47 protein-coding genes and 8 tRNA genes (1 of these 55 only partly in view) are annotated in these 49,554 nt (G+C 56.7%); 18 read left to right on the top strand and 37 right to left on the bottom strand.

What is annotated here, in order from left to right:
* Window positions 1–21 (top strand) — tRNA-Asn (locus WEB54_RS15300); it begins 155 nt to the left of the window's first position.
* 101 nt (window positions 22–122) lie between these two features.
* On the opposite strand, the gene WEB54_RS15295 is transcribed toward WEB54_RS15300, so the two are convergent.
* The 8 genes from WEB54_RS15295 to dapA form a co-directional block, all read right to left on the bottom strand.
* Window positions 123–767 (bottom strand): FKBP-type peptidyl-prolyl cis-trans isomerase, encoded by a 645-nt coding sequence (locus WEB54_RS15295; RefSeq protein WP_368055508.1) that lies wholly within the window; start codon window positions 765–767, stop codon window positions 123–125.
* Between the two features lie 385 nt (window positions 768–1,152).
* Window positions 1,153–2,565 carry a hypothetical protein gene (locus WEB54_RS15290; protein WP_368055502.1) on the bottom strand — a complete coding sequence of 471 codons (1,413 nt, stop codon included), beginning with the start codon at window positions 2,563–2,565 and terminating at the stop codon, window positions 1,153–1,155.
* A gap of 194 nt (window positions 2,566–2,759) precedes the next feature.
* A complete protein-coding gene (locus WEB54_RS15285) occupies window positions 2,760–4,214 on the bottom strand; it encodes an NAD(P)H-hydrate dehydratase (protein ID WP_368055504.1) in 1,455 nt (484 codons plus the stop codon).
* 117 nt (window positions 4,215–4,331) lie between these two features.
* Complete coding sequence (locus WEB54_RS15280; RefSeq protein ID WP_368056582.1) at window positions 4,332–5,147, bottom strand: hypothetical protein; 816 nt, start codon at window positions 5,145–5,147, stop codon at window positions 4,332–4,334.
* 264 nt (window positions 5,148–5,411) lie between these two features.
* Window positions 5,412–6,128, bottom strand: a complete 717-nt coding sequence (gene purC, locus WEB54_RS15275) for a phosphoribosylaminoimidazolesuccinocarboxamide synthase (RefSeq protein ID WP_368056581.1) — start codon at window positions 6,126–6,128, stop codon at window positions 5,412–5,414.
* 16 nt (window positions 6,129–6,144) lie between these two features.
* Complete coding sequence (locus tag WEB54_RS15270) at window positions 6,145–6,912, bottom strand: MBL fold metallo-hydrolase (protein ID WP_368056579.1); 768 nt, start codon at window positions 6,910–6,912, stop codon at window positions 6,145–6,147.
* 5 nt (window positions 6,913–6,917) lie between these two features.
* A complete protein-coding gene (locus WEB54_RS15265; protein ID WP_368053321.1) occupies window positions 6,918–7,541 on the bottom strand; it encodes a hypothetical protein in 624 nt (207 codons plus the stop codon).
* The gene (gene dapA, locus WEB54_RS15260; RefSeq protein WP_368053323.1) at window positions 7,534–8,409 is read right to left on the bottom strand and encodes a 4-hydroxy-tetrahydrodipicolinate synthase; all 876 of its coding nucleotides are present in this window, start codon (window positions 8,407–8,409) and stop codon (window positions 7,534–7,536) included. Before dapA ends, WEB54_RS15265 begins: the two co-directional genes overlap by 8 nt.
* A gap of 302 nt (window positions 8,410–8,711) precedes the next feature.
* Here dapA and WEB54_RS15255 point away from each other — a divergent pair, with 302 nt between their 5' ends.
* Window positions 8,712–9,191: a peroxiredoxin gene (locus WEB54_RS15255; RefSeq protein ID WP_368056577.1), complete on the top strand. Its 480-nt coding sequence runs from the start codon at window positions 8,712–8,714 to the stop codon at window positions 9,189–9,191.
* A 39-nt stretch (window positions 9,192–9,230) separates the two neighbouring features.
* Here WEB54_RS15255 and WEB54_RS15250 read toward each other — a convergent pair whose 3' ends face one another.
* Both WEB54_RS15250 and WEB54_RS15245 read right to left on the bottom strand, forming a co-directional pair.
* Complete coding sequence (locus WEB54_RS15250; protein WP_368053327.1) at window positions 9,231–10,340, bottom strand: AI-2E family transporter; 1,110 nt, start codon at window positions 10,338–10,340, stop codon at window positions 9,231–9,233.
* A 1-nt stretch (window position 10,341) separates the two neighbouring features.
* Window positions 10,342–10,590, bottom strand: a complete 249-nt coding sequence (locus WEB54_RS15245; protein WP_368053329.1) for a sulfurtransferase TusA family protein — start codon at window positions 10,588–10,590, stop codon at window positions 10,342–10,344.
* A 74-nt stretch (window positions 10,591–10,664) separates the two neighbouring features.
* On the opposite strand from WEB54_RS15245, the gene WEB54_RS15240 reads away from it, so the two are divergent.
* Window positions 10,665–12,071, top strand: coding sequence for a M48 family metallopeptidase (locus tag WEB54_RS15240; protein ID WP_368053331.1), 1,407 nt, complete (start codon window positions 10,665–10,667; stop codon window positions 12,069–12,071).
* Window positions 12,072–12,089: 18 nt separating this feature from the next.
* On the opposite strand, the gene nadA is transcribed toward WEB54_RS15240, so the two are convergent.
* The 16 genes from nadA to aspS form a co-directional block, all read right to left on the bottom strand.
* Window positions 12,090–13,130, bottom strand: coding sequence for a quinolinate synthase NadA (gene nadA, locus WEB54_RS15235; RefSeq protein WP_368053333.1), 1,041 nt, complete (start codon window positions 13,128–13,130; stop codon window positions 12,090–12,092).
* A 233-nt stretch (window positions 13,131–13,363) separates the two neighbouring features.
* A tRNA-Lys gene (locus tag WEB54_RS15230) sits at window positions 13,364–13,439 on the bottom strand.
* A gap of 119 nt (window positions 13,440–13,558) precedes the next feature.
* A tRNA-Lys gene (locus tag WEB54_RS15225) sits at window positions 13,559–13,634 on the bottom strand.
* 95 nt (window positions 13,635–13,729) lie between these two features.
* The gene (gene queC / locus WEB54_RS15220; protein WP_368053983.1) at window positions 13,730–14,410 is read right to left on the bottom strand and encodes a 7-cyano-7-deazaguanine synthase QueC; all 681 of its coding nucleotides are present in this window, start codon (window positions 14,408–14,410) and stop codon (window positions 13,730–13,732) included.
* Between the two features lie 146 nt (window positions 14,411–14,556).
* Window positions 14,557–15,255, bottom strand: coding sequence for a tol-pal system protein YbgF (ybgF, locus tag WEB54_RS15215; protein ID WP_368053981.1), 699 nt, complete (start codon window positions 15,253–15,255; stop codon window positions 14,557–14,559).
* A 79-nt stretch (window positions 15,256–15,334) separates the two neighbouring features.
* Window positions 15,335–15,904, bottom strand: a complete 570-nt coding sequence (gene pal / locus WEB54_RS15210) for a peptidoglycan-associated lipoprotein Pal (RefSeq protein ID WP_368053979.1) — start codon at window positions 15,902–15,904, stop codon at window positions 15,335–15,337.
* Between the two features lie 116 nt (window positions 15,905–16,020).
* Window positions 16,021–17,331 (bottom strand): Tol-Pal system beta propeller repeat protein TolB, encoded by a 1,311-nt coding sequence (gene tolB / locus WEB54_RS15205; protein WP_368056573.1) that lies wholly within the window; start codon window positions 17,329–17,331, stop codon window positions 16,021–16,023.
* Window positions 17,328–18,206 carry a TonB C-terminal domain-containing protein gene (locus tag WEB54_RS15200; protein WP_368056571.1) on the bottom strand — a complete coding sequence of 293 codons (879 nt, stop codon included), beginning with the start codon at window positions 18,204–18,206 and terminating at the stop codon, window positions 17,328–17,330. Before WEB54_RS15200 ends, tolB begins: the two co-directional genes overlap by 4 nt.
* On the bottom strand, window positions 18,196–18,627 hold the full coding sequence (tolR, locus tag WEB54_RS15195; protein WP_368053973.1) for a protein TolR: 432 nt from the start codon (window positions 18,625–18,627) through the stop codon (window positions 18,196–18,198). Before tolR ends, WEB54_RS15200 begins: the two co-directional genes overlap by 11 nt.
* Entirely contained in the window at window positions 18,624–19,337 is a 714-nt protein-coding gene (gene tolQ / locus WEB54_RS15190) for a protein TolQ (RefSeq protein ID WP_368053971.1), read from the bottom strand. Before tolQ ends, tolR begins: the two co-directional genes overlap by 4 nt.
* Window positions 19,338–19,455: 118 nt before the next feature.
* Window positions 19,456–20,463, bottom strand: coding sequence for a Holliday junction branch migration DNA helicase RuvB (ruvB, locus tag WEB54_RS15185; protein WP_368056569.1), 1,008 nt, complete (start codon window positions 20,461–20,463; stop codon window positions 19,456–19,458).
* Window positions 20,464–20,493: 30 nt separating this feature from the next.
* Window positions 20,494–21,099 carry a Holliday junction branch migration protein RuvA gene (gene ruvA / locus WEB54_RS15180; RefSeq protein WP_368054903.1) on the bottom strand — a complete coding sequence of 202 codons (606 nt, stop codon included), beginning with the start codon at window positions 21,097–21,099 and terminating at the stop codon, window positions 20,494–20,496.
* The gene (locus tag WEB54_RS15175; protein ID WP_368054901.1) at window positions 21,096–21,740 is read right to left on the bottom strand and encodes a trimeric intracellular cation channel family protein; all 645 of its coding nucleotides are present in this window, start codon (window positions 21,738–21,740) and stop codon (window positions 21,096–21,098) included. The genes ruvA and WEB54_RS15175 overlap by 4 nt, the downstream gene beginning before the upstream one ends.
* A complete protein-coding gene (gene ruvC, locus WEB54_RS15170) occupies window positions 21,737–22,261 on the bottom strand; it encodes a crossover junction endodeoxyribonuclease RuvC (RefSeq protein WP_368054899.1) in 525 nt (174 codons plus the stop codon). Before ruvC ends, WEB54_RS15175 begins: the two co-directional genes overlap by 4 nt.
* Before the next feature lie 31 nt (window positions 22,262–22,292).
* On the bottom strand, window positions 22,293–23,024 hold the full coding sequence (locus WEB54_RS15165; protein WP_368054897.1) for a YebC/PmpR family DNA-binding transcriptional regulator: 732 nt from the start codon (window positions 23,022–23,024) through the stop codon (window positions 22,293–22,295).
* A 46-nt stretch (window positions 23,025–23,070) separates the two neighbouring features.
* Complete coding sequence (gene aspS / locus WEB54_RS15160; RefSeq protein WP_368054895.1) at window positions 23,071–24,843, bottom strand: aspartate--tRNA ligase; 1,773 nt, start codon at window positions 24,841–24,843, stop codon at window positions 23,071–23,073.
* 217 nt (window positions 24,844–25,060) lie between these two features.
* On the opposite strand from aspS, the gene WEB54_RS15155 reads away from it, so the two are divergent.
* Window positions 25,061–25,630, top strand: a complete 570-nt coding sequence (locus WEB54_RS15155; protein ID WP_368054893.1) for a lytic transglycosylase domain-containing protein — start codon at window positions 25,061–25,063, stop codon at window positions 25,628–25,630.
* A gap of 10 nt (window positions 25,631–25,640) precedes the next feature.
* On the opposite strand, the gene WEB54_RS15150 is transcribed toward WEB54_RS15155, so the two are convergent.
* Window positions 25,641–25,946, bottom strand: coding sequence for an acylphosphatase (locus WEB54_RS15150; protein WP_368054891.1), 306 nt, complete (start codon window positions 25,944–25,946; stop codon window positions 25,641–25,643).
* A 250-nt stretch (window positions 25,947–26,196) separates the two neighbouring features.
* On the opposite strand from WEB54_RS15150, the gene WEB54_RS15145 reads away from it, so the two are divergent.
* The 13 genes from WEB54_RS15145 (at window position 26,197) to ttcA (ending at window position 38,698) form a co-directional block, all read left to right on the top strand.
* Complete coding sequence (locus WEB54_RS15145) at window positions 26,197–27,660, top strand: hypothetical protein (protein WP_368054889.1); 1,464 nt, start codon at window positions 26,197–26,199, stop codon at window positions 27,658–27,660.
* 216 nt (window positions 27,661–27,876) lie between these two features.
* Window positions 27,877–29,316: a cytochrome-c oxidase, cbb3-type subunit I gene (ccoN, locus tag WEB54_RS15140; protein ID WP_368054887.1), complete on the top strand. Its 1,440-nt coding sequence runs from the start codon at window positions 27,877–27,879 to the stop codon at window positions 29,314–29,316.
* 17 nt (window positions 29,317–29,333) lie between these two features.
* Window positions 29,334–29,939: a cytochrome-c oxidase, cbb3-type subunit II gene (gene ccoO, locus WEB54_RS15135; protein WP_368054885.1), complete on the top strand. Its 606-nt coding sequence runs from the start codon at window positions 29,334–29,336 to the stop codon at window positions 29,937–29,939.
* Between the two features lie 3 nt (window positions 29,940–29,942).
* Window positions 29,943–30,125, top strand: a complete 183-nt coding sequence (locus WEB54_RS15130; protein WP_368054883.1) for a cbb3-type cytochrome oxidase subunit 3 — start codon at window positions 29,943–29,945, stop codon at window positions 30,123–30,125.
* Complete coding sequence (gene ccoP, locus WEB54_RS15125; RefSeq protein ID WP_368054881.1) at window positions 30,122–31,021, top strand: cytochrome-c oxidase, cbb3-type subunit III; 900 nt, start codon at window positions 30,122–30,124, stop codon at window positions 31,019–31,021. Before WEB54_RS15130 ends, ccoP begins: the two co-directional genes overlap by 4 nt.
* Before the next feature lie 92 nt (window positions 31,022–31,113).
* Complete coding sequence (gene ccoG, locus WEB54_RS15120; protein WP_368054879.1) at window positions 31,114–32,523, top strand: cytochrome c oxidase accessory protein CcoG; 1,410 nt, start codon at window positions 31,114–31,116, stop codon at window positions 32,521–32,523.
* A gap of 57 nt (window positions 32,524–32,580) precedes the next feature.
* The gene (locus WEB54_RS15115) at window positions 32,581–33,087 is read left to right on the top strand and encodes a FixH family protein (RefSeq protein ID WP_368054877.1); all 507 of its coding nucleotides are present in this window, start codon (window positions 32,581–32,583) and stop codon (window positions 33,085–33,087) included.
* Window positions 33,084–35,495, top strand: a complete 2,412-nt coding sequence (locus WEB54_RS15110; protein ID WP_368054875.1) for a heavy metal translocating P-type ATPase — start codon at window positions 33,084–33,086, stop codon at window positions 35,493–35,495. Before WEB54_RS15115 ends, WEB54_RS15110 begins: the two co-directional genes overlap by 4 nt.
* A gap of 35 nt (window positions 35,496–35,530) precedes the next feature.
* Complete coding sequence (gene ccoS, locus WEB54_RS15105) at window positions 35,531–35,773, top strand: cbb3-type cytochrome oxidase assembly protein CcoS (protein ID WP_368054873.1); 243 nt, start codon at window positions 35,531–35,533, stop codon at window positions 35,771–35,773.
* On the top strand, window positions 35,770–36,414 hold the full coding sequence (locus WEB54_RS15100) for a sulfite exporter TauE/SafE family protein (RefSeq protein WP_368054871.1): 645 nt from the start codon (window positions 35,770–35,772) through the stop codon (window positions 36,412–36,414). The genes ccoS and WEB54_RS15100 overlap by 4 nt, the downstream gene beginning before the upstream one ends.
* Before the next feature lie 22 nt (window positions 36,415–36,436).
* Complete coding sequence (locus WEB54_RS15095; protein WP_368056564.1) at window positions 36,437–37,027, top strand: gamma-glutamylcyclotransferase family protein; 591 nt, start codon at window positions 36,437–36,439, stop codon at window positions 37,025–37,027.
* Between the two features lie 58 nt (window positions 37,028–37,085).
* Window positions 37,086–37,628 (top strand): adenine phosphoribosyltransferase, encoded by a 543-nt coding sequence (locus WEB54_RS15090; RefSeq protein WP_368056562.1) that lies wholly within the window; start codon window positions 37,086–37,088, stop codon window positions 37,626–37,628.
* A 113-nt stretch (window positions 37,629–37,741) separates the two neighbouring features.
* Window positions 37,742–38,698: a tRNA 2-thiocytidine(32) synthetase TtcA gene (gene ttcA, locus WEB54_RS15085; RefSeq protein ID WP_368056560.1), complete on the top strand. Its 957-nt coding sequence runs from the start codon at window positions 37,742–37,744 to the stop codon at window positions 38,696–38,698.
* Window positions 38,699–38,836: 138 nt separating this feature from the next.
* Here the strand turns inward: ttcA and nudC are convergent, their stop codons facing one another.
* Complete coding sequence (gene nudC, locus WEB54_RS15080) at window positions 38,837–39,652, bottom strand: NAD(+) diphosphatase (protein WP_368054863.1); 816 nt, start codon at window positions 39,650–39,652, stop codon at window positions 38,837–38,839.
* 43 nt (window positions 39,653–39,695) lie between these two features.
* Window positions 39,696–42,353, bottom strand: coding sequence for a GNAT family N-acetyltransferase (locus WEB54_RS15075; protein ID WP_368056558.1), 2,658 nt, complete (start codon window positions 42,351–42,353; stop codon window positions 39,696–39,698).
* 95 nt (window positions 42,354–42,448) lie between these two features.
* On the opposite strand from WEB54_RS15075, the gene WEB54_RS15070 reads away from it, so the two are divergent.
* Window positions 42,449–43,387 carry a histone deacetylase family protein gene (locus WEB54_RS15070; RefSeq protein WP_368054859.1) on the top strand — a complete coding sequence of 313 codons (939 nt, stop codon included), beginning with the start codon at window positions 42,449–42,451 and terminating at the stop codon, window positions 43,385–43,387.
* Window positions 43,388–43,664: 277 nt separating this feature from the next.
* On the opposite strand, the gene ylqF is transcribed toward WEB54_RS15070, so the two are convergent.
* From ylqF to WEB54_RS15030, 8 genes are all read right to left on the bottom strand, one after another.
* Window positions 43,665–44,537, bottom strand: a complete 873-nt coding sequence (ylqF, locus tag WEB54_RS15065) for a ribosome biogenesis GTPase YlqF (RefSeq protein WP_368054495.1) — start codon at window positions 44,535–44,537, stop codon at window positions 43,665–43,667.
* Window positions 44,538–44,752: 215 nt separating this feature from the next.
* The gene (locus WEB54_RS15060) at window positions 44,753–46,171 is read right to left on the bottom strand and encodes a hypothetical protein (protein WP_368054497.1); all 1,419 of its coding nucleotides are present in this window, start codon (window positions 46,169–46,171) and stop codon (window positions 44,753–44,755) included.
* Between the two features lie 350 nt (window positions 46,172–46,521).
* Window positions 46,522–48,540 (bottom strand): FAD-dependent oxidoreductase, encoded by a 2,019-nt coding sequence (locus WEB54_RS15055; RefSeq protein WP_368054499.1) that lies wholly within the window; start codon window positions 48,538–48,540, stop codon window positions 46,522–46,524.
* A gap of 291 nt (window positions 48,541–48,831) precedes the next feature.
* Window positions 48,832–48,908 (bottom strand) — tRNA-Asp (locus WEB54_RS15050).
* Between the two features lie 7 nt (window positions 48,909–48,915).
* Window positions 48,916–48,991: transfer RNA gene (locus WEB54_RS15045), tRNA-Val, on the bottom strand.
* Window positions 48,992–49,152: 161 nt separating this feature from the next.
* A tRNA-Asp gene (locus WEB54_RS15040) sits at window positions 49,153–49,229 on the bottom strand.
* 7 nt (window positions 49,230–49,236) lie between these two features.
* Window positions 49,237–49,312: transfer RNA gene (locus WEB54_RS15035), tRNA-Val, on the bottom strand.
* 163 nt (window positions 49,313–49,475) lie between these two features.
* A tRNA-Asp gene (locus WEB54_RS15030) sits at window positions 49,476–49,552 on the bottom strand.
* Window positions 49,553–49,554: the final 2 nt, after the last annotated feature.

Genomic DNA, 49,554 nt, shown 5'->3' with positions numbered 1-49,554 from the left:
CGAGTCCTGCTCGAGGAGCCACACAACAAAAAAGGCGTACCCAAGGGTACGCCTTTTTTTGTGCCTTAAACCCTCACCTGCGAGACTCTCGCAGACAGGGGTTTCGGAGTACCTTCAAAATACTACAGTACTTCCAGCAACTCGACTTCGAACATCAGCACAGAGCCAGCCGGGATGGTCGGGCTTGGGCTGGCGTCGCCATAAGCCAGTTCAGCTGGAATGTAAAACTTGTACTTGTCGCCTTCAGTCATCAGCTGCACACCTTCGGTCCAGCCTGCGATCACACCGCTAAGCGGAAATTCGATAGGTTCGCCACGGTCAACCGAGCTGTCGAAAACCGTACCGTCGATCAGCGTGCCATGATAGTGGACACGGACAGTGTCTTCAGCAGTTGGTGATGCTCCATCGTCAGTTGAGGACATCACTTCATACTGCAGCCCAGAATCGGTCACGGCTACACCGTCGCGCTCAGCGTTCTCTGCCAGAAAAGCGATACCGGCCGCTTTGCTTTCCGCGACCTGACCTTGCTGTTGCTCCTGGAGCTCAGCCATAGCGGCCTGCTGCTTTTCTTGCAACGCCTGAATAGCGGCGTTGATTTCAGCCTGATCCAGTGCTGTCTCAGAACCGCCCATGGCGGCTTCGATACCCGCAATCAGTGCTTCAGTATCAAGCTCCAGACCCTGAGTTTGCTGCATCAGGTTTGATGCAAAGCCAAAACCGATGCCATAAGAGGCTTTCTGCTCATCGGTGTTCAACTCTTCTGCCATAACGGATCCTACAAAACCCAGCGCAATCGCACCGGCCAACAAACTTTTTTTCAAATGCATTTATATGCCTGCCTTTATGTCTTGAGCATCGGGTTCAACCCAGCTCACTATGTATTGCCAGGGCGGGACCTGCCCTTCCCGTGATTTCTTTCGGCGTCTGTCCGATATCAACGTTTGGGTTTGCTAATCGAATATCTACTACCCGGATAGCGCAACGTTGATCATCACCGGCTCGGGACGCACCCGAAACCTTCTCACGGACACCATCGAAAGACTGATTCAAGTCTAACCGGCCACTGTATCAGACACCACAGCGTTTACCGGTAATTGACCGGAGCGTCAGGCCAGCCGACGCAAAATATTGTGCCGGGCCAGCCTACCATGACTACACCGGCCGGTGCATCTCAGCTGCAGTATCTAGCTGTTCCGTCGGTTTTTCAGCCCGAGGTTTAACGCGCAATGCAACCCACAGTGGCAGACTAATGAAGACGTCGTATACCGCCTGCAAAGCTCGGTTTACATACCACAACCAACCCGATGCCAAGCGGAGCACCCAGGCCAAAAACCGCAACGCAAAACCGATAACCACTACCAGGGATATGCGAAGACTGTGCAACAAGCGCTCAAAGGGAACCGCAAAAAAAATAAGGATAAGGGGCAGTACGAAAGCGAGCACCATACGGGCACCCAATACCAGCCCCTGATCCAACAGCGGTGCTTCATACACAATCACCGGGTATTGTATCAGCCGCTCAAGCTCGGTCGTCGGCAACCCCGCCCGCTGATGCAAATACACCAGACCGGCCTGAGCCAGCGCCGACAAAACCAACAGGCCAACCAGAACCCAGACCAGGCGGCGCCTGACCGGGGCATCAAGACCATAAAGTCCGTCGAACACACGGGTAATACGCAGCAATTCCATCAGAACCCAACCCATGGCTATGCTCACCCCGAGCAGCATCAAACCAGCCCAGTCGGCCATAGCCATACCAGCAAGTGGCTCACCCGGTGCCATCATCGTCTGCAACGGTGCACTCATCAGATTAAAGCTCAACCAGGCGACACCAAGCCACAACAGCACCAACACGGCAGAAAGAATACCTTCTACGAACAGTGACACCTGCAGTGCCCGGCGGGGCTGATCCCCACCTGTCAACAAGCCCTGGTATTGCTCCATATGGCGGTCGATGTCACGACCCATGTGCAGCAAACTGCGAATGCCCGTCCGTACCCGTTCAATCGCATGGCTGAGCTTACGCCACTGCGGCATCATGCCATGCAACAGGCGATGCCGGTGGCTCATGCTTTTGCGATAACTGTGCAGGGCCTGCTCATGCTGACGATTAAGGTCGGACTCAAGGTGCTTAAGTACATTCGAGAACGCAGGATTACCATTTTGCGATTCTTTCAGGCGCACCACAGCGGCCATCGAATCCAGCCAGTCCGGGGCTGGCGGTGGGGTCTCCGCCGTCTTGTGATAATCTTCTTCCAGTTGGCTGATGTGTTCACTGATCTGCCGTTGCCAATGGGGAAACTGCGCCAGGTCCCGATCGATCAGTTGCCACACCTGATGAAACTCCCGGTCCAGCCGACGCTCCAGGCGCTGCTGACCTATTTCCAACAACACCGCCTGGTTACGACGATCCAACTGGTCTGCGGCATCGACAAAGGCTTTGGCCTGAGCGCGCAATAGCAGTCGAACGGAGCCAGTAAGGGTGTTCAACAGGCGCACCACAGACGCACGGGCCACAGAGCCCAATATCATGGCGATAGCCACCCACACCACGGCAGACAGCATTGGTCTCTCGGGTATAATGATCCAACTCACAATGTTCTCACTGTTCAATTCGCGTGTTCGACGCTGATCACGCCTTTCGTTGCCAGCATAGACTCAACCAGCCGATGCGCAAAGTTTGCTCACAAAATGTGTCACTTCAATAATCCACGGTGAAACACTTTCAGAACGGCGCACAAGACTGCTCAACCAGTGCGTTAATGATCTGGGACAGGAGTGGTCAGCCGAGCCGCCTGAATAAGCGGTAGCAGATCAGTCGCCAACACGATGCGCTGATGCCTGGCCAGCCGGGCCGCCAGCGCCGCATGCCACCAGGTGGCTGACAGCGCTGCCTGACGTGACGAAAAGCCCTGGGCCATGAGCCCGCCAATCCAGCCCGCCAGGGTATCGCCCATGCCCGGCGTCGCCATGGCCACGGTGCCCGGGTGACTGAACCAGAGCTGCCCCTGGTCGGCGATAAGACTGCCCGCACCCTTCAATACCACCACCGCCTGATAACGCTGACTGAGCGCCAATGCGGCAGCGCAGCGGTCTGCCTGCACTGCGGCGGTAGAGATACCCAGCAAAACACCCGCTTCACCAGGATGTGGCGTCAGAACCCAGCCTGGCAGGGTTGTTGGGTTCTCGGCCAGCCAGACCAGGCCGTCGGCATCGAGAACACCCCGTGGCTGTTGTCGGGTCAGTAATTCACACCGCGCCCGCACCTCCTGCTCGCGCCCCAAGCCCGGCCCCAGTACGACAACGGCCGCTTCTGGAAGGCCAGAAACGTCGGGATTTGCTGTCATTAGCTCTGGCTGTGCCATCAGAACCGCTTGCGCATTGCCCGGTGACGTATGCCAAAACACCTTACCAGCCCCCGCTGCCAGGGCGGCCCGGGCCGCCAACAGCCCGGCCCCACCCATGCCTGGAGAGCCAGCCACAATTCGAACCTGCCCAAAGTGCCCTTTGTGGCCATTGGCGACTCGCTCCGGCCAGGCTGGCGCGGTTGCCAGATGCCAATGTACAGCCAGGTTCAGACTTTGCGCCAGAACTGCCGCCTCTACGCCCAAGGTTTCCAGTGCCAGGCGGCCCACACAACCAGGGCCGTCGCCGGTTAGCAACCCGGGTTTAAAGGCAATAAAACTCAGGGTTTCGCTGGCCTGAAAAACAGCCTCGTCCACCACTCCGGTATCGGCATTCAGGCCAGTCGGCACATCGACGGCCAGACGACTGGCGGCGAAATCGTTTACAGTGGCCACCAGGGCGGCCAGGGGCTCTTTAAGGGGCCCTCTCTGGCCCGAGCCCAGCAGCGCATCGACGACCACAGCGGGTTCACCACTGGGCAATCTCGCTTGCTCTGAACCGACCTTGAGCCACTGCCGCCGCGCACGATCAGCATCCGAGCCGGGGCGGGATGGCCCGAGTGGAGCGACCAGACACACCTCAAACCCGGCCTGCTGCAAATGCCAGGCGGCAACGTAGCCGTCGCCCCCGTTATTGCCTTTGCCCGCCAACACCCAGATAGCGCCACGGGGTTTCAGAGCCATTACTCGCTGTGCTACCGCCTCACCTGCCGCCGCCATCAGAGGCCAAGTGCCATCGTCACCGGACTGCTGCGCAACCCAGGCCTGTTCAACTTTGGCTACATCGGCTGCAGCCAGCACGGGTTTCATAAAGGTCTCACCTTTGTTTCACTGTGCTTTACATCCTAGCGCCACAAAGCAAAAAAGCCTCCCAAAGGAGGCTTTTTACGATCTAACACCCTTTACACAGGTGCTGGCAACACGCGATCAGAAGCTCATCGCCGCACCGGCGAAGAAGCCGGAGTAGTTCACTTCTGATGCATATTCAGATGTGTCTGCGCCCAGAGTCGAGTCACCAATGGTCAGGCCATAGTTGCGGTAACCTGCTTCAATACCGAGTTTAACAAGCACGTTGGTTGGTAGTGGCGCAAACCAGGTGCCTTTTACTTCCAGGTCGGTGATGTTGGTGTCGCCGATAGGCAGGGTTTTTAGTTCCCCCCCCAGACGAACATCGGCCACGGGAATGTCAAAGTGACCGCCCAGATACAACATTGGCACGATGATTGGGGTACCATTGACCTCAAAAGCCGTGTCAAGAGACTGGCCTGAAGTTTGTCCTTCAGCACTGAAACCGCCAATCAACGACCGGAAGTTAAGACCAAAATCAACAGAGGCTAACGGTAGTGGAATACCATAGGTCAACGACAAGTCGAAATAGCTCAAGTCAAATTCGGAATTAACTTCTTCCGTATAGGTTTGGCTCTCACCACCATAGGTAACCTCATCAGTAATGAAGTTAGTACCTTCACTATAGAGGTTTTGATATTTCAGGCCCACATCCGGAAAAATAGGAACAGAGATTTTGGTCCAGGCATAGAGACCGTTTTCGGCATCCTGATTCAAACCAATTGGATCTGAACTCTGGTCACCCTTCAGGTCAATTTCGTCATTCGCCAAGGACCCTTCATTCAACGAGTTAAAGCTATACCCCAACCCACCATCAATATCGATAAGTACCTTGGCAGACGCCAGGGGCGCAAACAAAACAGTAGCCGCAGCGGCAGTGGCCATCCAAATTTTCATAGTGATTCCTCATGTGAACGTTTCACAGACAGAGTCTGCACCAACAACTGATTACTCTTAAATTGTCAAATCTGACGTTTGCAACTGACAAAGTGCCAGGTGCCGGGTGTGCCTATCCGGGGGAGTCCGCAACATGGATGTTGCGGTCTAGGCCCCATGGACGGGTTCACGCCGACCCCGGATAGGTACACCCGGCGCCTGGCATGGACTCCAGACAACGCAGATAACCCAGACTCCGAAACTTAAACTTAAAAACAGCCTAGCTCAAGACTGAAATTCAATGCCAATACGGCGCCCGACCTCTTCATAGCTTTCGATAACATTACCCAGGTTCTGCCGGAACCGGTCTTTATCCATTTTTTCGCCGGTGCGGGCATCCCACAAGCGGCAACCATCCGGTGAGAACTCGTCGCCCAGTACAATGTCGCCCTGAAAGCGGCCAAATTCAAGTTTGTAGTCGATCAAAACCAGTCCGCCATCGGCAAACAGTTTGGTTAACACCTTGTTGACCTGCAGGGTTAGCGCCTTCATGGCCGCCACTTCCTGTTCACTCGCCCAACCAAAGGTGGCGATGTGCGACTCGTTGATCATTGGGTCGTGCAGGGCATCGTTCTTCAGAAAGAACTCAAACACCGCCGGGGTTAGCTCCTGACCTTCGGTCACACCCAGTCGACGCACCAGACTGCCCGCCGCACGATTACGCACCACACACTCTACCGGAATCATGTCGAGGTTGCGTACCAGGCTTTCATTGATTGAGAGCTGGTCGACAAAATGGGTGGCAATACCCGCCGATTGCAGTGCTTTCATGATGAACGCATTGAACTGGTTGTTAACCTGGCCCTTGCGCTCCAGTTGCTCCATTTTTTCACCGTCGAACGCCGAGGTGTCGTTGCGAAATTCCAGCACCAACAGGGTGGGATCGTCGGTGGTATAAACGGTTTTTGCCTTGCCGGCGTAGAGCTCACCCGTTTTTTTCATTGCTTGGCCTCGTCAGTTAGGCGGGTTGTAGGGGAATCCAGGGACACCCTTCATCCTGAGTCAGGGTATGGACTTGCAGTGCCGCATTGTTTTGCAGCACAGGCGCCAATGCTGCCATGGCCAGATCAGGGTGATTGTTGTGTTCACTGATGTGCGAAATCATCAGATGCTGCAAGCCGTTTAATTCAATACTGGACAGCAACTGAGCGGCCTGCTGATTGCTCAGATGCCCCCAGTCACCCCCGACCCGCCGTTTCAAACTGGCCGGGTAAGGCCCATTTGCCAACATATCGGGGTCGTGATTGCATTCTAGCAGCAAAGCCTGGCAACGTTGATAGCTGCGCGTGACCAGCGGCGTAATACTGCCAAGATCGGTCAGCACACCCATGCAGAATTGTTGATAGTTAAAAACAAACTGCACCGGCTCGCGCGCATCGTGTGGCACCGTCACCGGTTCAATTTCGATATCGCCAATGCAAAACCGCTGGTGAACGTTGATGGGCTTAAACAGCGGGACAGGTGTTTTGAACGAGCGGGCTGTGCCCGGCGTCGCATAGACCGGCACACCGTGTTTGCGGCTGAGCATTGGCGCACCGCGCAGGTGATCTCCGTGCTCGTGCGTCACCATGATTGCAGACAATTGCGCCGGATCGATGCCCCGGGCTTGCAAGCGGGTTTCGGCTTCCTTCAAGCCAAAGCCACAGTCGACCAGTACCGTTGTCGTGCCTGCCTGGATCACGGTGGCGTTACCTTTACTGCCACTGCCCAGGGAGGTAAAGCGCATCGCCGTTACTCCTGAACAGACGTTTGGCCACTGCTGGTTGGTGTCCGACCCTCGAGCAGGACAGCTCGCAGCTCGCCCATCAGTCGACGGTTTTCTTCGGCACTGAGCACCAGATCATCAGGGTACTCGGCGGCAATATCGGTGCCGCTGACTCTGGGAACCAGCATCAAATAGACCGTCTGCCGCTCGCCACTGAAAAAAGCGCCAATGCGTCCGAACAGATTCCGGCTGGCGACATCGGCATCTTCCAGCTCCATCCGGTACTGGCTGCGGTTACGGTCGGCCACTGGCCAGCCCAGTTGTGCTACGGCACCTTCCAGTAACTCCCAGGTCAGGCTGGCGCTACGATTCACCTGCAGCGACAGGTTGCCGAAACTGTCGGTCGTGTCCGTAATGGTCAATTCGCTGGTGGCGCTGCGTGCAAACAGGGAGTCGTCAATAGTGACCGGGGGCCGATCAACTGCCCGGTCGGCGCTGGTGACCGTTCGGGGTTGCTCAACCGGTATCGGATACCAGTCTGAGGTTGCCTCGGCTCCGGGGGTGTAGTCGACGTTAATCTCGCGCTGACCGCAAGCGGCCAGCACCAATGTAGCGCTCAGTAGAACCAGAGGAAGTCTCACGTCAGACAACACCCGATTCCATCAGTGCCTTGCGAACGATGTCGTGCATGGGCTCTGAGAGGGGTGTCAGTGGCAGGCGTATCCCGGCCGGTATCAATCCCATTAGATTCAGGGCCCACTTCACCGGAATCGGGTTGGCCTCCACAAACAGATTGGTGTGCAAAGGCATTAACAGGTCGTTCAGGCGGGTAGCCAGTTCCCGGTCACCGGCCATCGCCGCCGCACACAGGCTCGACATGGCTTTGGGAGACACATTGGCGGTCACCGAGATATCGCCATGGCCGCCCATCAGCATCAGTTCCATGGCGGTGGCGTCATCGCCGCTGTATATGGCGAAACCTTCGGGTGCGTTATCTATCAGAAACCGGGCACGCTCCAAATCACCGGTGGCTTCTTTAATGCCCACAATGTTGTGCACTTCCGCCAGGCGAAGTGTCGTCTCTGGCAACATATCGCACGCCGTTCGACCTGGGACATTGTATAGAATCTGGGGGATATCGACGTTTTCAGCAATGTAACAATAATGCTGATACAAGCCTTCCTGCGTCGGCTTGTTGTAGTAAGGCGTTACCAGCAGGGCCGCATCGGCCCCGGCGGCCTTGGCGGCACGGGTGAGATGCATGGCCTCACGCGTAGAGTTCCCGCCGGTTCCGGCGACAACCGGAATGCGACCGGCGCATTTATCCACGGTAAACCGAATCACTTCCTCGTGCTCTTTCATATCGAGCGTAGAAGCTTCACCCGTTGTGCCGACGGCACCAATGGCAGCGGTGCCATTGTCAATGTGGAATTCGATGAGCTGCTCAAGGCTGGTCCAATCGACGGCACCGTCTGGGTGCATCGGTGTAACCATGGCGACAATACTGCCTGTGATCATGAAACTAACGTCTCCGGCTGTGCTCTTGATTCGATCGCCTCGGCTGACACGAGTCATTCCGGACGCTGGACTGGGTCTACTACCGTCTAAATCGGCAATGGTACTGGCGCACTAGCACCGACACAAGCCCGGCCCGATCCCTTTTCCACCACCTGACCTAATGGTCAACTGGTATTGTTCACATTTTGAGCCATACTTGGTAAAGCTGTGCCTCGGCTGCGAGGCCTGACAGCCAGGCTGTGAACCCATGCGGTATTCGAAGGCCCGCTTTCGCATGAGCATCCACAATAAGGAGTAACACCATGACCATCGAAATTGGTCGGCCAGTCCCCGATTTTGTGGTGCCGGCGACCAGCCACAAAAACGTTCATCTGCGCGCGTTGCGGGGATACAGAATCCTGCTGTATTTCTATCCCAAAAACCACACTCCAGCCTGTACCATTGAAACCCAGGATTTTGGTGCAAATTACCACCGCTTTCGTCAGCAAAACATCATTTTGTTTGGTGTTAGCCGGGACACCCTGGACAGCCATGAATCCTTCAAGCGCGCACAAAGTCTGCCTTTCGAACTGATTTCCGACAGCGACGAAGCGCTGTGCAACCTGTTCGGCGTGTTGCGGGAAAAAGAGCTGCTCGGCCGAAAAATCAAAGGCCTGGTGCGCAGTACCTTTTTAATCGATGAACAGGGCACCCTTTCGCGCACCTGGATCGATGTAGATGCCCGCAATCACGTCCACCGGGTTCTGGATGACCTCGGTGCCCGACCCCGCCGGACTGGCTGATACCCGGCAGGTGCCGCTCAGCATTACTTCACGGGCGCTTCATTGTGTTTCTTCAGCCGCCTCTTTCGCTGCCCTGGCTTCCTGATGCTTCGGCCAGGCATTAAAAATAGCCTTGACCAGCGTTGCCAGCGGAATGGCAAAAAAGACGCCCCAGAAGCCCCAGATCCCTCCGAACAGCAACACGGCCACGATGATCGAAACCGGGTTCAGGTTTACCGCTTCTGAGAACAGCAACGGCACCAGAACGTTGCCATCGAGTATCTGAATGATCAGATAGGCAATCATGACGTAGTACAGTTCATTGGTGAACCCGAACTGAAAAGCGCCAATAGCAAACACCGGAATGGTCACGATGGTCGCCCCGATATAGGGAATCAGCACTGAAACGCCGACCAACACCGCGAGCAAGGCTGAATAGTTAAGACCAAACATCTCAAAGGTAACAAACGAAATGCTGCCGATGATCAGAATTTCGATCACCTTGCCGCGTATGTAATTGGCGATCTGCTGGTTCATTTCCAGAGCGATCTGGTTCATCAGGCTGCGCCGGGCTGGTAAAGTGGCTTTGAAGCGGTCCCACAGCACGACCCGATCCTTCAACATGAAAAACACCATCAGCGGCACAACAATCAGGTAGATCAGGACGCCCACCGCACTGGGAAGCGTGTTCAGGGAAAAAGTGAGTACCCTCGGCAGAAAACCAGTCAGTTGCTGACTGATGCCGCGCAAATCGATACCCAGTAGCCACTGTTGTGCCAGCTCATTGGATATAAGTTCCGGGTAGCGCTCCGGTAACGCCTGAATCTGCTCCTGCATCAGGCGAATCATGACCGGCATTTCACTGACCAGGCTGGTGATCTGCCGCAGCAGCGCCGGCACGATGATCAGCATGGCGACTACCAACAACCCGAAAAAAGCAAGACAGACAGCGGTCACAGACAAGAGATGGGGAATTTTAAGATTATTCAGCCGGTCGACAAAGGGCGACAGCAAATACGCCAGAATAACGGCGGTAAATACCGGTGCCAGTACCCGACCCAGGCTATAGACCAGCAAGATCGACAGCATCAGCAAGATAAAGAAAATAACCGCTTCTTCATCTGAAAAATATCGTGAAAAGAACCCCTGTACGACGCGATACAGTTTCAAATCAATTTTCTCCTCGCTGAATCAGGAACCGAAACTGGCCTGTTTCGGTATCGTCCTGCTCCAGTAGCTGGTGGGGTGCACGGCTCAGGTAGGCGGGAATATCCCGCCATGAGCCAGCATCAGTGGCCAAAACTTCCAGAATATCACCCGGCTCCATACCCGCCAGGGCCTGCTTGGTGCGTAGCAGCGGCAATGGGCATCGCAAACCGCGGGCATCCAATTGCCGTGTCGGGCTACTTTTACAAGTCAATTACAACGCCTCGCTGTCGGGACTCCAAAGAGCTCGTATTATAGGGCAACACATCTTCGTTGTATGGAACTCACGTGTATTCCAGGCAAGACCAGAACCGTTGTTACCCAACCTTTTCAGAGCAGCGTCTACCGCTTCACAGGCTCCCTCGGTTCAGGCAGTACATTGCCTGGCTTTGCCTCTGTCTCATTCTCGGGTCAGCAATACCCGTACACGCAGAGTTCGGCGACTCCTCACTGGGCTGGACACTGGAACAGGAACGAGCCGTCGCGGGCTATCTGCAGCGCAGATTACAGCGACAAGGCAATGTCATCAATGATGTTTGGCTCGAATACTGGCTGGCCGAACGCGCCGAGCGACTGCGGCAAACCTCAACATCGACCCTGGGGCCGCTCAGCGTGGTATTGCTGCGGCAAAAAGCCTTCAACGCCTTCGCCTTACCGGGCAACGTTATGGGTTTCAACCTGGGCCTTTGGGAAAATGCCCGAACCGAGGATGAATTCACCTCAGTGGTCGCTCACGAAATTGCTCACTTGAGTTTGCGCCACTTCAATCGGCTGTCCGACAGCAACCGTCAACAGGCCTGGCTGGCCATCAGCGGTGCTCTGCTCGGTATCGCTTTGGCCAGCGTAAATTCGGAGATTGGCGGCGCCACCCTGATAGGCTCACAAATGGGTGCTGCGCAGCAGAGCCTCGCCTTCAGCCGGTCGATGGAAAGTGAAGCCGATCGCTACGCCACCGATATGCTGCGCGAAGCGGGCTACAACCCCAATGCGGGCGCCGCCGTGTTCGCCCGGCTACAACAATCGCTGGGCGGGCGCTCCGGGTCTGATTACTGGCAAACCCACCCCCGTGCGATCACCCGATCTGCCCAGCTGGAAGCCCAGCAAGGCAGCGCGAGCGGTGTCACCGGCCATACCGACAACCAGTACGAGACCCTGCGCTGGTACATCAACGAGCATTATGCCGCCGACGATGACTTCGCGCCCGACCCGACCTGGCAAAGCCTGGCACAGACGCCCGAACAACTGTTGCCCCAGCCGCTGATGGACGATCCGGATCCGAATACCCTGTTCGGCTGGATCCGGTTCCAGGCGGAACCGGATGACCCGCGCACCCTTGAGCGCCTGGCACTGTTGCTGACGCTGTTCCCCGACTTCGACCCCGCCTGGCATTTACGCGCCGAGCTTACGGCCCGGTCAGACACAGCAAATGCCTGCCGGGAGGCATTGAGCTTGCTCGATCAGATAAAAGGACAGTATCTCGAGGTAGTGGAGTTGCGGCACCGCCTCAGTGGAGACTGCCTGCAAAACCGGGAAGCCGAGGCGACTGCAGCCTGGTACTGGCACCGCGGAGAGGAGACCCGTGCACTGACCTTGCTCAGGCGGGCACTGGAACTACCCGACAATGCGAGCCAACTGGCTCGGTTACGGGAGAAATTATCCGAATACGAACGGCAACTGGCCCTGTTGCCTGGTTAAATTACCAGCCCTGATCGGTCAGCCCTGTTTAAAGGCCAGCATACGATCCAACGGAATGCGGGCCTGACGGATCAGCTCCGCAGACACATGAATCTCTTCGCCTCCCTGCCCCAGCACCTGCCGCAGTCGCTGTAAATCGTTCATCGCCATCCACGGGCAATGCGCACAACTGCGGCAACTGGCGCCCTGACCGGCCGTTGGCGCTTCAATAAAGGTCTTTCCCGGAGAGCGCTGCTGCATTTTGTAAAAAATGCCGCGATCAGTCGCCACAATAAACTGCTGGTTCGGTAATCGCTCGGAAGCTGCGATCAATTGAGTGGTTGACCCCACCACATCGGCCAGCGCCACAACCGATTCAGGTGATTCAGGATGCACCAGTACCGCCGCGTCGGGGTACATGGCTTTCATGTCCTGAAGCCCCTTGGCCCTGAATTCCTCGTGCACAATGCAGGAGCCGTTCCAGAGCAGCATATCGGCACCGGTTTCGCGCTGGATGTAACGCCCCAGATGCTGATCCGGCGCCCACAGAATTTTTTCACCGGCACGATCCAGATGATCGATCACATCCAGTGCGATGCTGGAGGTTACCACCCAGTCCGCCCGGGCCTTTACGGCCGCCGAGGTGTTGGCGTAGACAACAACGGTCCGGTCTGGATGCTGGTCGCAAAACGCAGCGAACTCATCCGCCGGACAACCCAGATCGAGCGAACAGGTTGCCTCCAGTGTCGGCATCAGTACACGTTTGTCCGGGCTCAGAATTTTCGCCGTTTCGCCCATAAAACGAACACCAGCGACCACCACCGTTTCGGCATCGACATCGCGTCCGTATCGCGCCATCTCTAGCGAATCGCCAATAAATCCGCCAGATGACTCGGCCAGCGACTGAATCAGCGGATCGGTGTAATAATGCGCAACCAATACCGCATTCTGCTCGCGAAGCAGTGTTTCGATCTCGGAACTCAGCGCTTTCACCTGATCCGGCGTCAGGCTATTGGCCTGCTCGGTCACAGGAATCTCGAAATTGATTGTCAATTCTGACAATTCAACAGCATCAGTCATGGCTACCCAGTCACTCGGTCATAGGGGATACAGTGTAACGACAAACAACGCTGTTGCGAAAGACGCAGCGTGCCTGTCTGAGCAATGTGGGGGTGGGATACGCAAACAACAATGCCCACTGCTCCTGCAAGAGTCCACACCGCGCTACCCGCAGAGAGCATCAGCCCCGGGGAACGGTCAGTCGTTAAAACAGGTTAAAAAAAAAGGAGAGCCTGGGCTCTCCTTTCGGTATCTGGTGGGTCGTGCAGGATTCGAACCTGCGACCAATTGGTTAAAAGCCAACTGCTCTACCAACTGAGCTAACGACCCTCAACTGGTTGGACTATTTTACCCATGACTGACAAAAAAACAAATTAAAACAAGCACTTAGCTCTAATCTGAAACTTTGCCTGCCTTACTACCCCGAACATACTGGTCCAATGAGGAAGTGGTGGGTCGTGCAGGATTCGAACCTGCGACCAATTGGTTAAAAGCCAACTGCTCTACCAACTGAGCTAACGACCCTAAGGAGGCGCATATAATATGTATTTTTCGGTGCGGCGCAACCCCGTTCGCCGACTTTTTTTTCTCCAAGCCTTTGATCTACAAAGACTTTGAACTCACTCGACGGCCGCGTAACGGGTCGGATCGGCAACCCCAGCCTGCTCAAAACCGATTTTACGCAAGCGGCAACTGTCACAGAGCCCGCAGGCTTCACCGGCTACATTTGCCTGATAACAACTGACGGTCATGCTGTAATCAACGCCCAAAGACAAGCCCAGACTAACCGTCGCCGCCTTGGTCAGGTTCAGCAAAGGTGCCTGAACAGTCAGCACCTTACCTTCAACTCCCATACGGGTTGCCAGGTTTGCCAGACGTTCAAAAGCGGAAATAAACTCGGGCCGACAATCCGGGTAGCCGGAATAATCTACCGCGCTAACACCGATAAACAATGTCTGAGCTTCCAGCACTTCTGCCCATCCCAGTGCGATCGACAGAAAAACGGTATTTCTGGCGGGCACATAAGTGGCGGGAATGCCTTCGCTCTCAGTGGTCGGAACGTCAATACTGTCGTCTGTAAGGGCCGAGCCACCCAGTGACCGTAAATCTATCGGGATTACCTTGTGCTCTCTCACACCCATCGACTGCGCAATTCGCCGTGCCGCTTCCAGCTCCACGTCATGACGCTGCCCGTAATCAAAACTCAGGGCATGGACGTCATAGCCGTCGGCAATCGCCTTGGCAAGAACGGTAGTAGAGTCAAGCCCACCTGACAGCAATACAACGGCTTTTTTGTTCAATGTTCATTCGTCCTGTTCGTTGTCGTCCTGACTAGGGCATCCTGGACTGAGCCAACTAAGGGCCAACAATCGTCGACCCGTATGGTTATGCCGATTAGCTTGATTAGCAGCAAGCCTCGCAGGGCCTGTTAGAAAGGGACATCCACTTAGTTACTGTCAAGTCGAGCCTGCGCCAGCTTGGCGCTCTGACTACCCGGGTATTCGCTGATCACCCGGTTAAACAACTGGGTTGCCTGTGACCCCCGCTCTTGCTGCTGTGCAATAACACCCAGCTTGTATAGAGAATCCGGGACTTTGGCGTGGTCTTCGTAGTCGTCTACAACGGCTTCAAAAGCCGCCTGAGCCTGTGAGACCTGCCGACTGACCAGGTGCACTTCACCCAGCCAATACCAGGCATTGGGCGTTAGCTCATGATTCGGGTGAGACTGCGCGAACTCGGATAAAGCAGTGATAGCCCCCGGGAAATCCCGGTTGCGAATGAGCTCCCTAGCGGCGTTGTATTCAGCCAGCACTTCCTCATCGCTGACAGCGCCCTCGCTGAGAGAGGATGACACTTCACGCTCAGCAGGGGCCACGGCTTGGATGTCCAACTGCTGCTGCATGTTCAGAAGGCGCTGATCCAGGTCTACATAGCGCTCTTTCTGTTCTTGCTGAAGTATCTGAATCTGGTAGTTCAATTCTTCAACCAAACCACGTTGCTCGGCTACTTGCTGCTCAAGATCACGCACCTGCAACATCAAATTTTCAACAAAAGCAGGGTCGGGAGCAGGCGTCGAGGAGGAACCTCGCGAGGACGGGCTGGAAACATGATCGGCCTGAGACTGAATAACAACAGGTTCAGCCATAGCCGGTATAACAAACGCAAAAGTGCTGCCGATAACGGCAGCACTTGTTATTACCATTTTTTTAAACATGGTGTCTCGATTATGGATATACGATCTCTACACGACGGTTTTCTGCGTAGTCACTTTCTGTGCTACCCAGTGCCAGCGGCATTTCTTCGCCGTAGCTGACAGAGTCGATCTGGCTAGCTGCCACACCGCGCAGCATCAGGTAATCAGCGACTGATTTTGCGCGACGCTCACCCAGTGCCAGGTTGTATTCGCGGGTACCGCGCTCATCAGCATGGCCTTCCAGCACAACGCTCATGTTCGGGTTGGCCGCCAGGTTCATCGCATGGGCGTTCAGCACAGTGCGGAATTCTGAACGGATTGCAGACTCGTCAAAATCGAAGTAGATCAAAGTCTGGTCCAGCAGATCCATGAATTCGCTGGTCACTGCATCTGCCATTTCGTCATCGGCAGAGGTGTCCATTTCAACCGGATCTTGCTGTTCAACTTCGAGGGTCAGGTCGCCCAGACCTTCGTCTTCCATTTCTGTTCCGGTATCAGTCGTTTCAGCACCACTGGTTTCTGCTACGTCGTTGGACGCACAGCCCGCCAGGAACACCGCGAACGTGATAGCAGCAACTTGAATCAGTTTGGTTTTAGCCATTTTCCTTTTCCCATCAGTTGTCGATCATTATTATCAGGTGCTCAGCTAAGCACGAGGCCTTATTGGCATCTTGCCTTGCTTGCTCACCCAGTTCAAGTACACCGTTAAAAGTGTCACTAGTTCAGGTATGGAGACCATGACGGTTCTATCACGTCTCCGTGAATTGAAGGCATTTCACTGGTGACTTGGCCATCCAGCGACACCCATGCCAACACGCCCTGCCCCCTAGACTTAGTAGCATAGACCAGCATCGTGCCATTGGGAGCAATGCTGGGCGATTCATCCAGATTGGTCTCCGTCAGCACTCGGATCTCACGGCTTGCCAGGTCCATCGCAGCAACATGAAAACGCCCGTTAATCTGGTGCACAAACACCAGATAGTCGCCATCACTGCTGTAATGAGCCTTTAGATTCTGGCTTCCTTCAAAGGTTAAGCGCTGCGCACGCTTACTGGCAAGGTCCATTTGATAAATTTGTGGACTCCCGCCCCTTTCTGAAGTGTAGACCAGCGATTTTGAGTCCGGAGAGAAGCTCGGCTCGGTATCAATGTAGTTATTTTGTGTCAGTCGTGTGCTATCACCGCTGGAGAAATCATAGAGATAGAGTTCCGGATTCCCCGCTGTACTGGACACGTAAGCCAGATAGCGGCCATCGGGCGAGAACGATGGTGCCGAGGTGTAGCCGCGCGGGCCGTTGATCGAATTTGACTTGCCAGTCGACAGTTCCTGCACAAAAACCTTCCAGCGATCGCCTACTTTGTTGGCAAACGCCACCCGGCGGCCACTGTGAGACCAGGTGGGCGAGATGATCGGCTCATTGGAGCGATACACGGTACGGGCTCGCTGCCCGTCAGCGTCCGCAATCTGTAGGCGGTATTCAAAGTTATTGTCGGTCGTCGGCCGGCGCGTAACAAAGGCGATTTTGGTCGAGAAGATACCCTTGACGCCAGTGATGCGCTCATGAATCAGGTCAGATATCGAGTGCGCCAGATCCCTGAGTTGAAAAACCCCCACCGTTTGGTTAGCGGCTACAACTCGCCTACCTTCCACAACGTCGTACAGCGCGAAATTGACCTTGACGCGGTCGTCACCCGCGGGCTCGATAGACCCGATAATCAGGTATTCCTGGTTCAGCAACCGCCAGTCGCGATAAAAGACAGCATCTTCAGACGTCGGCTGCGTGAGCATGTTGCGCGGTGGTAACGCTTCAAAACGTCCGGTACGGGTGAGGTTCTGATCGATAATACTGTGCACTTCCTCCGGCAGGGTTGCACTGCCTTCCCAGTAGAAAGGCACGATGGCGATCCTGGTTTTGGTGTCGTAGCCCCGGGTAACAACGATATCGAGGTCTTCGGCCTGCACCAGGCCTGAGCAGACGATGGACACTAGGGTAATCAGGCTGACAACAACTGAATCTTTTATTCTCACTGCATCAGATCCTCAGGTTTGAACGTAATGGTAAAACTGCGAAAATTCTGGTTAAACGCCTGGATGTCTTCAGGCACCTCAAAACGGCGTATGCGTTGCAGGGCTCTCAGGGCCGACTGATCCAGACTCGCGATGCCACTGCCGGACACGATAACAGGTTCACCCTGCATTTCACCGGTCGGCAACAGATTAATACGCACCACTGTCTCGCGGTCGCGCAAATCCATTACTCTGAGCTCCATGGGCCGCGACCAGGCTCGCTGAACCTGCTGGCCGATGCGGCCTTTATAATCGTCAGTCACCGTGGCGATTCGCTGCTGCGCCTCCCGACGTTGTTCGGCCTGCTCCTGCTGCTGCTCGATAGCTGCGTCTTCTTCATCAAGCCCGGCCAGTAAGTCACTGAACGAATTCTCAGTGGGGACCGGGTTAGGCCGAGGCTCGGGTTCTGGTCTTGGCGCCGGCTCGGGTTCTGGCTGTGGCTCTGGAACTGGAACTGGTGCCGGTTCGGGCTCAGGCTCAGGAGCCGGTTCCGGCTCAGGCTGTGGCGTCGGTTCGGGTGCCGGCTCCGGCTGTGGCGTCGGTTCGGGTGCCGGCTCCGGCTGTGGCGTCGGTTCGGGTTCTGGTTTGGGCTCAGGAGTTGGCTCCGGCTGCGGTTCCGGCCTCGGCGCAGGCTGTGGCTCGGGTTGCGCAGCCACCTTCGGCTGGGGCTCTATACGCAAACTGGCTTGCATGGCCGGTGGCAATTCAAAACTGTCTGGTGTTGGCGTGGTGAAACTGAACCCCACCAGCAGTACAAAGCCGATAACGGCATGTAATACTACGGCTGAGCTCACGGGCCCTGCCAGGTTACGCCACTGATCGAGCTCAGCTTTCATTCGGTGCCTCGGTGATCAACCCGACCGAGCTGATGCCTGCCTGTTGCAAGGCTGCCATTACCTGCATCACCGTGCCATAGGGCACACGATTATCACCCCGGATGTACACTTCAAGGCTCGGTTGCTGCTGCAATACCCGCAAAGCATACTCGCCCACTGCACCGACCTGCACCGTCTCGGGCTCTTCATCGCCGCGTTCGATAAAGATCTGCCCCTGCTCATCGACCGCAACGATCAGGTATTCCTGTTCATCGTCCCGCTCCAGTGGCCCGGACACCACTTGCGGCACCTCAACCTCAACCCCTTGCATCATCATCGGTGCAGTCACCATAAAGATGATCAGCAGCACCAACATGACATCAATATACGGCACGACGTTGATGTCTGACATCGGCTTGCGGCCACGGCGCACCGTAATCATGCTGGCACTTCTTTCTGCCGCGCCGGCTGGCTGCCCAGCAAATGCGCCTGACGGTGCAGTATCGCCGAGAATTCTTCGGCAAAGGTTTCGTAGTTACCGACCAGCTTGTCGGCCTGAGCCGAGAAACGGTTGTAGGCGATAACGGCCGGAATAGCTGCAAACAACCCCATGGCCGTTGCGATCAGGGCTTCTGAGATACCGGGCGCTACGGTCGCCAGCGTTACCTGAGGTACGGACGCCAGACCGCGAAAAGAATTCATGATGCCCCACACCGTGCCAAAGAGGCCGATGTAGGGGCTGGTAGAACCGACTGTAGCCAGAAACGGCAGATGATGATCCAGCTTTTCCATTTCCTTGCTGCACGCCACGCGCATGGCGCGCTGGCAACCGGCCATGATGGCGTCGGCATCGGTCATGTTTTGCTGGCGCAGCCGGTTAAACTCTTTGAAACCGACGCGAAAGATGTGTTCACCCCCGTTCTGCGGATCCGGATTGGCATTCACCTGACGATAAAGTTGCGCCAGATCCATACCGGACCAGAACCGTTCTTCAAAACCGGCAAAGCGACGATAAGCGGCGCGCAGCACTTTGCGCCGCTCGAAAATAAAGATCCAGGTCGCGACGGATGCTGCCAGCAATGTCAACATGACCAACTGCACTAACAGCGAGGCTTCGCTGACCAATTCCCAGATTGACAATTGACTGCCCACACCCAATTCCTCTTGTTGACGATGGGCGCTAGGCTAAAGAGTTTTCAGATCAAATACTAGCAGTGTCCGAAACCGCCCCGGAGCTTTTCGAACCCTTTTCACAGCCCCGCGACCGGGCTTAACTGGAGCGCTGCAGGTCAAAATGCAGGTAGGCGAGGTCGGTTACCATCCGCCCCCGGGGGGAGCGGATCAGATACCCTTGCTGGATCAGATAGGGCTCCACAACATCTTCAATGGTATCGCGCTCTTCGCTGAGGGCGGCGGCGAGACTTTCCACACCGACCGGTCCACCGGCGAATTTCTCGATCAACATTAATAACAGCCTGCGGTCCAGGTGATCAAACCCGGCTTTATCGACATTCAGCATATCGAGCGCCAGGTCAGCGATCTCTTGATCAACCGATCCACTGTGCTTTACTTCGGCGTAATCGCGCACCCGACGCAACAATCGGTTGGCGATGCGGGGAGTGCCCCGTGACCGGCCAGCAATCTCGGTGGCGCCTTCATGGCTGATCGTGACGCCGAGTTTGCCCGCCGAACGTTCGATAATCTGGGTTAATTCCGAAACACTGTAGAATTCCAGCCGTTCAACAATGCCAAAGCGGTCACGCAATGGCGACGTCAGCAACCCTGCACGGGTGGTCGCGCCAACCAGGGTAAAGGGCGGCAGATCCAGTTTGATGCTGCGCGCCGCAGGTCCTTCACCGATCATGATATCCAGCTGGTAATCTTCCATCGCCGGATACAGCACCTCTTCTATGTGGGGTGCCAGCCGGTGAATTTCATCAATAAACAGAATATCACCAGACTCCAGATTAGTGAGCATGGCAGCCAGGTCACCGGCTTTTTCCAACACCGGCCCCGAGGTTGTTTTGATACTGACACCCATTTCATAGGCGATGATATTCGCCAGTGTGGTCTTGCCCAGCCCAGGCGGGCCAAACACCAGGGTGTGATCGAGCGGCTCCTTGCGCATGCGCGCCGCGCTGATGAAGATGTCCATCTTCTCGCGCACCACCGCCTGGCCTATGTATTCAGCCAGGCTGGTCGGGCGAATGGCGCGATCATACTGTTCCTCACGCGGACTCTGGGGTTCTGGCGCGATAAAACGATCTGTTTCAATCATGGTCGGCTGTCCGGTTTGGGGTGGAGCCCGTTACATCATGTGTTTCAGGGCGGCGCGAATCAGGCTTTGCGAGTCCATTCCGGGCTCGGTCACCCGGGCAATCGCTTTCGCCGCCTGCACTGGTTTGTAGCCCAGGGCAACCAACGCGCTTTCGGCATCTTCTTCGGGTCGCGGCTCGTCTGATACCGCCTGGCCTACGGCGGGCATGGCTAGCAAGCGCTCGGCACCGCCAAGGTCGTTAATGCGATCCCGCATTTCGATAATCAGCCGTTCAGCGGTTTTTTTGCCGACCCCTGGAATTTTCACCAGGGTACTTGGATCTTCATCGTGAATGCACTGTATAAAGCGGTCTGGTTCCATGCCGCTGAGGATGGCAAGCGCCAGCTTGGGGCCTACACCACTGGTTTTAATCAGCGCGCGAAACAGGCTGCGTTCCTGCTGGCTGCCAAACCCAAACAACAGATGGGCGTCTTCACGCACCGCTAGGTGCGTATGCACCACCACCGTTTGACCCACCGGCGGCAACTTGAACGCCGTCGACAGCGGAGCCTGAACGTCATAACCAACGCCGTTCACATCGATCAGCAAGTCCGGCGCGCGGTTTTCAAGCAAAATGCCTTGCAGTCGCCCTATCATAAATCCCTCGGGTGGTTGTCTTTTCGATAGGCTACGGTACTGAGAAAGCCCGGTAACGACAATCGCCAGTGAATGGCGGCGGCCCGCACCGCAAGCACCAACGCAAAGCCTGCCACCCAGATCCAGGGCGAGCCGGGCCATATCTGGTGACCCAGCCAGACCAGAACGGCGCCACAGAAACTAGCGGTGGCGTAGATATCGCGCCGGAAAATCAATGGAACTTCGTTGGCCATTATGTCCCGCAGAATGCCACCGAAGATGCCGGAAGCCATGCCCATCATCACCACGATCAGTCCCGGCAACTCCAGTGCCAGAGCCGCCTGAGTACCGGACACGGTAAACGCCGCCAGTCCGATGGCATCCGCATAGAGCAACACTTTGAACGGTACTGCGAAATAACGGGCCAGAAAAAACATCAGCAGGCCGCCGCCAAAGGCGGTATAGGCCAGGGTAATGTCACCGATCCAGGCTAACGGCGACACATTCAGCAGTAAATCGCGCAAAGTGCCTCCGCCCAGGGCCGACACGAACGCAAGCACCAGAACCCCGAACAGGTCGAGCCGGTTGCGCGCCGCTTCCAGGGCTCCGGCCATGGCGAAGACCGCAACTCCAAAGAGTTCAATGGCGTATAGCACCGTCATTCCAGCCAGCGCCCCCGTCGCGAATGGCGACTGCCAGCTACACGGATCAAGCCAGCCTGAGTGTTGGCGTGACACAGTGCCACCGCCAGAGCATCGGCGGCATCTTCCTGGGGAAGCCCCGGTAATTTGAGCAGAAACTGAACCATATGCTGAACCTGCACTTTGTCTGCGCCACCTTTGCCGACAACCGCCTGTTTAATCTTGCGCGCTGCATACTCACTGACCGGCAACTTTGACTGTGTCGCTGCCAGCATGGCAACGCCCCGGGCCTGCCCCAGTTTCAGCGCGGAATCGGCGCTGCGCCCCATAAACACCTGCTCAATGGCCGCTTCCTGTGGCACCCATTGCCCGATCACTTCCATCAGGCAGGTATAGAGGTTATCCAGCCGCTCGGGAAAGGTGGGGAAGGACTCCAGGCGAATCACGCCCGAGGTTACATACTCCTGCCGGGACCCGACTTGACTGATAATGCCAAAACCGGTTTTGCGCGAACCCGGATCAATGCCGATGATCAGACTCATCGCCTGGCACCCGGATCAAACCGCCACAGGTTCAAGCTTCCGCTTCTTCCGGGAATACCGCGTTGGAATAGACGGCCTGAACGTCATCCAGATCTTCCAGCATGTCGATCAGGCGCTGCACTTTCTCGGCGGTGTCCGGGTCCAGTTCGGTCTCGGTGCCGGGGATCATGGTGACCTCCCCTTCCACCTCATAACCGGCTTCGATCAGGGCTTCTTTAACAGTCAAAAACGCTTCGGCCGCAGTACGCACTTCAAAACTGCCATCGTCGTGGCTGATGACATCTTCGGCGCCCGCTTCCAACGCGGCTTCGAGCACAGCCTCTTCGCTGCCCTGCTCGATAAACAACTGACCGGCAGTGCTGAACAGATAAGCCACGGAGCCATCTGTACCGAGGTTGCCTGCGCACTTGGTAAAGGCGTGGCGGACTTCAGAGACGGTACGGTTGCGGTTATCGGACAGGCATTTGACGTAAATCGCCACGCCACCGGCGCCATACCCTTCATAAGTCATGGCTTCGTAGTCATCGCCTTCACCGGCACCGACACCACGTGCAATGGCCTTGTCTATGGTGTCGCGCTTCATGTTGGCGGTCAGCGCTTTGTCCATCACGCTGCGCAGCGCCGGGTTGTCTTCCGGAGCCGCGCCGCCGTTACGGGCCGCAACGACGAGCTCACGAATCAGTTTGGTGAAAATTTTGCCACGCTTGGCATCCTGGGCCGCTTTGCGGTGCTTAATGTTGGCCCACTTGCTATGACCTGCCATAAGTTACCTCATTGTTTCGGCTTTCAGCCGCATCAGTGCCGGTCCCTCAGGACTCGGCGACCGGCTTGCGCACACGAATGTTCAGCTCTTTAAGCTGTTCATTGCTGACTTCACCCGGTGCCCGGGTCAGCAAGCACGCGGCTGTCTGGGTTTTCGGGAAAGCGATGACTTCGCGTATGGACTCGGCACCGGTCATCAGCATCACCAGGCGATCCAGCCCGAACGCCAGGCCGCCGTGCGGCGGTGCACCGAAGCGCAAGGCTGACAGCAAAAAGCCGAATTTCTCTTCCTGCTCTTCCGGGCTGATGCCAAGCACATCGAACACCACATGCTGCATGGCTTCGTCGTGGATACGAATCGACCCGCCGCCGAGTTCGGTGCCATTGAGCACCATGTCATAGGCACGGGACAAGGCATCTGCCGGGTTGGCTTTCAGCTCTTCAGCCGAGCAGGAAGGCGACGTGAACGGGTGGTGCAGGGCCGCCAAACGGCCTTCCCCGGTCACTTCGAACATCGGGAAGTCAACGACCCACAACGGCGCCCAGTCGGTGGTGAACAGGTTCAGGTCCGCGCCCAGCTTGCAACGCAAAGCGCCCAGTGCATCATTTACCACACCGGCCTTGTCGGCGCCGAAGAAAATAATGTCGCCGTTTTTCGCGTCGAGGCGCGTCATCAGCTCTTTCAAGATCGGCTCGGGAATGAACTTGACGATGGGCGACTGCAAACCGTCTGGCAGTTGGGTTACATCGTTAACCTTGATCCAGGCCAAGCCACGAGCGCCGTATATGCTGACGAACTTGGTGTAATCGTCGATTTGCTTGCGCGTCAGCTCAGCTCCGCCGGTGACTTTCAACGCGGCTACGCGACCTTTGGGGTCGTTGGCCGGGCCGGAAAACACCTTGAAATCAACCTCGCTCATCAGATCACTAACGGTCACCAGCTCCAGCGGGATACGCAGATCGGGCTTGTCGCTACCGTACCGCTCCATCGCTTCAGCGTAGGGCATACGCGGGAAATCACCGAGATCGACGCTCAGTACATCGTTGAACAAGCCACGAATCATACCCTCGGTGATCGCCATGATGGTCTGCTCGTCGGCGAAGGCCAGCTCCATATCGATCTGGGTGAATTCGGGCTGACGGTCGGCCCGCAGGTCTTCGTCCCGGAAACATTTGGCGATCTGGTAATAGCGGTCAAAGCCGGAAATCATCAGCAACTGTTTGAACAACTGCGGCGACTGTGGCAATGCAAAAAACTCACCCGGGTGAGTCCGGCTGGGCACCAGATAGTCGCGCGCACCTTCAGGGGTGGCCCGAGTCAGGATCGGGGTTTCAATGTCGAGAAACCCCCGGTCTTCCAGATGTCGGCGAATGCTGGAAGTGATTTTACTGCGCAAAATCAGCTTCTGCTGCATCTCTGGACGGCGCAAATCCATAAAACGGTAGCGCAGGCGAACGTCTTCACCAACGTCCGAATATTCGTCGAGCGGGAACGGTGGCGTCTTGGCGACGTTCAAGACAGTGATCTCACGGCCCAGCAATTCAATCTCGCCGGTGGCCATGCTCTTGTTGATGGTACCCTCGGGACGCGCCCGAACCAGACCGGTCACTTCGATGACGTATTCGCTGCGCACGCGGTCTGCGGTGTTGAAACTGGCTTCGAGGTCAGGATCGAATACAACCTGCAGGATGCCCGCGCGATCACGCACATCCAGAAAAATCACGCCGCCGTGATCACGACGACGGTGCACCCAGCCGCTGATGGTAACGGTTTTGTCGATTGAGGCGCTGTCCAGCTCCCCACAATATTGGCTTCGCATAAGATTTCCTGATCTGGCGGTTCAAATTCGAAAAGGGCGGCATTATACCGATTGAACAGGAGATAGACTACCACGGCCACACTCTGAATTGAGCGCAGTACAGGCCCGGGCGAATAACCTGCCGGTATTCGCGCACGTTAACGCTCCTGACTTGGCAAATCAGCCGGGTTTTCGGCTAAACTCCCCTATTCGATCCAACCCCGAGTCAGGATTTACTGTGATACGACCGATGCTGTTCATCGTTGTGGGCCTGATGTTGCTGGCACCGGCGCATGCAGAAGACGCTCCCGACCCGCAATTGCTGGCCTCCCTTGAAACCGCCCTGGCGCAGGATGGTTCCTTTGAAGACCGCTATGTGGGCCAGGTCTGGCTGGCAAGCATGTCCACCCCGCTGGGTCGCTGGGTCAAACCGGCGGATGAGCGTATTGACCTGCTTAGCCGCATCCACCGTGAAGCGACGGCAGCCGGGCTGGACCCAGGGCTGGTGCTGGCACTGATTCAGGTCGAAAGCAATTTTGATCAATACGCCATTTCTTCGGCGGGAGCCCGTGGCATGATGCAGATCATGCCATTCTGGACCCGGGAAATTGGTCGTGAAGACGATAACCTCTTTGATCTTGATACCAACCTTCGCTACGGCTGTACCATTCTGGCACATTACCTTGAAATCGAGGACGGCAGCCTGATTCGTGCTCTGGCACGCTACAACGGCAGCCGGGGCCAGACATGGTACCCGGAGCGAGTCTTGCGCTACTGGCACCAGCGCTGGCGGTTCAACGCCAGCTAGCAACCACTCGCTAACCCATCACAAACCCTTCCGGAGGCGGAACGCCCGGGTCTACGCGCTCTACATCGACGCCCAATACCTGGGAAAACCGGGGACCTTCATGCAGCGCATCAAGCATGGCAGCCAGTTGCGGTTCAGTGCCTACCATCATGACCTCCACCCGACCATCCTCAAGATTAATGGCATAGCCCCGGATCCCCAGATCACGCGCTTGGCGCCGACAAAACATCCGGTAGCCGACGCCCTGAACCTTGCCATATACCCAGGCTTTCATACACAACATGCGGCTGCGCCCTGCTATTATCAAAGAATTCATTTTTCGACTCGGAGTTTATCGGGGATATCGGTTGTCTGTCTTTACTTTATTGGCGGTTTGATCTCATACCTAGCCAACGACGATGGTGTCATCTAAAATGATCCAACATCAGTCTGGTTGTGATCTGCATCACATAGCCAGCAGAATATTGAGAGCCGATCCGATTTGGAACATCGGTTGTTCACAACTCCGCCTATGTTCACTGTGGGAGATCGAGCCCAATAAGACCACCCTTTTGGGAGACAGATCCATGAGCTTTGTCGCTTTGCACCTTACCCTGCCAAATCAGGCACTGCACCTGAGCCAGGAGACGCTGGCGCTGTATCGTGACGTCCTGGTTAACCAGGTCATGGATGCTGAGCACATTGGAGCGCGACTGGAAAAAATCGCATCCTACCTACACAACCTGAATCGCGTCCCCCTGCAAGGTGAAATGCGTCAGGAACTGACCGAAAATCTGATTCAACATTACCTCATTTATATGCAGCAGGCGCCAATGATGGCCGATCGCGGGCTGTCTACAACCCTGCTTGGGGAGTGTAACCGGGAACTGTCTTACGCCACCAAGCTCCTGCTGCGCGATTGCACGTCCCGCTCCAAGGAAGAATGGGCTCGCTTTTTATATTGGGCCATGTCGGCGCTGTCGATTCACCTGAACGATTTTTCTTCGCAATACCGCAGCCAACCTGGCGCTCTATGGGGTGAAATGCACCGTCTGTTTCAGTTTGCCAATCAACGCCGTCTGACGGATTTTCAGGCACTGGCACCAGACCGCGGTGACATAGAGGCCCGCTACAAGCATGCCCTTCTGCTATCGGCCAGTCAGACCGAACACCTCAGTCACACCGAGCGTCTGATTCTGGATGCCTACCTCGGCCACTGGGCGTTTCGGGCCCGACTCAGTCATCAGGAACGGCGTGACTTCAATAACCGCTACTTTTACATCGATGCCGAGGCCAACCGCGGCATTCAGACAGCCCGGGAAATACACGGCGCAGGTAATGACGAATCCATTCTGGCACTGAACCCGCTACCGGTGATTGAACAGGCCCGCCAGCACATGAAAAACCTGCGCCAGGGCCTGTCTCCGGAAAAACTCGGGCTGCCGGCTGAAATCGATAGCATCGATTTGTTCATGACGCTGAAAAAAGCCATATCCGCCTGGAAGCAGGTAGGCTCTCGCCGGTTCGAGCGGGATGCACTCGAGCAACAGACTCTGGCCGCCATTGGCTTGCACTCGGTACATCAGTATTTGCGGATCAACGGTGCCCGGGAAGAGCAACTGGCCAGCATTACCACCTTGAATAGCAGCAAACAGGGGGCCTGCATCCGGCTGCGGGATGATACGGTGTCACTGAATGTCGGCGATGTGCTAATGCACCGGGATCAGGACGACGGCCAAGACAGCCAAGATCGGCTCGGCATCATTCGCTGGATACACCGTAACAACCGGGAGCGGATCTGCGGTTTTGAATACCTGACGGGAAACCTGCAACCGGTGGCGGTGCGCATTAAGGACCGGTTGTCCGAGGCGTTGCTGATCAGCACCCAGAGCAACGACTCCCTGATTACCCATAAAGGATACTGCACCAGCAACAGTTCAATCCGCCTGAAAAACTTTCGACACGGCCTGTCGCTCGAAGCACGAGCCCAGTCTCTGTTACAACGGGGGGAAACTACCGACCAGATCAAGCTTAAGCGCAGCGCGGTCTGATCAGACAAAACGGCTCTGGTACCGCCATCCTGTACAAGATTCATGCAGGGCTGAGCCGCTGTTCTACACTCCCCCGGAAATAATCGTAATAAATCGACAAAACAATAACTTATAGCGATGTTATTGATCTGCGTCATTTGCAAATGGCATATCGACTCAGCATACTTTCGCCGCCTACTTCTTTGAACCCTTACACACCCTATCGGAAGCTGATCCATGAGCAACTCTACTACCGTGCCTGAGGAGCAGACGACGTACAACTATACGGTTGTGCGTCAATTCTCCATCATGACTGTTGTCTGGGGGATTGTCGGCATGCTGGTTGGCGTTATCATCGCCGCCCAGATGGCATTCCCGGAACTGAACCTCGGCCCCTATTTCCATTTCGGCCGCTTGCGTCCCCTGCACACCAACGCCGTCATTTTCGCTTTTGGCGGTTCTGCGTTGTTCGCCACTTCCTATTATGTGGTACAACGCACCACCCAGGCCCGGTTGGCTTTTGAAGGATTGGTCAAATTTACCTTCTGGGGTTGGCAGGCGGTGATCGTTGCTGCTGTAGTGACACTGCCGCTGGGCCTGACATCTACCAAGGAATACGCCGAACTGGAATGGCCTATCGACATTCTGATCGCCCTGGTCTGGCTGTCCTACCTGGCCGTCTTCGTCGGCACCATCAGCCGCCGTAAGATGCCGCACATTTACGTCGGCAACTGGTTTTATCTGGCCTTTATCATCACCGTGGCGGTGTTGCACGTTGTTAACAGCGCGGCCATTCCGGTGTCGATGTTTAAATCATATTCAGCCTATGCGGGCACCATGGATGCCATGGTTCAGTGGTGGTACGGCCACAATGCGGTGGGCTTCTTTTTGACCGCCGGGTTCCTGGGCATGATGTACTATTATGTGCCCAAGCAGGCTGAACGCCCGATTTACTCCTACCGCCTGTCCATCGTTCACTTCTGGGCACTGATCTCGGTTTACATGTGGGCGGGTGGCCACCACCTGCACTACTCGTCCCTGCCGGACTGGGCCCAAAACCTCGGCATGGTCATGTCACTGATTTTGCTGGCGCCAAGCTGGGGCGGCATGATTAACGGCATGATGACCATGAGCGGCGCCTGGCACAAACTGCGTACCGACCCGATTCTGCGTTTCCTGGTAGTTTCGCTGTCGTTTTACGGCATGGCCACCTTTGAAGGCCCAATGATGGCCATCAAGACGGTAAACGCCTTGTCCCACAATACCGACTGGACCATTGGCCACGTTCACTCCGGCGCGCTTGGCTGGGTTGCGATGATCTCCATTGGCGCCCTGTATCACACCATTCCACGCCTCTATGGCCAGACGCAGATGTACAGCATAGCGCTGATTAACGCCCACTTCTGGCTGGCGACCATCGGTACCGTTCTGTACATCGCCGCCATGTGGGTTAACGGCATTGCCCAGGGCCTGATGTGGCGCGCGGTCAATACCGACGGCACCCTGATGTACAGCTTTGTTCAAGGCGTTGAGGTCAGCTGGCCGGGCTACGTGGTGCGCATGATCGGCGGCATGGTGTTTCTGTCCGGCATGTTACTGATGGCCTACAACGTCTGGATGACCATCCGGAGCGAAAGCAAAACCATCGCGGCAAACACCGCCGCTCAGCCCGCTTAACGGTTAGGACGGATACGATGCAACACGAAACGGTTGAAAAAAACGTCGGCCTGATGGTCGTGCTGGTGCTGATTGCCATCAGCTTCGGCGGCCTGGTCGAAATTGTGCCGCTGTTCTCACAGGATGAAGTCACCGAGCCTATCGAAGGCCTGGAACCCTACAGCGCTCTGGAACTGGAAGGCCGTGACATCTACATTCGTGAAGGCTGCCACGTGTGCCACACCCAGATGGTGCGGCCATTGCGCGCCGAAGTGGAACGCTACGGCCCCTACTCCCAGGCTGGCGAAGACGTCTATGAACACCCCTTCCTGTGGGGTTCAAAACGCACCGGACCGGACCTGGCCCGTGTCGGTCAACGTTACAGTGACGAATGGCAGAAAGCGCACCTCTATGACCCGCGTTCGGTCGTACCAGAGTCCAACATGCCAGCGTTTCCCTGGTTGTTTGAATGGACGGTTGATGGCTCCAAGACCGGCGCCAAGATGACGGCTCTGCGCCGGGTCGGTGTGCCTTACACGGACGAGCAAATTGCCAACGCCGCAAGCGAAGTCGATGGTGTTGCTGAAATCGATGCGCTGGTTGCCTATCTGCAGCAGCTCGGCACTCTAGTGACAGGCCGGTAACCGATGGATATCAACGATTTCAGAGGTCTGGCCACAATTTTCACCATGGTAGCGTTCTTTGGCATTGTGATTTGGGCTTACAGCGGCAAGCGCAAGAAGAAATTTGACGAAGCGGCCAACCTGCCGTTCGAGGACGAAGCGCTGCACAAGAAGACTCAAGCCCGGACAGGAGACGACAAACAATGAGCAGCTTTTGGAATGCATACATCTTTCTACTGACGGGTATCTCCATCGGCGGGCTGGTTATTCTGATTACCCTGACCCGGCGCATGAAAGATCCCGGCGGCGAAGGGGCATCCACCACCGGCCACAGCTTCGATGGCATTGAGGAGTTCAACAACCCCTTGCCCAAGTGGTGGCTGAACCTGTTCTGGATCACCATCGTCTTCGCGGTGCTCTACCTGATCGCCTACCCGGTAGGCAACTGGGACGGCGTACTGAACTGGACTTCGCAGAAAGAACTGACCGACAGCCAGATTGCCCACGACCGCCGCTACGGTGAAATCTATGAGCGCCTGGCCAATATGCCGGTCGAAGATCTGCCCGACAACGCTCAAGCCATGCGCATTGGCCAGCGCTTGTTCGAAGATAACTGCTCTTTGTGCCATGGCCAGGCGGGCCAGGGCAGCTATGGATTCCCGAACCTGACCGATAACGATTGGTTGTACGGTGGCAGTGGCGAAACCATCAAGGCCACCCTGATCAACGGTCGGCGCGGACAAATGCCAGCCTGGGGCGACGCACTCGGTGCACAGGGTGTTCGGGCCGTTACCGAGTACGTGATGCAGTTGTCCGATCAGGGCAATGTCAACGCGTCCCTCGCTCGTCAGGGTGAAGCGCTGTATAACGCCTCCTGTGTCGCCTGCCACGCCGAAGACGGCACCGGTAACCAGGCACTGGGCGCGCCCAATCTGACGGATAACATCTGGTTGTACCGGATTCCCGGTGAAACGGTGCGGGATTCCGTACAATACACCCTGAACAATGGCCGGGCCGGTAACATGCCCGCCTGGAAAAACATTCTGGGTGAAGAACGGGTACACATTCTGTCAGGGTACGTTTATGACCTGAGCAACAATTAATCCGTCTTCCAGGGGAGCAGGCTACTGCTCCCCTTATAATGGGTTTCGGAAACATTGCCGCTGTTCCCCAAGCCTTTTAGTAAGTTCGGACCATGACCCAAAAAATTGAAGTCAAAGACGTCACGGACAACACCGTCAAAACGGTCGATCTCTACCAGGAACGTGAGAAAATCTATGTGCGACGCATCAAGGGGTTTTACCGCTCCCTGCGCGTCTATGGCGGTGCGTTGTTGTTCGCCGCCTACTTCGGCACCCTCTGGCTACACTGGAACGGTCGCCAGGCCGTCTGGTTTGACCTGCCCAGCCGTCAGTTTCACGTCTTCGGCATCACTTTCTGGCCACAGGATTTTATGCTGCTGTCCTGGGCGCTGATTATCTGCGCCTTTGCGCTGTTCTTTATTACGGTATTTGCTGGCCGCGTCTGGTGTGGTTACACCTGCCCGCAGAGTGTCTGGACCTGGATCTTCATGTTCATCGAGGAGAAAACCGAGGGTAAGCGCAACGCCCGCATCAAACTCGATGAACAGCCCATGACGCTGCTCAAGTTCAGTCGCAAATTTGCCAAGCACCTGCTCTGGGTGCTCGTTGCATTGGCGACGGCCATTACCTTTGTCGGCTATTTCACGCCGATCCGGCAGCTGATTCCCGATTTATTCACCTTTAGCACCAGCGCCTGGGCTGTCTTCTGGATTGCCTTTTTTACTCTGGCGACCTACGGCAACGCAGGTTGGCTGCGCGAGCAGGTCTGCATCTACATGTGCCCCTACGCTCGCTTCCAGGCGGTGATGTTCGACCAGGACACCCTGACTGTCAGCTACGACGAGAAACGCGGCGAACCCAGGGGATCCCGCCGCCGGGGTATTGACCCGCGGGAACTGAATCTGGGCGACTGCATTGACTGTGATTTGTGCGTCCAGGTGTGCCCAACCGGCATCGATATTCGCGATGGCCTGCAGTATGAATGCATTGGCTGCGCCGCCTGCATCGATGCCTGCGACAGCGTTATGGACAAGATGGGCTATGCACCCGGCCTAATTCGATACACCACCGAGCATGCCCTGGAAGGCAAACCCTCGCGGATTCTGCGGCCCCGGCTCATCGGTTACGCCGTTGCTCTGACCATCATGGTGGTGTTGTTTGCCTGGGTGATCGCAACACGGGTACCGCTGGAAATGTCAATCGAACGCGGGCGCGGCGCCCTGCACCGAATAACACCCCAGGGTCTGGTTGAAAACAGCTACAACATTCAACTGATGAACATGTCTCAGGTTGATCGCAGCTATACCCTGAGCGTTGCGGGTTTAAACGGCGTTGAATTAATCACTCCAGAGCAAATCGAGGTTATTGCAGGTGGCGAAGTGGCGTTTACCGTGCGCCTGGTACTGCCCCCGGCAGACCTGACTGTGCCCAACAACGACGTGTTCTTTACCGCCACGGCCGTGGATGACGCCCAGGTCAGCACCGAAACCGAAAGCCGCTTCTTTGGCCCGGCGAATTTCTGACCCCGATTTCAAGCCTTGCAGCGGCGTACCAACGCCGCCTATTTTTGGAGAACATGTGTGAACCAAACCACGATAACCCCCTGGTACCGGCAATTCTGGCCCTGGCTGGTGTTCAGCCCGATGCTGTTCGTCGTGCCCGCCGGCATCTGGATGATTTACATCTCGGTGGTAACCAGCGACGGGTCAGTGACCGACAATGTGTATAAAGACGGTCGCAGCTATGTGGTCAGTACTGAAGCGGACGATCTGGCCATGGAACTGCAGCTGGAGGCCCAGATGCAGATGATCGGCGACCGCGTTAGCCTGCGCCTGAATGGCAACCTCGAGTCTGCCCCGCAGGCGCTGTCATTGCTATTTGTCTTCGATGCCCACGCGCAACGCGATGTAGAAGTCGAACTGAGCCGGACACCGGATGGACGCTTCACCGGTCAATTGCCCGAGGCCATCGAAGGCGAGCGCTCACTGTTATTGCAGCCTTTGGACAGTGAACCCAACTGGCGGCTGCATGGCGGCATCACGCTACCCGATAGCACCATCCAGACCTTGCAACCCAGGGTGCGATGAACCCCGATTGCTTCCACTGTGGTTTGCCGGTGCACGATGACCGCTACTGCCTACCCGTCGCCGGCCAGTCACAACATTTTTGTTGTGTGGGGTGCCTGGCCGCCGCCCAGACCATTATCGACAACGGCCTGGAAGCCTATTACCGCTTTCACGATCCGAATCAGACCCCGGCCGCACCACCGGTCTCGGATACCGAACGCGAGAGGCTTCTGCTGTACGACCGGCCGGATGTCCAGGGGGATTTTGTCAGCCGACCGGACGATGGCCAGCTTACCGCGACCCTGATGATCGAAGGCGTCAGCTGTTCAGCCTGCAGTTGGTTGATCGAAAAGCACCTGGCGCAGCTTCCTGGTGTGTCCCAGGCTCGCTTTAACCAGACCAATCATCGCTGTCAGGTAACCTGGGATCCCGCACGACAACCGCTGAGTGGTATCTTCCTGGCCTTATTTGGGCTGGGTTATCGCGCCCACCCCTACCGCCCGGATCAGGAAGAGCGCCTGCGTCAGAAATCCCAGCGCCAGTATGTCTTGCGCCTGGGCATTGCCGGCATTGGCATGATGCAGGCGATGATGAACGCCGTAGCCATTTACAGCGGCAGTATGACCGGGAACACAGAACTGCTGGTCCGCTGGGCCAGTTTGGTGCTGACCATTCCTGTGGTGGTTATTGCGGCTGGCCCGTTTTTTACATCAGCCTGGCGCAGTCTAAAGGCGCGGCATCTGTCGATGGACGTGTCGGTGGCCCTGGCCATCGGTTCGGCGTTCATCGCCAGCCTGTGGGCCACCCTGAGCGGCGGTGGTGAGGTATATTTTGAATCGGTCAATATGTTTACGTTCTTCCTGGTGCTGGGTCGTTTTCTGGAATTTCGCGCTCGCACCTCGGTTTACGCCAGCGGCAATGCGTTGGCCAGCCACCTGCCTGCCACCTGCCAGGTTTGGCGAGACGGGCAATGGCAGCGTCTGGCGTTGCGCGACATTCAGGCCGGAGAACGCATCCTGATTCAGGCTGGTGAGTTGTGCCCGGTCGACGGCACCGTCCTGACCGGTCGCAGTGAATTTGACGAATCCCGGCTGACCGGTGAGTTTGCGCCTCGCGCCAAAGCGCCGGGAAATGCCGTTCTTGCTGGCACCCTGAATCAAAGCCAGGCGGTCGAAATCGAGGTTGAACGCACCGGCCAGGACAGCTCAGCGTCGAGCCTGATGCAATTACTGGAAAGGGCTGCCAGTGAAAAACCCCGCCTGGCTGAACTGGCTGACCGGGGAGCCCACCATTTTGCTGGCTCCACCTTGCTGATTACCGTCATCATCGGTCTGGTCTGGCTCTGGGTTGAGCCGGACCGGGCGTTCTGGGTGGTCATCAGCGTCCTGGTCGTGACCTGCCCCTGTGCACTGAGCCTTGCCACGCCGACGGTCTTGGCGCAGGCGACCAACAGCCTGCGCCAACGCGGGCTGATCATCACCCGCGGTCACACCCTGGACCGGTTGGGCTCGGTAACCGATCTGGCGTTTGATAAAACCGGTACCCTGACCGAAGGCCGGTTTATGTTGACCGGCGTCCACCTGGAGGCAGAAGCCGAACGTCTTGGGTTCGCCGAAGCCGACCTGATCGCCGTTGCAGTTGAACTCGAACGCACCAGTGAGCACCCCATTGCCCGGGCTTTCAGGCAGGCCCGGCAGCCCGGCACCCCGGCGCATGAACTGCACGATCACCAGCGTCACCCTGCGGAAGGCCTGTCTGGGCATGATGAGTCTGGCCTGTGGCGTCTTGGCCATTGGGCCTTCGCCTGCGAATCACCCTCAGCGCCCCCGGTCAAGCAGCCCGGTGACGTCTGGCTTAGCTTGAACGGCGTGCCTCTGGCCGCTTTTTCCCTCAACGACGATCTGCGCAGCAGCGCCCTACCCGCATTACACGCCCTTGAAACGCTCGGCGTCCGCTGCCATATCCTGACCGGTGACCCCAACGGCGCGCTGGACCCCAGACTCCAGTACCTGAGCCAACAAGGCCGATTTCACTATGGACTCAGCGCGGCGCAAAAACTGGCATGGGTTAACCAGCAAACCAGCCAGGGGGCCCGGGTGGCGGTAATTGGCGACGGCATTAACGATGCTCCGGTACTGGCGGGTGCGCCGGTGTCGGTCGCCATGGCCTCCGGGACCGATCTTGCCAAACAGGCCGCCGACGCTCTGCTGCTGAACGAAAACCTGTCGACCCTGGCCCTCGCCATTCAAGCGGCCCGTAAAACCCGAAGGGTCATCTGGCAGAACCTGATCTGGGCCTTGCTGTACAATGGCCTTGCCTTGCCGCTGGCCGCCCTGGGTTGGGTGGCACCCTGGCAAGCGGCCATTGGCATGTCGCTGAGTTCATTGCTGGTTGTGGGCAATGCCCTGCGCCTGCGTCGGCTGTCCTGAACGGACCGGTAAACCCCCTCTAACGGAGCACAATCATGGATATTCTATTGCTGTTGATTCCGGTGAGCCTGCTGCTACTGCTGGTGGGTGGTGGCCTGTTTTGGTGGACGGTCAACAGCGGTCAATATGACGACCTGGACAGCCCGGCACGCCGCATTTTGTTTGATGATGACAGCGACATGGTGCCTGACAAGGCTCGTCGTTCCGACGTGAACAAAGAGAAAGCCATGGCTAGCAAAGCAAGCACCACCAACCACCAGGAATTTTCCGATACATGATGGTCGATGCTCTGTCCGCTCTGTTAATCGGTATTATCTCAGCGGGCCACTGCCTGGGCATGTGCGGTGGTCTGACCGTGGCATTCGGGGTCAACAGCAAAGGCACCGCGGTACTGGCAGCCTACAACCTGGGTCGCGTTACCACCTACACCGGTCTTGGATTTGTGATCGGGGCAGGCCTGTCCTGGCTGCCGGTCAGTTCCGTTCCGGTATTGCGGTTAATTGCCGCCGCGCTGCTGGTGCTGATAGCGCTTTACTACCTGAACATAGCGGCCTGGATTACCCGCGTGGAACAGCTGGCGCTGCCATTGTGGCGACGCCTGCAACCCCTGGCCCGGCGCTGGTTACCGGTCACCCGGGTTCGCCAGGCCTATCCGCTGGGACTGGTCTGGGGGTTTCTGCCCTGCGGGTTGGTCTATTCGGCACTGGGCTTTGCGGCGACGGCAGCTAACCCCTGGGTCAGCGCCGGGCTGATGCTTTGCTTTGGACTCGGCACCCTGCCTGCCATGATGCTGACGGGTGCTGCGGCTAGACCGTTTCAACGCGGCCTGAATAAGCCCTGGGTACGTCGGCTGCTCGGCGGCAGCCTGCTGGCCTTTGCCGCCTGGCTTGCATTTCAGGCCATCTCTATGAGCCACTAACTGAGCTACTGGGAGGACCACCATGCAGTACATCTTTGGCTACGGCAGTCTAATCTGTGCCGACAACCGCAGCCGGACCGGCGTCAGTAGCCAGGCCTATGCCGTCGACGTCAGCGGTATTGCACGACGCTGGTCGGTTCCGGTGCCTGATTACGGCGCCACCGCACTGGGCGCACACCAGGATGACCAGGCCCGTTGCAATGGGGTCGTTTTTGCCGTTGATGACGACAACCTGGTTCGTTTTGATCAGCGTGAACGGGGCTACGACCGTATTCGCATCGATTGGAGCCAGGTCGAGAATCTTGGCGATACCCCCCTGCCGGCACATCGGCCATTGTGGGCCTATGTAGGCACCCAGGCGGATGATCCGATACCCGAGCGCCCCATCCTGCAAACTTATCTCGATGTCATTCTGAACGGATGTCTGGCGATCAGCCCGGACTTTGCAGAACGGTTCATTGCCTCCACAACACCCTGGCAACATCTGCGCGACGATCGCCAGGCACCAGGCTATCCGCGCGCCCTGTCAGACCACAGCCGACACCCGGACATTGATGCCTTGCTGCATCGCACCTTGCCAGAGCTGGTCAGGGCCCGGCGCGGAGTCTGCTAAACTCATTGTTGACGAGTTGCCAGACGGCCTGTTTGCAAACCGACCCGGAGAATCGACGATGCGTTTTGACCAGATTACCCTGAAAAACCGAATCAAGAGCTACCCGGACTGGCCCGAAGCCGGTATCACCTTTCGCGACCTGACCCCACTGTTCAATGACAACCGTGCGCTGCATCTGTGCGCCCACGCCTTTGTCGAGCGGTACCTTGAGGCAGGCATCACCCACGTCGCCGCACTGGAAGCCCGGGGGTTTATCCTCGGCAGCATCATAGCCTACCAGCTGAACCTGCCCATTATTCTGATTCGCAAGGGCGGTAAACTGCCTGGGCCAGTGGCCCGGGAGTACTTTTCCCTGCCTCACGGTGAACGTAGCCTGGAAATGCAAAAAAGCAGCTGTGGTGATGGTGACCGGGTGCTGATTTTTGACGACCTGATTGCAACCGGCGGTTCGGTACTCGCCGCCTCAACGCTGATTCAGAGCCAGGGCGCCGGCGTGGTCGAAGCGGCCGCCGTGGTAGACCTGCCCGATATGGGCGGTATCGAGGTGTTGGGTGAAGCTGGTATTCCCACCTTTACGCTACTGGCCTACGAGGGCAAATGATCACAGTGGCTGTTTTTTGATCCTTTTTCACCGCAAAGCTTGTTCCAGGCAGGCGTAGGTGGTAGAACACGCGCCCACATTGTCGCCACAGCTACACAGGTATGGATTCAGGCATGACCCTCACGTCTACACACTCGACATCAGCCGCCGACATCGACACGGATCAGGCTCCGGACTCACCGGCCGTGACCGCCGAGAAGAAGGCCAAAACTGAGTTCAACAAGGTGCAGAAACGGCTGCGCCGGGAAACCGGCCGCGCCATCGCCGACTTCAATATGATTGAAGAAGGTGACAAGGTCATGGTGTGCCTCTCGGGCGGAAAAGACTCCTACACCATGCTTGAGATCCTGATCAGCCTGCAGCGCAGCGCTCCAGTACATTTCGAGCTGGTCGCGGTCAACCTGGACCAGAAGCAACCGGGCTTCCCCGAGGACATTCTGCCCAACTACCTGAAACAGCAGGGCGTACCGTTCCACATTCTAGAGCGCGATACCTACAGCATCGTGCAGGAGATGGTACCCGAAGGTAAGACAACCTGCGGTATCTGCTCGCGTCTGCGTCGCGGCACCATCTACGCCTTTGCCGACCAGATCGGGGCCACCAAGGTCGCCATGGGCCACCACCGTGACGACATCATGGAAACCCTGTTTCTGAACATGTTCCACGGCGGCAAACTTAAAGCGATGCCACCCAAATTGCTAAGCGACAGTGCCACCAACGTGCTGATTCGTCCGCTGGCGTATTGCCGGGAGTCGGATATCGAACGCTATGCGGCGTTCAAGCATTTCCCAATCATCCCCTGCAATCTTTGCGGTTCCCAGGAGAATCTGCAGCGCCAGGCCATCAAGGCGATGCTGCGGGGCTGGGAGAAGCAGTTTCCGGGGCGCGTGGAGAATATATTTCGGGCCATTCAGAACGTGGCACCTTCGCAATTGGCCGACCGTTCGCTGCACGATTTTGTCTCACTCCAGGCGACCGGCATCCCACTGGCACCGGTCAGTGACAGCGGCGAGTTCAGCCCAATGGCACAAACCTCCGTTAATACCTGGGTTCCCGACGTCGAACGCTGAAACCAGCGCCCGGGCGCCCGGTGCAAAAAGGTGACTTTCTGTTTCATCAGGGTGATGCCTTTCACTCCATCTTTGCGGTGCGAACCGGCGCCATCAAAACCTAGTGCACTAGGACTACGCCCAACCTCAGTCGCAGGGCTACACCGTACCGGCCTGCCTGGCCTGGCGGTAGCGATTAATCAGCCACCCGGCGATTGAAAAACCGGGGGGTACTGTTGGCAATGCCTCCAGTGAAAACCAGCCAGCATCGGCAATTTCATTTTCCTGGAGCCGAATGTCACCACCGGCGTAATCCGCCCAGTAACCCAACATCAACTGATGCGGAAATGGCCAGGTCTGGCTACCCTGATAGCGCAGATTGGTCACCTCAACACCGACCTCTTCCCGTACCTCGCGGTGCACCGCCTGTTCAGCCGACTCTCCGGTTTCTATGAAGCCAGCCAGTGTGCTGTACCAGCCACGAGATCGATTACGCACGCCCTGTGCCAGCAAGACGTCTGACCCCCGGGTAATCAGCACAATGATGCAGGGGCTCACCCGCGGGTAAAATCTCAATCGACAGGGCTCACACACCATGGCTGGCTCTCCGGCCAATGCCTGAGTGGGCTGGCCACATTGACCACAAAACCGGTGCTGGCGTCGCCAGTCGAGCAGCCCCCGGGCACGGGCGGCCAGCATAAAGGCGGTTTCACTGACGGTCGCCACGTCACGCAGTGCTTGTGTACTCACACGGCTGTGTGACCGTAATCGGGCTGTGTAGTAGCCGTGACCGTCAAGCAGGCCAACAAACTCTTCCTGATGCCAGTCGAGCTGACATTCCCGACGCTGATGAATATGGCTGTCGCCGTTCAACACCAGTTCATCACCCAGCCACAGCATCAGGCGATCGGTAGGCGCCGGAGCCGGCGCTATGCCGGGCAGTTCTATGCTGTGCTGACCCAGTTCGTATAGCACTTATTTGCCTCTGTTGTTACGTTAACCCGAACAGCTCAAAGCATCAGCTCTGAGCAACAGGTGTATTCAAAGTTAATATCAACCGGACCGTACCGTCCTGCTCATGGTGAGCCTTAAAGCCGAACCGGCGCCCGAGCATCAACATGGGGGTATTCTCGGGCAGAACATCCGCAACGACCCTGGCCACCTTCTGTACGGCGGCATAATCCAGCGTTTTTTGCATTAGCCGACTCCCCAGGCCTGTTCCCTGAAACGCAGACTCGACCATGATGGCAAACTCCATTTCATTGGTGTTTACGTCGGTCCACAACCGCATTTCACCCACTATGGTTCGCTTCGATAACGCCACAAACACCATCTCACGCCGGTAATCGATCTGGCACAGCGTTGCCAGTTCACGATGCTCAAAGTGCAAACGGCTGCCAAAAAAACGCAAGCGCAGCGATTCGGCATCAAAGCGGCCATAAAAGGTTTTTAATTGGGGCTCATCCTCACCGCGAATAGGTCTCAGAGTAACAGACTGATCGTTGCCCAGGGTAACGGTCTCAATCAGCTCACTCGGGTAGGGATTCAACGCGGGGCGCTGTGGCTCGCCGATGCACGCGGCAACGCCAATAACCAGCAGACCCTCACCGGGTTGCAACAGAACATTGGCTTCCAGCCCGGCCAGTTGCGGCCAGTCGATGACCATCTGCGACATCGCTTTGAGGGCCCGCACTAACTGGGTCACATCCTGTTCCAGGTCTTCACTGCGTTCGGCCAGTACCTGATAGCCGTGTGAGCGCATAATCATCTGCCGGGCCAGCGAACTGTTCAGTGGGGGTAAGGCCACCTGCCGGTCGGCCAGCATATCGGCCCGGGAACCGCCCTCACCGAATACGATCAGCGGGCCGTAATCATCATCGCGGGTCATGCCCAGGCTGAATTGAAGATGATCTATTTTGCGCCGCATCGGCTGTACACCCCAACCCAGAGTGCGGCTGTTCGGAAACTGCTCGGCTTTCTCGGCAGCCAGCAACTGCCTCGCTTCACGTAACGCCGCCTCATCGGCCAATTCAATACGTACACCGCGCCAGCGTTCGGCAGGCGCTTCGTTATAGGCGAAGGGGTAGCAATAAGCTTCGTGCACCAAACGCAGCGAGGCTGGAAAGTAGCGTGGTGTCAGGCGTTGCACCACCTGGTCGAAGTCGACACCAAAGGTGCTGTCCACCAGAGTAAAACCGTAGAGCCGCATCAGCGCCCGCGCTTCAGCCCAGGTAAAGTAGCGCCGGTTCTGGTCATCAATCTGCCGGAACAGATCCTGACCCTGTTGACGATCCGGGGTGAACCCCAGTGATGTAGAGCTTGGCGTTTCACGCAGTCGCTCCTGCGCCAGTTCATGACGGGCTACGGTAAAAAAGGCCTCTACTGCATCGTTCGGTGAATCAAAATTCAGCAATCCGGATTTGTCGAATTGCTTGCGCGCCTCGACGATGCTGACGCCGCCCATAAAACAGGTCAGAAACATGCGCCGACTGCGTTTGATGTAGGGCTGCAGGTGCCGGGCCACCTCCGTACTGTCCGAGCGCCGATTCGGGCTGTGAATGACCAGAATGCCGCCGATCGCCGGATCCCGCTCAAGCACTTTCAATACATCCAGATAAGCCTGCCCGGTCGCTTCCGGTGGCAGTATGGCCGGGTTATACCCGGTCTCCTCAGCATACCAAAGGGTCGGTAATCGGGTTTTATGGTCCTCAATGTGGGCCAATTCGCCACCCAGCGCCTGCAATTGCTGACTGGCCAGCATTGCCGTGCCCAGGCCATTACTGACAATGGCCAGGTTCGCCCGGTGCAGCGGTCGCGCCCGGGACAACACTTCCAGGCCGCTGAACAAACCATCGGCGCTATCTACCTGCAGCACACCGGCGCGGTTGAAATACTCATCATCCACCGGCCGTCGGTCTACAAGACCCGGAGGCACGCTCCGCCGGGCCTGAGTGCGGATCGCCAGTACCTTCTTGGAGCGGGCAGCGGCGCGCAGGGCAATCAACAGCCGGTTGGCATCGCGAATGTGTTCCAGATGAATCAGGATGGATCGGACCCGACGATCGGTCGACAAATGATCGACGATGTCGGAAATGCGCAGATCGGCACTCGACCCCACCGTCAAAAAATGGGAGAAGCCAATACCCCGGGCTCCGGCCCAATCTAGCAAGGCTGAGCCCAGCGACGACGAATGCCCAACATAAGCCGACTGACCCGGCAGCGCATTCAGGTGGGCAAAGCTGGCATTGAGGTGTTCATCGGGCACCAGAATGCCCAGACAATTTGGGCCCAGAATGCGAATGTTCAATTCGCGGGCCAAACTCAGAATCCGGTCGTTACGAGCCGTTCCCAGTGCCTGCCGACGAGACAAGCCACCCGTCAAAATGATAGCCGCCCGAATACCAACCCGGCCCAACTGGCGCAACACTCTCATCAGCGATTCGGGAGGCAGGCAAATAACCGCCAGATCGACCGGGTCGCGAATTTCGCGCACATAACGAAACGCCGGATAACCAAAAACGGAGGCATACCCCTTGGTATTCACCGCATACAGCGGGTGTGGGTACTGACTCTCGCGAAGATTCTGCATGACCACCGCGCCCATGCTGCCCTCCCGCTCCGAGGCCCCGATGACGGCGATGCTTTTGGGTTGAAAGAAATTGCTCAGGTCAGGCATGCTACCACCAAAGTAGAAGGGGTTTGGGCGGGGTACACGGTGGCCCCTCGCCTAATGTAGTCGTATACTGCCTTGCCTTTCAACGGTGATGCCTGATGATTCCAACAGCCTTACTCCATCACGCGGTTTACCACCTGCACGATATGGGAAACGACCACCCCGAGTCACCCCAGCGCCTGGACGCCATCCTCAATCAACTGGAAGCGAGTGGATTAAACCAACAGTTAATCCAACGGGAAGCCCCTCTGGCGAGCAAAGAGGCCGTGCTGCGGGTACATCACCCGATCTACGTCGAACAACTGGACCGGATCAGCCCGTCACACGGTCTGATTCAGGCCGACCCGGATACACTGATGGGCCCCTATACCTGGGAAGCCAGCTACCGCGCAGCCGGTGCCGGTATTCAGGCCGTCGATGACATCATGGCCGGGCGATACCAGAGAGCCTTCTGTGCCGTGCGCCCACCCGGTCACCATGCAGAACCCGCCGCCACCATGGGGTTCTGCTTTTTCAATAACATTGCTGTCGCAGCGCAACATGCGCGCCAGCACCACGGTCTGAAGCGCGTAGCCATTATCGATTTCGATGTGCATCAGTGCAACGGTACCATCGAAGCCTTTGCCGACGAACCCGATGTGCTGGTGTGCAGCAGCTTTCAACACCCCTTCTACCCCAATACCCACTGGGAAAGTGAACACCCACACATAATTCTGACGCCTCAGGTCGCCTTCGCCACCATCGATGATGTAAAAGAAGACTGGGAGTCACGCTGGAAGCCCGCACTCCTGGCTCACAAACCCGAGATGATCTTTATTTCAGCCGGGTTCGATGCCCATACGCTTGACCCCATGGGTCAGCTGAACTGGCAGACTGAAGATTACTACTGGATTACCCGGGTGATCATGGACCAGGCCGAACAGCTCTGCTCGGGCCGTGTCGTATCAATGTTGGAAGGTGGCTATCACCTCAAAGCCCTGGCTGCTTCAGCGGAGCAGCATATCCGGGCGATGATGGGCCTAGGCGCAAGAGACTGACTGGTTCATTCAGGTTTTGGTGTTCGTTACCAAACTGAGTGACAGGTGTCGGGTATGCCGATCCGGGGAAGTCCGCAGCAGGGACTAAAACGCCAGGAGCGTTTTAGCATGAGCGCAGCGAGCCCGAAGGGTGAATCCCATGGATGGGATTCATATTATGCGGTCTAGGCCCCATGGACGGGTTTACGCCGACCCCGGAGCGGCAAACCCGGTACCTGTCACGCACTCCAGGCAATACAATGAAACTGAACACCAAAACCTGAATGAACCAAAGGGTTCAAATCGCGTGCGGGTCCACATCCAGCTCACGGTAAGGCACTTCCCGGTCGGGCTCTTCCAGGCTGATGCGTCCGAGCACACCACTGCGCATTTCTTTCAGAATAATCTCGCTGACTTTATGCCAGTCGACTTCGCGGCCTTTGATGCAGGCTCGTTTGCGGGCGATGGCTTCCATGCAATCCATGGCACCATCAGGGATGCTCTCTAACTTGTATCGTTCGATCAGCCGTTCGGGATAGCGTTGCATCAGGTAATCGACCGCGAACAGGGCGATGTCTTCATATTCAACCGCAGTGTCACGAATCGCCCCGGAGGCTGCCAGACGATAGCCGCCGACCTCGGAGTCCGGTGACGGCCACATGATCCCCGGGGTATCCATCAGGGTGAAATCATCGGCGATCTGAATGCGCTGCTGACGGCGGGTTACCGCTGGTTCATCACCGACTTTGGCGATGCGACGCCCTACCAGGCCGTTGATCAGGGTCGATTTACCGACATTGGGAATGCCGACCACCACCGCGCGCACCGGTTTGCCAATACCGCCACGGTAAGGCGCCAGCTTGCGGCACAGGTCGGGAATTCGGGCGAGCTGACGACGATCGGTCATTACAATGGGCAGGACGGTCATGTTGACGTCATCACTGTAGTAGCGGCGCCAGGCCTCGGTCACGTCCGGGTCGGCCAGGTCGTCCTTGCTGAGCAGGCGTACCACGGGTTTATCACCGCGTGCCTTGGCGATCACCGGGTTCATGCTCGATTTTGGCAAGCGAGCGTCCAACACTTCGATGACCACATCGATGGCGGGCATGATTTCTTTGATTTGTCGCCGGGCCTTGTTCATATGCCCCGGAAACCAGTTGATTTTAGCCATCGAGCCCGTTACCTGCTGTCCAAAAACGCGCAGTGTATCACAGCACTGTCAAGCTGCGCCGTCCCTGTAGGCCACCGGTGTGCAAACGGTCGCCACGAATGTTGAACACCTGCGGCGAAGTCGACCAGGGGATTCGGTCGACCTGCAATTGCCCGGGGCCTTTGGCAGACGTTTATCGTCGAGCAAGGTACTGTTTTCAGAGTCGGAAAGTTGGCTCAACTGGATTTACGCAACGCCGTCACGTTACCGGACACCACCCGATGGCGGGAACAGAAGTTATGGGTGCCCGGTCCGAAGTCACTGGGTTGATCAACCCGCTTCACAGGCACACCGCATTCGTTACATTCCGGGTTGTCATAATGAATCAGCCAGGCCTTGTACTGCTCCAGTGTCACACCGCACTTCTGAGCGGCAAACTCCATAGGCCGTTCCAGGTAATCAGCCAGTTGCCGGGACGGCATGCTGATGTGGCCCGCCCCTGGGTGGTAGGCTACAAAGACCAGATCCAGACCATCCAGACGGTCGAGCAGATCGTCGTTGATGTCTTCGCTTTGCTCGAACTCACTGACCTGTTCGGTCAGCGCCTGAATTCTGGCTTCAGCCTTGCGCAGCGCCTCTTTCTGTTCATCAATCTCGAAATTCTGTTCAGTCAGTGATTCTTTCAGCGCGACGACCTTGCCTTGCTCATTTGCAGTCGAAGACTGCTGTGAATGCAACGCAGCCAGGTGTTCGACTTTCAGCTCATCATGCCGTTCTCTCAAGGTGTCGAACTGCTCCTGTAGCACCAGATTATCCCGTTCCAGTTTACGGAAACTGCTCTGGAGTTTATCGCCCAGTACGCTGGACTGATTAGTCTGCTGCTCCAGCTCCTGAATGCGATTGCGGTAGGTCTGTGCTTCATTGCGCATGGCCCGCTTGACCTGTTCAACCTCTTCCTTGTGCTGTTCTTCCAGACCATGGATTCTCTGTTTTTGGCGCCGCGTCAGCAAAGCCAGCTTTTCCTGGTAGTCGCGGGCCTGTTTGGCCAGTTCCGCTTTCAGATCGGCTTCGCTGTAACCGGTTAATGCCCGGGATTCCACCTGATTGGAAATGATCGGCAGATTGTCAAAGTCGCCGACATCGTCCACCTGTTCGCTAATGGTAGGTGGGTCAACCGGCACCCTGGCAGTGGGCGGCGCCTGCTGTTCTTCGGTAATGATCCCGAGTTTATTGCGCTTTACCGACTCGTGAATCAGCTGAAAATGGTTCAGGCCATCGCGAATCTTCGGTTCCCAGAGCTCGCGCTGATGCCAGGAAACCGAGCACTGGCTTCTGCAAGCCAAACGAATCGGACCCTGGCCGAGGTTTGGCCCTGACCCTGCGGTATCGGCCAGATGACGCAGAGGAATATTCCAGTCCTGGTCGGCAAAACCACGATCATCGAATTCAATTAAAAACAAAACAACGCTGTGCACTTCGAGATTTGGGGTGATTTTAAGATAGGCAGCCTGAACCTCGCGCGACGACAAACCGGTCATACCGACGACACCATCCAGCACGGCCTCGAACTCGGTGTAACGCATTTCTTTGGTGATGCCTTTGCGCCCAAAGAAAAAGACCGCTTCGATCAGTTCTTTGCTGTTGCGATATGCCATACCTTACCTCTATCCAATATCCAACCCCACACCATCCAAACGCAGCTCGAATGTTAGTTCGGCCGCCATCAAAAGACCCCGCCTCCCGGGCGGGCCTGCACTGAGACTCAGAGTAGCACCCTGCCAAGCATACTTGATTTCAAAGAGTGACCCCAGGCGCACAAGTCTACGCCCTGACCGTCACTATAAGTGTGACCTGATCGTCAAATGGATGGCTCAGGAGAAGGCAAATCGTTAGAGTGTGACCGGTGTTGTGGAAGAAATGTCGATTCGACGGGGTTCTCGGAGGCGTATGTTAGCCGGGATAGACGTGAAACACTGGAAGAAGGTTCACGCCCATATGGATTATATTAAAGCGAAGCCGCCAGCTCCGACCCTTGCCGGATAGCCCGCTTGGCGTCGAGCTCACCGGCCTGCATTGCGCCCCCGACCCGATGAGCCTCGATGCCGCGCTGTGTGAGTGCGTCGAACAGATCCAGACGCGACTCCTGACCGGCACAAATAACCACCTGATCCACCGGCAAACACTGATATTCGCCATCAACCAAAAGATGCATTCCTTCGTCATCGATGCGCTGATAATCAACACCGGTAACAAAATGAACCCCTTTTGCCTTCAGCGTTGCCCGATGAACCCAGCCTGTTGTCTTGCCCAGGTTCTTGCCCATCTTGCTGGCTTTGCGCTGCAGCAACCAGACTTCTCTTGGGCTGGGCTCCGGTTGTGCAGCCACCAGGCCGCCGCGACCTGACACGGTGAGATCAACACCCCATTCGCGAGCAAACGCATCAATATTCAAGCTCGGTGACTGACTGCCGTGTATCAAAACCTCACTGACGTCAAAACCAATACCACCGGCGCCCACCACAGCAACACGCTTCCCTGGAGCTACTGCCCCGCTGACCAGATCGGTATAGGACACCACCATGGGGTGATCGATACCGGCAATGTCCGGCGTACGCGGTACGATCCCGGTGGCGATCACGACGTCGTCGAAATCAGTCAGGTCGGCCTCGGTGACCCGCTTACCCAGTTTAAGTACCACCTGATTGCGCTCCAGCTGGACCCGGAAATAGCGCAAGGTTTCATAGAACTCTTCTTTTCCGGGAATCCGTTTCGCAAGGTTAAACTGCCCGCCGATGTCGTCATGTTCATCAAACAGGGTGACTTGATGGCCCCTTTGTGCAGCGACCGTCGCCGTCGCCAGACCACCCGGGCCCGCGCCGACAACGGCAACCCGACGAACCTGGGTGACCGGCCGGTAATTCAACTCGGTCTCACGACAGGCTCGTGGATTTACCAGGCAGGAGGTCAGTTTCATCTCAAAAATATGATCAAGACAGGCCTGGTTACAGGCAATACAGGTGTTGATCGCCTCGGCATCACCCTGCTCTGCCTTGTTAACAAACTCCGAGTCTGCCAGAAACGGACGAGCCATGGAGACCATATCGGCCTGGCCAGAGGCAACGATGGTCTCGGCAACGTCAGGCGTATTAATTCGGTTGCAGGCTACTACGGGAATGCTAACTTCTTCGCGAATGCGCTGCGTCACCCGTGCGAAGGCGGCCCGTGGTACAGAGGTTACAATGGTGGGCACCCGGGCTTCATGCCAGCCGATGCCGGTGTTGAGCAGGTTAACACCCACCGCTTGCAGTCGTTTGGCCTGGAGAACAATCTCATCCCAGGTGTTGCCGTCTTCAACCAGATCGATCATCGACAGCCGGTAAATTATCAGGAAATCGTCACCGCATTCGTCCCGCACAGTCTGGACGATGCGTTCAGCCAGGGTGATTCGGTGCTCTATATCGCCACCCCACTCATCGTCACGATGATTGGTGCGCGGCGCAGTAAACTGATTGATCAGGTAACCCTCAGACCCCATGACCTCGACTCCATCGTAGCCAGCCTGCTGCGCCAGGCGGGCACAACGGGCGAAGTCAGCAATGGTTTGTTCAATGTCTTCAGGTGTCAGCTCACGCGGTTTGAACGGATTGATTGGGGCCTGCAAAGGTGAGGCAGATACGTTAGTCGGAACATAGGCATAACGACCGGTGTGCAGAATTTGCAGACAAATGCGGCCGCCCTCCTCCTGCACGGCACGGGTAATCTGTCGGTGCGATGCTACTTCATCTTCACTGGTCAGCTTGGCCGCGCCCGGGTAGGTTACCCCTTCATCGTTGGGCGCGATGCCACCGGTTACAATCAGTGCCACACCACCACGGGCGCGCTCGGCATAAAACGCCGCCATGCGTTCAAAGCCCTGCTTCGCCTCTTCCAAACCGGTGTGCATCGATCCCATCAGGAACCGATTTTTGAGCGTAAACGGGCCTACATCCAAAGGCGTGAACAGCGCGGGGTATGTCTGAGTCATGGCGAAACCTATCATCCGTTTCAAACGATCGTTTTAATCGAGTTATAGCACCATAGCCATTACGATGAGTCAAGCAGGATTGATCCAGCAGAGGCAGTGCCGAACTGAAAGCGCAAAAAGACACTAGAATTATTAACGAAGATAGGCGGAATGGACGTGATGTGACAGGGCTGGCATTGCAGCTCGCAACCAGAGTCTTAGCTTAAAATGGGGGAAATAAATAGAGGAACAGACGAGACGCGACCGGGCAGTGCTCCAGCTAGAGACCAGAGTCTTACCTTTGGAATTTAATGGCGGAACGGACGAGACTCGAACTCGCGACCCCCGGCGTGACAGGCCGGTATTCTAACCAACTGAACTACCGCTCCACGGTATTGGTGGGTGTGAACGGGATCGAACCGCTGACCCTCGCCTTGTAAGGGCGATGCTCTCCCAGCTGAGCTACACACCCAGATAAAACCGGATACAATGCCTCCCGGCCACAACATTAGTTGGTGAGCCTATGGCACTTCGTGCCCCAGCTGCACCCTTCGGGCCTAAAAGCTACACACCCAGATAAACATGGATACAAAGCCTCCCGGCTATAAAAACAATGCTTTCCTGGTAAGGAAATGGCGGAACGGACGGGACTCGAACCCGCGACCCCCGGCGTGACAGGCCGGTATTCTAACCAACTGAACTACCGCTCCACGGTATTGGTGGGTGTGAACGGGATCGAACCGCTGACCCTCGCCTTGTAAGGGCGATGCTCTCCCAGCTGAGCTACACACCCAGATAAAACCGGATACAATGCCTCCCGGCCCACCACTCAATCAGGTTAGTCCAAGTCACTTCGTGACCCAGCTGCACCCTTCGGGCATAAAAGCTACACACCCAAATAAAACTGGATACAAAGCCTCCCGGCATTTTAAAAATACACTTCTCGAAACAAGTAATGGCGGAACGGACGAGACTCGAACTCGCGACCCCCGGCGTGACAGGCCGGTATTCTAACCAACTGAACTACCGCTCCAC

The sequence above is a fragment of the Saccharospirillum sp. genome (assembly GCF_040881935.1).
In the GTDB taxonomy this organism is placed as follows: Bacteria; Pseudomonadota; Gammaproteobacteria; order Pseudomonadales; family Natronospirillaceae; genus Saccharospirillum.
The sequence above is the reverse complement of the archived record's forward strand: the minus strand, read 5'-3'. Positions and strand labels throughout refer to the sequence as shown.

Excerpts from the sequence above, each read along its gene's own strand:
- ylqF (WP_368054495.1), bottom strand. The coding sequence starts at position 44,537 with ATGGCTAAAATCAACTGGTTTCCGGGGCATATGAACAAGGCCCGGCGA.
- aspS (WP_368054895.1), bottom strand. The coding sequence starts at position 24,843 with ATGCGAAGCCAATATTGTGGGGAGCTGGACAGCGCCTCAATCGACAAA.
- ccoO (WP_368054885.1), top strand. The coding sequence starts at position 29,334 with ATGCAACACGAAACGGTTGAAAAAAACGTCGGCCTGATGGTCGTGCTG.
- WEB54_RS15100 (WP_368054871.1), top strand. The coding sequence starts at position 35,770 with ATGATGGTCGATGCTCTGTCCGCTCTGTTAATCGGTATTATCTCAGCG.
- WEB54_RS15055 (WP_368054499.1), bottom strand. The coding sequence starts at position 48,540 with ATGACTCAGACATACCCCGCGCTGTTCACGCCTTTGGATGTAGGCCCG.
- pal (WP_368053979.1), bottom strand. The coding sequence starts at position 15,904 with ATGGCTAAAACCAAACTGATTCAAGTTGCTGCTATCACGTTCGCGGTG.
- WEB54_RS15110 (WP_368054875.1), top strand. The coding sequence starts at position 33,084 with ATGAACCCCGATTGCTTCCACTGTGGTTTGCCGGTGCACGATGACCGC.
- dapA (WP_368053323.1), bottom strand. The coding sequence starts at position 8,409 with ATGATCACAGGCAGTATTGTCGCCATGGTTACACCGATGCACCCAGAC.
- ccoG (WP_368054879.1), top strand. The coding sequence starts at position 31,114 with ATGACCCAAAAAATTGAAGTCAAAGACGTCACGGACAACACCGTCAAA.
- WEB54_RS15270 (WP_368056579.1), bottom strand. The coding sequence starts at position 6,912 with ATGCGCTTTACCTCCCTGGGCAGTGGCAGTAAAGGTAACGCCACCGTG.
- ruvC (WP_368054899.1), bottom strand. The coding sequence starts at position 22,261 with ATGAGTCTGATCATCGGCATTGATCCGGGTTCGCGCAAAACCGGTTTT.
- ruvA (WP_368054903.1), bottom strand. The coding sequence starts at position 21,099 with ATGATAGGGCGACTGCAAGGCATTTTGCTTGAAAACCGCGCGCCGGAC.
- WEB54_RS15150 (WP_368054891.1), bottom strand. The coding sequence starts at position 25,946 with ATGAATTCTTTGATAATAGCAGGGCGCAGCCGCATGTTGTGTATGAAA.
- WEB54_RS15090 (WP_368056562.1), top strand. The coding sequence starts at position 37,086 with ATGCGTTTTGACCAGATTACCCTGAAAAACCGAATCAAGAGCTACCCG.
- WEB54_RS15095 (WP_368056564.1), top strand. The coding sequence starts at position 36,437 with ATGCAGTACATCTTTGGCTACGGCAGTCTAATCTGTGCCGACAACCGC.
- tolR (WP_368053973.1), bottom strand. The coding sequence starts at position 18,627 with ATGATTACGGTGCGCCGTGGCCGCAAGCCGATGTCAGACATCAACGTC.
- ybgF (WP_368053981.1), bottom strand. The coding sequence starts at position 15,255 with ATGGCTGAACCTGTTGTTATTCAGTCTCAGGCCGATCATGTTTCCAGC.
- WEB54_RS15075 (WP_368056558.1), bottom strand. The coding sequence starts at position 42,353 with ATGCCTGACCTGAGCAATTTCTTTCAACCCAAAAGCATCGCCGTCATC.
- WEB54_RS15145 (WP_368054889.1), top strand. The coding sequence starts at position 26,197 with ATGAGCTTTGTCGCTTTGCACCTTACCCTGCCAAATCAGGCACTGCAC.
- WEB54_RS15295 (WP_368055508.1), bottom strand. The coding sequence starts at position 767 with ATGGCAGAAGAGTTGAACACCGATGAGCAGAAAGCCTCTTATGGCATC.
- ruvB (WP_368056569.1), bottom strand. The coding sequence starts at position 20,463 with ATGATTGAAACAGATCGTTTTATCGCGCCAGAACCCCAGAGTCCGCGT.
- WEB54_RS15290 (WP_368055502.1), bottom strand. The coding sequence starts at position 2,565 with ATGCTGTCTGCCGTGGTGTGGGTGGCTATCGCCATGATATTGGGCTCT.
- ccoN (WP_368054887.1), top strand. The coding sequence starts at position 27,877 with ATGAGCAACTCTACTACCGTGCCTGAGGAGCAGACGACGTACAACTAT.
- WEB54_RS15255 (WP_368056577.1), top strand. The coding sequence starts at position 8,712 with ATGACCATCGAAATTGGTCGGCCAGTCCCCGATTTTGTGGTGCCGGCG.
- purC (WP_368056581.1), bottom strand. The coding sequence starts at position 6,128 with ATGAAAAAAACGGGTGAGCTCTACGCCGGCAAGGCAAAAACCGTTTAT.
- WEB54_RS15200 (WP_368056571.1), bottom strand. The coding sequence starts at position 18,206 with ATGAAAGCTGAGCTCGATCAGTGGCGTAACCTGGCAGGGCCCGTGAGC.
- WEB54_RS15165 (WP_368054897.1), bottom strand. The coding sequence starts at position 23,024 with ATGGCAGGTCATAGCAAGTGGGCCAACATTAAGCACCGCAAAGCGGCC.
- ccoP (WP_368054881.1), top strand. The coding sequence starts at position 30,122 with ATGAGCAGCTTTTGGAATGCATACATCTTTCTACTGACGGGTATCTCC.
- WEB54_RS15130 (WP_368054883.1), top strand. The coding sequence starts at position 29,943 with ATGGATATCAACGATTTCAGAGGTCTGGCCACAATTTTCACCATGGTA.
- WEB54_RS15280 (WP_368056582.1), bottom strand. The coding sequence starts at position 5,147 with ATGAAAATTTGGATGGCCACTGCCGCTGCGGCTACTGTTTTGTTTGCG.
- WEB54_RS15175 (WP_368054901.1), bottom strand. The coding sequence starts at position 21,740 with ATGACGGTGCTATACGCCATTGAACTCTTTGGAGTTGCGGTCTTCGCC.
- ttcA (WP_368056560.1), top strand. The coding sequence starts at position 37,742 with ATGACCCTCACGTCTACACACTCGACATCAGCCGCCGACATCGACACG.
- ccoS (WP_368054873.1), top strand. The coding sequence starts at position 35,531 with ATGGATATTCTATTGCTGTTGATTCCGGTGAGCCTGCTGCTACTGCTG.
- WEB54_RS15285 (WP_368055504.1), bottom strand. The coding sequence starts at position 4,214 with ATGAAACCCGTGCTGGCTGCAGCCGATGTAGCCAAAGTTGAACAGGCC.
- nadA (WP_368053333.1), bottom strand. The coding sequence starts at position 13,130 with ATGACTGATGCTGTTGAATTGTCAGAATTGACAATCAATTTCGAGATT.
- WEB54_RS15070 (WP_368054859.1), top strand. The coding sequence starts at position 42,449 with ATGATTCCAACAGCCTTACTCCATCACGCGGTTTACCACCTGCACGAT.
- WEB54_RS15060 (WP_368054497.1), bottom strand. The coding sequence starts at position 46,171 with ATGGCATATCGCAACAGCAAAGAACTGATCGAAGCGGTCTTTTTCTTT.